This window comes from Stenotrophomonas sp. AS012628 (genome assembly GCF_010608305.1).
GTDB lineage: Bacteria > Pseudomonadota > Gammaproteobacteria > Xanthomonadales > Xanthomonadaceae > Stenotrophomonas > Stenotrophomonas geniculata.
The window spans coordinates 1-57,054 of sequence record NZ_VMBJ01000030.1 but is presented as its reverse complement, the minus strand read 5'-3'; the positions used below and the strand labels follow the sequence as shown (position 1 = coordinate 57,054).

At 66.1% G+C, this 57,054-nt stretch carries 47 protein-coding genes and 1 pseudogene; 30 read left to right on the top strand and 18 right to left on the bottom strand.

Annotated elements, in window-relative coordinates; translation table 11 throughout:
- A pseudogene (locus tag G5A07_RS14005) lies at positions 1–198 on the bottom strand (glycoside hydrolase); the annotation flags it as partial.
- On the opposite strand from G5A07_RS14005, the gene G5A07_RS14000 reads away from it, so the two are divergent.
- From G5A07_RS14000 to G5A07_RS13970, 7 genes are all read left to right on the top strand, one after another.
- Entirely contained in the window at positions 197–679 is a 483-nt protein-coding gene (locus tag G5A07_RS14000; RefSeq protein WP_010482989.1) for a peptidylprolyl isomerase, read from the top strand. The pseudogene G5A07_RS14005 and the gene G5A07_RS14000 sit on opposite strands and share 2 nt — an antisense overlap.
- 99 nt (positions 680–778) lie before the next feature.
- The gene (locus G5A07_RS13995; protein ID WP_191863475.1) at positions 779–2,023 is read left to right on the top strand and encodes a DUF418 domain-containing protein; all 1,245 of its coding nucleotides are present in this window, start codon (positions 779–781) and stop codon (positions 2,021–2,023) included.
- Positions 2,024–2,026: 3 nt separating this feature from the next.
- On the top strand, positions 2,027–3,277 hold the full coding sequence (locus G5A07_RS13990) for an FAD-dependent oxidoreductase (protein WP_043401124.1): 1,251 nt from the start codon (positions 2,027–2,029) through the stop codon (positions 3,275–3,277).
- A complete protein-coding gene (gorA, locus tag G5A07_RS13985) occupies positions 3,274–4,632 on the top strand; it encodes a glutathione-disulfide reductase (RefSeq protein ID WP_010482995.1) in 1,359 nt (452 codons plus the stop codon). Before G5A07_RS13990 ends, gorA begins: the two co-directional genes overlap by 4 nt.
- A gap of 158 nt (positions 4,633–4,790) precedes the next feature.
- Complete coding sequence (locus G5A07_RS13980) at positions 4,791–5,711, top strand: DMT family transporter (protein WP_191863474.1); 921 nt, start codon at positions 4,791–4,793, stop codon at positions 5,709–5,711.
- Positions 5,708–6,046: an MGMT family protein gene (locus tag G5A07_RS13975; protein WP_224329410.1), complete on the top strand. Its 339-nt coding sequence runs from the start codon at positions 5,708–5,710 to the stop codon at positions 6,044–6,046. Before G5A07_RS13980 ends, G5A07_RS13975 begins: the two co-directional genes overlap by 4 nt.
- A 93-nt stretch (positions 6,047–6,139) precedes the next feature.
- Entirely contained in the window at positions 6,140–6,814 is a 675-nt protein-coding gene (locus G5A07_RS13970) for a rhomboid family intramembrane serine protease (RefSeq protein WP_005410509.1), read from the top strand.
- Between the two features lie 99 nt (positions 6,815–6,913).
- Here the strand turns inward: G5A07_RS13970 and G5A07_RS13965 are convergent, their stop codons facing one another.
- Positions 6,914–8,497 (bottom strand): NAD(P)/FAD-dependent oxidoreductase, encoded by a 1,584-nt coding sequence (locus tag G5A07_RS13965; RefSeq protein WP_191863473.1) that lies wholly within the window; start codon positions 8,495–8,497, stop codon positions 6,914–6,916.
- Between the two features lie 76 nt (positions 8,498–8,573).
- Positions 8,574–9,068: a VOC family protein gene (locus tag G5A07_RS13960; RefSeq protein ID WP_191863472.1), complete on the bottom strand. Its 495-nt coding sequence runs from the start codon at positions 9,066–9,068 to the stop codon at positions 8,574–8,576.
- A 317-nt stretch (positions 9,069–9,385) separates the two neighbouring features.
- On the opposite strand from G5A07_RS13960, the gene G5A07_RS13955 reads away from it, so the two are divergent.
- A complete protein-coding gene (locus tag G5A07_RS13955; RefSeq protein ID WP_191863471.1) occupies positions 9,386–12,409 on the top strand; it encodes a TonB-dependent receptor in 3,024 nt (1,007 codons plus the stop codon).
- Positions 12,410–12,539: 130 nt separating this feature from the next.
- On the opposite strand, the gene G5A07_RS13950 is transcribed toward G5A07_RS13955, so the two are convergent.
- The 4 genes from G5A07_RS13950 to G5A07_RS13935 all read right to left on the bottom strand — a co-directional run bounded on the left by G5A07_RS13950 (position 12,540) and on the right by G5A07_RS13935 (position 23,177).
- Complete coding sequence (locus tag G5A07_RS13950; RefSeq protein ID WP_010483006.1) at positions 12,540–14,546, bottom strand: M13 family metallopeptidase; 2,007 nt, start codon at positions 14,544–14,546, stop codon at positions 12,540–12,542.
- A gap of 222 nt (positions 14,547–14,768) precedes the next feature.
- Positions 14,769–16,871, bottom strand: coding sequence for a M13-type metalloendopeptidase (locus G5A07_RS13945; protein ID WP_191863470.1), 2,103 nt, complete (start codon positions 16,869–16,871; stop codon positions 14,769–14,771).
- Between the two features lie 190 nt (positions 16,872–17,061).
- Positions 17,062–20,079 (bottom strand): TonB-dependent receptor, encoded by a 3,018-nt coding sequence (locus G5A07_RS13940; protein WP_049482143.1) that lies wholly within the window; start codon positions 20,077–20,079, stop codon positions 17,062–17,064.
- Between the two features lie 308 nt (positions 20,080–20,387).
- Positions 20,388–23,177, bottom strand: coding sequence for a TonB-dependent receptor (locus G5A07_RS13935; protein ID WP_010483016.1), 2,790 nt, complete (start codon positions 23,175–23,177; stop codon positions 20,388–20,390).
- Between the two features lie 214 nt (positions 23,178–23,391).
- Between G5A07_RS13935 and apbC the strand changes: the two genes are divergently transcribed.
- Together apbC and dcd are read left to right on the top strand one after the other, a co-directional pair.
- Positions 23,392–24,246, top strand: coding sequence for an iron-sulfur cluster carrier protein ApbC (gene apbC / locus G5A07_RS13930; protein WP_026347084.1), 855 nt, complete (start codon positions 23,392–23,394; stop codon positions 24,244–24,246).
- Positions 24,247–24,323: 77 nt separating this feature from the next.
- Positions 24,324–24,896 carry a dCTP deaminase gene (dcd, locus tag G5A07_RS13925; RefSeq protein ID WP_010483020.1) on the top strand — a complete coding sequence of 191 codons (573 nt, stop codon included), beginning with the start codon at positions 24,324–24,326 and terminating at the stop codon, positions 24,894–24,896.
- Between the two features lie 75 nt (positions 24,897–24,971).
- On the opposite strand, the gene G5A07_RS13920 is transcribed toward dcd, so the two are convergent.
- From G5A07_RS13920 to G5A07_RS13910, 3 genes are read right to left on the bottom strand one after another with little or no spacing between them, the layout of a single operon-like run.
- A complete protein-coding gene (locus tag G5A07_RS13920; RefSeq protein WP_005418011.1) occupies positions 24,972–25,139 on the bottom strand; it encodes a DUF5668 domain-containing protein in 168 nt (55 codons plus the stop codon).
- Positions 25,140–25,154: 15 nt separating this feature from the next.
- Positions 25,155–25,577 (bottom strand): HIT family protein, encoded by a 423-nt coding sequence (locus tag G5A07_RS13915; RefSeq protein WP_010483023.1) that lies wholly within the window; start codon positions 25,575–25,577, stop codon positions 25,155–25,157.
- A complete protein-coding gene (locus G5A07_RS13910; RefSeq protein WP_010483025.1) occupies positions 25,574–26,245 on the bottom strand; it encodes a dienelactone hydrolase family protein in 672 nt (223 codons plus the stop codon). Before G5A07_RS13910 ends, G5A07_RS13915 begins: the two co-directional genes overlap by 4 nt.
- A 203-nt stretch (positions 26,246–26,448) precedes the next feature.
- Here G5A07_RS13910 and rimO point away from each other — a divergent pair, with 203 nt between their 5' ends.
- Together rimO and G5A07_RS13900 are read left to right on the top strand one after the other, a co-directional pair.
- Positions 26,449–27,810: a 30S ribosomal protein S12 methylthiotransferase RimO gene (gene rimO / locus G5A07_RS13905; protein WP_019338604.1), complete on the top strand. Its 1,362-nt coding sequence runs from the start codon at positions 26,449–26,451 to the stop codon at positions 27,808–27,810.
- Complete coding sequence (locus tag G5A07_RS13900; RefSeq protein WP_191863469.1) at positions 27,807–28,646, top strand: DUF3025 domain-containing protein; 840 nt, start codon at positions 27,807–27,809, stop codon at positions 28,644–28,646. Before rimO ends, G5A07_RS13900 begins: the two co-directional genes overlap by 4 nt.
- An 87-nt stretch (positions 28,647–28,733) precedes the next feature.
- On the opposite strand, the gene greB is transcribed toward G5A07_RS13900, so the two are convergent.
- A complete protein-coding gene (gene greB, locus G5A07_RS13895) occupies positions 28,734–29,240 on the bottom strand; it encodes a transcription elongation factor GreB (RefSeq protein WP_019336668.1) in 507 nt (168 codons plus the stop codon).
- 81 nt (positions 29,241–29,321) lie between these two features.
- Complete coding sequence (locus tag G5A07_RS13890) at positions 29,322–30,827, bottom strand: helicase HerA-like domain-containing protein (protein WP_191863468.1); 1,506 nt, start codon at positions 30,825–30,827, stop codon at positions 29,322–29,324.
- A gap of 122 nt (positions 30,828–30,949) precedes the next feature.
- Between G5A07_RS13890 and G5A07_RS13885 the strand changes: the two genes are divergently transcribed.
- Both G5A07_RS13885 and G5A07_RS13880 read left to right on the top strand, forming a co-directional pair.
- On the top strand, positions 30,950–32,554 hold the full coding sequence (locus G5A07_RS13885) for a transglycosylase SLT domain-containing protein (protein WP_099560512.1): 1,605 nt from the start codon (positions 30,950–30,952) through the stop codon (positions 32,552–32,554).
- Positions 32,555–32,577: 23 nt separating this feature from the next.
- Positions 32,578–32,925, top strand: coding sequence for a ribonuclease E inhibitor RraB (locus G5A07_RS13880; RefSeq protein ID WP_010483037.1), 348 nt, complete (start codon positions 32,578–32,580; stop codon positions 32,923–32,925).
- Positions 32,926–33,055: 130 nt separating this feature from the next.
- Here the strand turns inward: G5A07_RS13880 and asd are convergent, their stop codons facing one another.
- Entirely contained in the window at positions 33,056–33,898 is an 843-nt protein-coding gene (gene asd, locus G5A07_RS13875; RefSeq protein WP_019336666.1) for an archaetidylserine decarboxylase, read from the bottom strand.
- Positions 33,895–34,545: an SCO family protein gene (locus G5A07_RS13870; protein WP_010483041.1), complete on the bottom strand. Its 651-nt coding sequence runs from the start codon at positions 34,543–34,545 to the stop codon at positions 33,895–33,897. The genes asd and G5A07_RS13870 overlap by 4 nt, the downstream gene beginning before the upstream one ends.
- A 122-nt stretch (positions 34,546–34,667) precedes the next feature.
- Between G5A07_RS13870 and prmB the strand changes: the two genes are divergently transcribed.
- The 10 genes from prmB to G5A07_RS13820 all read left to right on the top strand — a co-directional run bounded on the left by prmB (position 34,668) and on the right by G5A07_RS13820 (position 45,663).
- Complete coding sequence (gene prmB, locus G5A07_RS13865; RefSeq protein ID WP_049470635.1) at positions 34,668–35,597, top strand: 50S ribosomal protein L3 N(5)-glutamine methyltransferase; 930 nt, start codon at positions 34,668–34,670, stop codon at positions 35,595–35,597.
- Positions 35,594–36,697 carry a chorismate synthase gene (gene aroC, locus G5A07_RS13860; protein WP_010483045.1) on the top strand — a complete coding sequence of 368 codons (1,104 nt, stop codon included), beginning with the start codon at positions 35,594–35,596 and terminating at the stop codon, positions 36,695–36,697. Before prmB ends, aroC begins: the two co-directional genes overlap by 4 nt.
- Complete coding sequence (locus G5A07_RS13855; RefSeq protein WP_010483047.1) at positions 36,690–37,727, top strand: D-glycerate dehydrogenase; 1,038 nt, start codon at positions 36,690–36,692, stop codon at positions 37,725–37,727. Before aroC ends, G5A07_RS13855 begins: the two co-directional genes overlap by 8 nt.
- A 92-nt stretch (positions 37,728–37,819) precedes the next feature.
- Positions 37,820–38,848 (top strand): aspartate-semialdehyde dehydrogenase, encoded by a 1,029-nt coding sequence (locus G5A07_RS13850; RefSeq protein ID WP_010483049.1) that lies wholly within the window; start codon positions 37,820–37,822, stop codon positions 38,846–38,848.
- Between the two features lie 130 nt (positions 38,849–38,978).
- Entirely contained in the window at positions 38,979–41,048 is a 2,070-nt protein-coding gene (locus G5A07_RS13845) for a FimV/HubP family polar landmark protein (RefSeq protein ID WP_191863467.1), read from the top strand.
- Between the two features lie 26 nt (positions 41,049–41,074).
- Positions 41,075–41,437, top strand: a complete 363-nt coding sequence (locus G5A07_RS13840) for a VOC family protein (RefSeq protein ID WP_032952441.1) — start codon at positions 41,075–41,077, stop codon at positions 41,435–41,437.
- 32 nt (positions 41,438–41,469) lie between these two features.
- Positions 41,470–42,240 (top strand): tRNA pseudouridine(38-40) synthase TruA, encoded by a 771-nt coding sequence (gene truA, locus G5A07_RS13835; RefSeq protein ID WP_010483055.1) that lies wholly within the window; start codon positions 41,470–41,472, stop codon positions 42,238–42,240.
- Positions 42,237–42,893 (top strand): phosphoribosylanthranilate isomerase, encoded by a 657-nt coding sequence (locus G5A07_RS13830; protein ID WP_010483057.1) that lies wholly within the window; start codon positions 42,237–42,239, stop codon positions 42,891–42,893. The genes truA and G5A07_RS13830 overlap by 4 nt, the downstream gene beginning before the upstream one ends.
- Positions 42,894–43,080: 187 nt before the next feature.
- Positions 43,081–43,758, top strand: coding sequence for a hypothetical protein (locus tag G5A07_RS13825; protein ID WP_099560516.1), 678 nt, complete (start codon positions 43,081–43,083; stop codon positions 43,756–43,758).
- A gap of 48 nt (positions 43,759–43,806) precedes the next feature.
- A complete protein-coding gene (locus tag G5A07_RS13820; protein WP_082587872.1) occupies positions 43,807–45,663 on the top strand; it encodes a peptidoglycan-binding protein in 1,857 nt (618 codons plus the stop codon).
- Positions 45,664–45,711: 48 nt separating this feature from the next.
- On the opposite strand, the gene G5A07_RS13815 is transcribed toward G5A07_RS13820, so the two are convergent.
- On the bottom strand, positions 45,712–46,599 hold the full coding sequence (locus G5A07_RS13815; RefSeq protein ID WP_019336661.1) for a LysR family transcriptional regulator: 888 nt from the start codon (positions 46,597–46,599) through the stop codon (positions 45,712–45,714).
- A gap of 96 nt (positions 46,600–46,695) precedes the next feature.
- Here G5A07_RS13815 and trpB point away from each other — a divergent pair, with 96 nt between their 5' ends.
- From trpB to glmM, 5 genes are all read left to right on the top strand, one after another.
- Positions 46,696–47,913 carry a tryptophan synthase subunit beta gene (gene trpB, locus G5A07_RS13810; RefSeq protein WP_010483065.1) on the top strand — a complete coding sequence of 406 codons (1,218 nt, stop codon included), beginning with the start codon at positions 46,696–46,698 and terminating at the stop codon, positions 47,911–47,913.
- The gene (locus G5A07_RS13805; protein WP_010483068.1) at positions 47,910–48,587 is read left to right on the top strand and encodes a hypothetical protein; all 678 of its coding nucleotides are present in this window, start codon (positions 47,910–47,912) and stop codon (positions 48,585–48,587) included. Before trpB ends, G5A07_RS13805 begins: the two co-directional genes overlap by 4 nt.
- 1 nt (position 48,588) lies before the next feature.
- The gene (gene trpA / locus G5A07_RS13800) at positions 48,589–49,398 is read left to right on the top strand and encodes a tryptophan synthase subunit alpha (RefSeq protein WP_010483070.1); all 810 of its coding nucleotides are present in this window, start codon (positions 48,589–48,591) and stop codon (positions 49,396–49,398) included.
- Positions 49,399–49,613: 215 nt separating this feature from the next.
- Entirely contained in the window at positions 49,614–50,489 is an 876-nt protein-coding gene (gene accD, locus G5A07_RS13795) for an acetyl-CoA carboxylase, carboxyltransferase subunit beta (RefSeq protein WP_005410473.1), read from the top strand.
- Positions 50,489–51,850 (top strand): phosphoglucosamine mutase, encoded by a 1,362-nt coding sequence (glmM, locus tag G5A07_RS13790; RefSeq protein ID WP_010483073.1) that lies wholly within the window; start codon positions 50,489–50,491, stop codon positions 51,848–51,850. The genes accD and glmM overlap by 1 nt, the downstream gene beginning before the upstream one ends.
- A gap of 78 nt (positions 51,851–51,928) precedes the next feature.
- Here the strand turns inward: glmM and G5A07_RS13785 are convergent, their stop codons facing one another.
- Genes G5A07_RS13785 through G5A07_RS13775 form a run of 3 tightly spaced genes read right to left on the bottom strand, consistent with a single transcriptional unit; the run spans position 51,929 to position 55,831 of the window.
- On the bottom strand, positions 51,929–52,786 hold the full coding sequence (locus G5A07_RS13785; RefSeq protein ID WP_010483075.1) for a polysaccharide deacetylase family protein: 858 nt from the start codon (positions 52,784–52,786) through the stop codon (positions 51,929–51,931).
- On the bottom strand, positions 52,779–53,924 hold the full coding sequence (locus G5A07_RS13780) for a glycosyltransferase family 4 protein (protein ID WP_029379853.1): 1,146 nt from the start codon (positions 53,922–53,924) through the stop codon (positions 52,779–52,781). Before G5A07_RS13780 ends, G5A07_RS13785 begins: the two co-directional genes overlap by 8 nt.
- A 20-nt stretch (positions 53,925–53,944) precedes the next feature.
- On the bottom strand, positions 53,945–55,831 hold the full coding sequence (locus tag G5A07_RS13775) for a sulfatase-like hydrolase/transferase (protein ID WP_019336655.1): 1,887 nt from the start codon (positions 55,829–55,831) through the stop codon (positions 53,945–53,947).
- A gap of 194 nt (positions 55,832–56,025) precedes the next feature.
- Between G5A07_RS13775 and G5A07_RS13770 the strand changes: the two genes are divergently transcribed.
- Positions 56,026–56,961: a 2-oxoglutarate and iron-dependent oxygenase domain-containing protein gene (locus G5A07_RS13770; protein ID WP_010483082.1), complete on the top strand. Its 936-nt coding sequence runs from the start codon at positions 56,026–56,028 to the stop codon at positions 56,959–56,961.
- The last annotated feature ends 93 nt before the right edge of the window (positions 56,962–57,054 follow it).

Genomic DNA, 57,054 nt, shown 5'->3' with positions numbered 1-57,054 from the left:
GGCGGTCATCAGCACGGGCAGGGCCAGCAGCAGGGCCGGGGCGAGGAGCCGGCGCAGGCCGGACGAAACTGGCGTGATGTGCATGATCTCCGGATAATGCGCCACCTTAGGATTGGCCGTCATGATGGCGGCGTCCCCGCCGGGCGACAACCCGCCCCAACCCGCCTGCCTTCGGCAGATCCAGACAGAGTTGCGCATGAAGATCGAAAAAGACCGCGTTGTCCGCTTCCACTACACCGTTTCCGAAGTCGGCCAGGAGCCGATCGAATCGTCCAAGGACCGCGGCGAGCCGCTGGCGATCCTGATCGGCCACGGCAACATCATCCCGGGCCTGGAAAACGCCATGATGGACAAGGAAGCCGGCGCGACCTTCAGCGTCGACGTCACTGCCGCTGATGCCTACGGCGAGCGCCGCGAGGGCCTGTCCCAGCGCGTGCCGAAGAAGCACTTCGGCAACACCAAGCTGGCCCCGGGCCAGCAGGTCGTGCTGCAGACCAACTTCGGCCCGCGTGCGGTGACCGTGCAGAAGGTCGGCATGAGCGTCGTCGACGTCGACCTGAACCACCCGATGGCTGGCAAGGACCTGCATTTCGACGTCGAAATCGTTGACGTGCGTGAAGCCGGCAAGGAAGAGATCGACCACGGCCACGTCCACGGCGACGGCGGCCACCACCACTGATCGCAGCGCGATCGTGATGGCAGCAACGGCCCGCTTCGGCGGGCCGTTGCGTTTCTGGAACACGACGCGGCCATCCATGGCGTGTGGGCCGGCGGCATAATGGCGGACCTGCCTGACGGATGCCCCGTGAACGCCGCTTCTCCTTCCCTGCAGCCGATGGCTTCCGGCGAACGCATCGCCATACTGGACGTGCTGCGCGGTGCGGCGTTGCTGGGCATCCTGCTGATGAACATCGAGGCCTTCAGCGGACCGCTGGACCTGGCCTTCACCGGCATCGACACGCACTGGCAGGGCATCGACTACTGGGCTGATGCGTTCGTCTACGTGTTCGTGCAGGGCAAGTTCTTCACCCTGTTCTCGTTGCTGTTCGGCGCCGGCTTCGCGGTGATGGCGCAGCGCGCCGAGGCCGCCGGGCGCGACTTCACCCCGTTCTACCTGCGCCGCAGCGCTGGCCTGTTGCTGATCGGCCTGTGCCACGCGCTGCTGGTCTGGTCCGGCGACATCCTGGTGATGTACGCGCTGGTCTCGTTGCCGCTGCTGGCCTGCCGCGAGGCGCCGCGCAGCTGGCTGCCGTGGATGGGCGTGACGGTCTACCTCGGCGGTATAGCGATGATGCTGCTGGTGGGCGCGATGGTGTCGATGGCTTCGACGGAAGACGTACAGAAGATGCTCGCCGACGCGCAGCAGAGCATCGAGCTGCAGCGCCTGGTGTACGGGCACGGCAGCTGGATGCAGGCCAATGCGCAGCGGCTGAGCGAGTTCGGCACGTCGATGGGCGCGCTGCTGATCACCGGCCCGGAGGTGCTGGGCATGTTCCTGATCGGCAGCTGGTTTGCCGGCAGTGGCGCGCTGGCGGCGCCGGAGCGCTTCCCGCGGCTGTACGCGACGCTGCGCTGGATTGCGTTGCCGCTGGGCCTGCTGGTCACGTTGATCGGTGTTGCCTGGAAACCCTACCTTGCACCGGGTGCCTACAATCTGCCGGTGACAGCCGCAATGGCACTGGTGACGATCGGTGGCCTGCCGATGTGCCTGGGCTACCTGGCGTGGATCGTGCATTGGCGTGCGCGGTTGGCCTGGCTGGCACCGGTCGGGCGCATGGCGTTGACCCACTACCTGGGCCAGTCGCTGCTGTGCACCTGGGTGTTCTACCACTACGGCCTGGGCGCGTTCGAAATGATGCCACGCAGCGTGCAGCTGCTGTTCGCACTGCTGTTGTTTGTCGTGCAGGTGGCCCTTTCACACGTCTGGTTGCGCCGCTTCCGCTTTGGCCCGATGGAATGGTTGTGGCGCGCGATGACCTACCGGCAGTGGCCGCCGATGCGGCGCGAGGCCGGGCAGGGCTGATCGATGCAGGGCGCGCGCGAGGATGTGATCGTGGTGGGCGCCGGTGCCATCGGCCTGGCCACCGCGCTTGCGCTGTGCGCGAACGGCCGGCAGGTCCGTATGATCGAGCGGGGACGCGTGGGTGCGGCGACTTCGCATGGCAACTGCGGCACCATCACCCCCAGCCACGCGCCACCGCTGGCAGCGCCCGGTGTGCCGTTACGGGCGCTGCGCTGGATGCTCGATCCGCGTGCGCCGCTGTACGTCCGTACACGCCTCGACCCTGCATTGTGGCGCTGGCTGCTGCAGTTCGGGGCGCGCTGCAACGCGCGTGACTGGCTGCACTCCACGCGGGCACGCGGCGCACTGTTGAATGATTCACGGCTGCGCCTGGCGCAGTGGGTGCGGACGCATGCGCTGGACTGCGAGTTCGAGGCGCGCGGTCTGGACTATGTGTTCGGTGACGCCCGCAATTTCGATCACCATGCAGCCGAGTGTGAGGCGCTGAACGCGCAGGGCATCGCCACGGTGCGCATCGATGGGGCCGACTACGCGCGCGACAATCCAGCGTTCCATGATCGCCTTGCCGGTGCGATCCACTTCCCCGGCGATGCGCAGCTGCGTCCGGACCGCTACACCGCCGAACTGGCGCGCGTGCTGCGCGCACAGGGCGTGGTGATCGAAGAGCACTCGGACATGCGGGATTTCAGCGCCGACGCGCAGGGTGTGCGCGTGCACGTCGGCGAACGCACGCTGCACGCACGCGAGCTGGTGCTGGCGACCGGGCCGTGGTCACCGCGCTGGGCACGGCAACTGGATCTGCGCGTGCCGATCCAGCCCGGCAAGGGCTATTCGCTGACCTGGTCGCGACCGGCGCAGGTGCCGCAGCGCCCAGTCGTGCTGAAGGACCATTCCGTGTTCGTGATTGCCTGGCGTGAAGCACTGCGACTGGGCGGCACCATGGAATTCGCCGGTGCCGACCCGCAGCTGCGCACGACCCGCCTGCAGGCTCTGCAGCACGCTGCCGACCACTACCTGCGCGCGCCGCGTGGTGCGCAGCTGCAGGAGCAGTGGTGCGGTTGGCGTCCCATGAGCGTGGACGATGTGCCGTTGATCGGCCGCGCGCCCGCACATCCTCACGTCTGGCTTGCAGCGGGGCATGGCATGCTCGGCATCAGCATGAGCGCCGGCACCGGCCAGCTGATCGCCGATCTCGTCTGCGGCCGCACGCCGGCGATCGATCCTGCCCCTTACCGACCCGAGCGATTCCGATGAGCACTGCACCCTATGATTACGACCTGATCGTCCTTGGCGGCGGTTCCGCCGGCCTGGCTGGCGCGATCCGCGCCGCGCAGCACGGCAAGCGCGTGGCGATGCTGGAGCCTGGCGAACTGGGCGGAACCTGCGTCAATGTCGGCTGCGTGCCGAAGAAAGCCATGTGGCTGGCGGCCGACCTGCACGAGCGCATCGGCCTGGCCAGTGCGATGGGCTTCGATGTCGAAGCGCGCCCGGCGCTGTCGTGGAAGGAACTGGTGATCCATCGCCAGGCCTATATCAGCAACATCCACACCAGCTACCACAAGCGCCTGGACGAAACCGGCGTGGTGCGCATTCCGGCGCGTGGTCATCTGCTCGATGCCCACACCGTGGCCTGCAGCGATGGCGTGCGCTACAGCGCCGAGCACATCCTGATCGCCACCGGCGCGCACCCGCTGCGGCCCGACATTCCCGGCGCCGAACTGGGCCTGGTCTCCGATGATTTCTTCGATCTGCGCGCGGCACCGGCCGAGGTGGCGATCATCGGTGGCGGTTACATTGCGGTGGAGCTGGCCGGCCTGCTGCAGGCACTGGGCAGCAAGGTCAGCCTGCTGGTGCGCGGCCAGCGGCTGCTGGATCGCTTCGACTACGAGCTGACCGATCAGCTGGCCGAGAACCTGAAGCAGCAGGGCGTGCGCATCCATTTCGGCTATCGCCTGCGCGAACTGCAGCGCGATGGCGAGCGTGTGCGTGCATTCGGCCATGATGGTCCGCTCGACAGCGTATTCGATGCGGTGTTCTTCGCCACCGGCCGTCGCGGCAACAGTCGCGACCTGGGCCTGGAAGCGCTGGGCATCGGCATCGGTGAGCACCAGCAGGTGGAGGTGGACGAATGGCAGACCACCAGCGTGCCGAACGTGCATGCGGTGGGTGACATCGCAGGCAAGGTTGGCCTGACCCCGGTGGCGGTGGCTGCATCGCGGCGCCTGATGGATCGCCTGTTCGGCGGCCGCCCGCAGTCGAAGATGGACTATGAGAACGTCGCCAGCGTGGTGTTCTCGCATCCACCGCTGGGCGCGGTGGGCATGAGCGAAGAAGAGGCGCGCGCCCGTTTCGATCAGGTGAGCGTGTATCACAGCCGTTTCCGCCCGATGCTGCAGGCGCTGGCCAACGGCACCCAGCGCAGCCTGTTCAAGATGGTCTGCGTGGGCCCGGAAGAGCGGGTGGTGGGTATCCATCTGCTGGGCGAAGCAGCCGACGAGATCCTGCAGGGCTTCGCGGTGGCGGTGAAGATGGGGGCGACCAAGGCCCAGTTCGACGACACCGTGGCGATCCACCCGACCTCGGCCGAGGAAGTGGTGCTGATGCGCTGACCTGGGCGGTTGTAGAGCCGAGCCTATGCTCGGCTGCATTCCGTGCAGACATGGTGCAGCCGAGCGCAGGCTCTACAGGGCACCTGGCGCCCCCATGCGATACTGGGCGCCCCCCCAATGCGTTTCCGGGCCGCCCTATGCGGCCCGCCGTCGTCCTGATGTCCAGCCCCGCTTCCCGTATCGCCACCGCTTCCCCGCGCATCGCGCTGGGGGGTATCGGCCTGGCCGCGATCGGCGCCATCGCCGCCTCCGGCAAGGCCATCATCGTCAAGCTCGGCCTGCGCCACGGCGTCGATGCCACCACGCTGCTCGCCCTGCGCATGCTGATGGCGCTGCCGCTGTTCGTGCTGATGGCACTGTGGGCTGCGCGCCGGGCAGAGCCGCTGTCCTGGGCCGACCGCGCCCGCGTGCTGTGGCTGGGCTTCACCGGCTACTACCTGTCCAGCCTGCTCGATTTCCAGGGCCTGCAGTACATCAGCGTGACCCTGGAGCGGCTGATTCTTTACTTGAACCCGACCCTGGTGCTGCTGATCAACGTGCTGCTGGCACGGCAGCGCCCGGGCCGCTGGCAGATCGGTGCGCTGGTGCTGAGCTATCTGGGCGTGCTGCTCGCCTTCGGCCACGATCTTCAGCGCGAGGGCGGGCAGATCATCGTCGGCAGCCTGCTGGTACTGGGCAGTGCGCTCAGCTACGCGCTGTACCTGTTCGGCAGTGGCCAGGTGGTCGCGCGCATCGGTGCGGTGCGCCTCACCGCCTACGCCAGCTGCGTGGCCAGCGTGCTGGTGCTGCTGCATTTCGCGGTGACCCATCCGCTGCCGTTGCTGTGGCAGGCACCGGCGTCGGTGCAATGGCTGTCGCTGGTCAATGCCACCGTGTGCACGGTACTGCCCGTGCTGGCGATCATGCTGGCGGTGCAGCGCGTGGGTTCGTCGCTGGCCGCGCAGGTCGGTATGCTGGGCCCTGTTTCCACCATCGTGATGAGCCTATGGCTGCTCGACGAACCGATGGGGCCGGCACAGATCGCCGGCACCGTGCTGGTGCTGATCGGCGTACTACTGGTGACCCGCCTGCGGCGCTGACGCCGGAGCAGGCGCGGGCGCGCATCCTGGCGGTGATCCGCGCGATCCCGGCGGGGCAGGTGATGGGCTATGGCCAAGTGGCGATGCGTGCCGGCCTGCCGGGGCGTGCGCGCTTGACCGCGCGCATCCTCGGCCAGAACGACGATCCCGACCTGCCCTGGCATCGCGTGCTGCGTTCGGACGGGCGTATTGCCATGGAAGAAGGGTCGGCTGGTTGGCGCGAGCAGTCACAACGGCTGCGTGCCGAAGGTGTGGTGGTGGAGAACGGCCGGGTGCGGATGCCGGCCACCGATCCGGCCGCGGCGCTGGATGCCGCCGTGTGGGGCCCGGGCTGAGCACCGCTGGCGACTGAACAGGCTGCGCCTGCCGGTCGCCAACAACACACGGTGCTGCGGCTATGATGGAGGCCGTTCCATGCCGGTGCTCCCATGTTCCCGCGACTGCCTACCGTCACCAAGGCCCTGCTGATCGCCAACGCGATCCTGTTCCTGCTGCAGCAGCCGTTCCTGCTCGGCATGCAGACCTTCGAGCCGTTCATGCTGCAACCACTGCAGCAGGGCTTCGATGCGTTCTCGCCGGGTGGCAACTTCCAGCCGTGGCAGCTGCTGACCTATGGCTTCCTGCATGGCAGCTTCGGCCACCTGTTCTTCAACATGCTGGCGGTCTTCATGTTCGGCGCGCCGCTGGAGCAGACCTGGGGCGAAAAGCGCTTCCTGCTGTACTACCTGGTGTGCGTGGCTGGCGCCGGTGTCTGCCAGCTGCTGGTGGGTACCCTGCTGGAGAATCCGGCCACGGTGCTGGGCGCCTCCGGCGGCGTGTTCGGCCTGCTGCTGGCCTACGGCATGTTGTTCCCGAACCAGCGGGTGATGCTGCTGTTCCCGCCGATCCCGATGAAGGCACGGACCTTCGTGATCCTGTTCGGTGTGGGTGAGCTGGTGCTGGGCATGACCGGTTGGCAGCCGGGCGTGGCCCACTTCGCGCATCTGGGCGGCATGCTGTTCGGTTGGCTGCTGATCCGCTACTGGCGCGGGCAGCCGCCATTCAACAAGCGTCGCCCGCCCGGCCCGCCGAAGCGCCCGAACCATCTGCGCAGCGTCAAATGATCTGAAGGGTCATTTGACGCTGTAGGTGCCAACCTTGATTGGCACACCTTGGCCAGGATCATTTGACGCGGTAGGTGCCGACCGTTGGTCGGCACGCCTTCAGAGATCCTGCAACACCACCTGAGCGGCGTTGTGCCCCGGCGCACCGGTGACGCCACCACCGGGATGGGTACCCGACCCGCATAGATACAACCCGGGCAGGGCACCGCGATAGCCGGCCTGGCCAACCATCGGCCGTGCCGAGAACAACTGGTTGGCACTGAGCGCACCGTGGAAGATGTCGCCCCCGATCAGCCCGAACGTGCGCTCCAGATCCAGCGGTGACAGGACCTGGCGGCCCAGCACGCTGTCAGCGAAACCCGGTGCATACCGCTCAACGGTGGCGATCATCAGATCGGCCACTGCTTCACGACGATCATCCCAGTGACGCCCGTCGGGCAGCACCGGCGCCACGTGCTGGCAGAACAGGCTGGCGACGTGCTGCCCCGCTGGCGCCAGTGAGTCATCCAGTGTGCTGGGAATCAGCATCTCCACGATCGGTTCGCGCGACCAGCCGTCGCGCCGCGCATCCAGCCACGCGCGATCCATGTAGTCCAGGCTGGGCGCCATGATGATGCCCGCGCTCAGGTGCGGGCCGGGGCCGGGCAGGGCGCGGAAGTCCGGCAGCCGCGACAGCGCCACGTTCATCCGGAAGGTACCCGAGCTACAGCGCCACTGCGCCATGCGCTCGCGTGTGGCAGCCGGTACCTGCGCCGGCTCCAGCAGCTGTTCGTACAGCAACTTCGGATTGACGTTGGCGACCACCGCGCGTGCTCGCAGGGTTTCGCCGTTGGCCAGTTCCACCCCCACGGCGCGGCCCTGTTCGGTCACTACCCGTTGCACGCCGGCATCCACGCGCAGTTCCGCACCGGCCTCGCGTGCAGCGGCGGCGATGGCCTGGCTGATCGCGCCCATGCCACCGATCGCATGGCCCCACGCACCTTTCACGCCATTGCACTGGCCGAACACGTGATGCAGCAACACGTAGGCACTGCCCGGCGTGTACGGACTGGCGTAGTTGCCGACGATGCCATCGAAGCCGAACAGCGCCTTGATCGGCTCGCTCTCGAACCAGCGGTCCAGGTACTCCGCCGCCGACAGCGTGAACAGGTCCAGCAGCTCCTGGCGAAGCGAAGCATCCAGCGTTGCCAGTTCGCGGCCGAGACGGCCCATCTGCCACAGCGCGGGCAGGGCACGCCAGCCGCCTGCAACGCCGACGTCCGGCGGTGCACGCAGGGCCCACGCGCGCAGCACATCGGCGAAGATCTCCAGGCGTGCTTCGTATGCGGGTAGGTGCTGTGCATCCCGCTCGGAAAACTTCGCCACCTCGGCTTGGGTGCGGCCGGGCGCCGACAACAGGTGGCGGCCGTCCGGCAATGGCAGGAAGTTGTTGACGGGGCGCGCGACGATGCGCAGCCCATGCGCATGCAGCTGCAGGTCGTCGATCACCTTCGGCTGCAGCAATGACACCGTGTACGACGCCACCGAGTTGCGGAAGCCGGGATGGAACTCCTCGGTGACCGCGGCGCCGCCGAGAACGCCACGACGTTCCAGCACCAGCACCTTCTTGCCAGCGCGTGCCAGATAGGCCGCGCAGACCAGGCCGTTGTGGCCGCCACCGATGATGATCGAATCCCAGGACATCAGCACCTCGGAAAAAGGGGACGGAGGGGATCAAGTCGCAATTCGCATGGGGTCACCGGCAATGGGGAAAAACGACTTAATCCCCTCCGTCCCCTTTTTTGATCGCTGCTTCGATGGTGGCGATGTCGATCTTCTTCATCGGCATCATCGCGTTGAAGGCGCGCTTGGCCAGTGCCTTGTCCTTGCTGGTCACCGCTTCGATCAACATGCGCGGGCTGATCTGCCAGGAGATGCCCCAGCGGTCCTTGCACCAGCCGCATTGGCTCTCCTGGCCGCCATTGCCCACGATCGCGTTCCACAGGCGGTCGGTCTCGGCCTGGTCCTCGGTCTGGATCTGGAAGGAGAAGGCTTCGTTGTGCTTGAACGCGGTGCCGCCGTTGAGGCCGACGCAGGGGATGCCGCAGACCGTGAATTCGACGGTCAGAACGTTGCCTTCCTTGCCGTCGGGGTAGTCGCCGGGTGCGTGATGCACGGCGGTGACCGCGCTGTCGGGCAGGAGGTTGGCATAGAAGGTGGCGGCCTCGAGCGCGCCATTGTCGTACCAGACACAGATCGTGTTCTTGTGTGCCATGTCGGGGCTCCACGTTGGACGAAGCCACAGCGATAGCACGGCCGTTGTTAACCCGGGATCTGTATCACGGCCAACGGAGACAGGGTGGGGGAGCCGGCCGAAAGCGGCTGCAAGTCTCTGATTGTTAAATAAAACATGAATGAGATTCATGTTTGTGTCGAAATTTTTCCTTTAATTTCAGTTGGTTGTTTTTGTTCAGCTGCCATTGCAAATTAAGAATTGATGAAATTAATATTTGGTTCAGCTGCAAGGAACTGTCGCTTCCATGCAGCAATTCTGCAATCGCAGCCTGATCTTCACCGAATCAAGGAAACTTCATGACCAGCAGCAAGCACGTCGCAAGGCTGAAGCGCACCGCCTTGGCGGTCGTCCTGACTTCTTTCATTGGCGCCGCCGCCGCTCAGAGCACGACCGGTTCGTTGTACGGCAGCGCGCCCGCCGGTACGACCATCGTGGTTCAGAGCGACACGGGCCTGAAGCGCTCGGCGACCGTCGACAGCAATGGCCGCTACAACCTCGGCTCGCTGCCGGTGGGCAAGTACACCATCATCCAGCAGCGTGACGGCCAGACTGTCGAGCAGCGCGAGAATGTGCTCTTGAAGGTTGGCGTTGGCACCGAGGTGTCGTTTGCCGGTGGCGCCAGCGCCGCCACCACACTGGAGGCAGTGAACGTCGTTGCAGCGAATGTGCCGAAGATCGATGTCACCAACACAGTATCCAAGTCGGTCATCACATCCGAGCAGCTGGACGTGTTGCCTTTGGGGCGCAGTGCCGAAGCCATCGCATTGCTGGCGCCAGGTGTTGTCTCGGGCAGTGGCGCGTTCAGCAATGGCTCGCGTTCGGTGCTGTCCTTCGGCGGCTCCAGTGTCACTGAGAATGCCTACTATCTGAACGGCTTTCTGGCCAACAATCCGCTCAGCAATCTGGGTGGTATCAGCCTGCCATACGGGTCGATCGACCAGCAGGAAACGTTCATGGGCGGTTACGGAGCGGGATACGGGCGCTCCACCGGCGGCGTGATCAACCAGCTCGGCAAGCGCGGCACCAATGAATGGCATTTCGGCGTGCAGGCCACCTGGGCTCCGGACTCGCTGTCGGCTTCTGCGGCCACTGTCATCTATCCCAATCGCCAGCTGCCAGATGGATACAGCTACACCGATGACTCGTTGCCTGGTTCGCTCTATCGCTACCGCAAGGACGATGTCGCCACGCGTACCACCTACAGTGGCTATGCCAGTGGCCCGCTGATCGAGGATCGTCTGTTCATTCACCTGGCTGCGGAAAAGGACCGCACCGAAGGTGTGTCCACGAACAGCTCTGCAGCAACGCAGCAGGTGCGCAACCACTACACCATTGATGCGCCGAAGTTCTATGGAAAGATCGACTGGAACATCAACGATAGCAACACGCTGGAATACACCCGCGTGCAGAACACCGATCGCAACGGTGGCTACTACCGATCGTTCGACTACGAGGACCTGGCCGAAGGTGATCGCACCGGCACGTTCCCGAACACCACGAAGCTCAAGGACGACTTTGACATCTTCAAGTACACCGGCTACCTGAACGATGACCTGACCCTGAGTGCGGTTTGGGGTCGCAGCAAGGAGAGCAATCTGGAGTCGAATCCGCTGGATACGGCCAACCCCTATCTCAGCAGCCCGGGCAATCAGGATCCGTCCATTACCGGTGGTCGCCCCATCCGCAACGACCAGTCGGCGCTCTATACCAAGTCGTCTGATGCGGGCAGCAAGACCCGAGGCCTGCGTGTAGACCTGCAGTACCGCATCGGCAACCACGAGCTGACCGGTGGCATCGATAACATGTACTTCCAGGGGCATAACGAAGGTCAGGCGATGACCGGGCCGGGATATGCCTGGATCTATGGTCGTGTTGATCCGGCCTCGTCGCCGAATCCGGGCTTTGATATCACCCCGCCGGGCGGCAATGGCTACTTCGTGCAGAAGTACATCTTCTCCACGACCACCAGCATGTCGGTCAAGCAGAAGGCCTACTATCTGGAGGACCGTTGGCAGGTCACGCCGAACTGGTTGGTGACCCTCGGCATCCGCAATGACAAGTTCACCAACTACAACAGTGCGGCCAAGCCTTACGTCGACAGCGGTGACCAGTGGGCGCCGCGTCTGGGCGCGAGCTGGGATGTGTTTGGCGATTCGTCGCTGAAGGTGTTCGCCAACCTGGGCCGCTACTACCTGGCGTTGCCCAACAGCGTTGCCATTCGTGGCGCTTCCGCCTCGACGTTCACCCGCGAGTACTTCACCTATAGCGGAATTGATGCCAACGGCAACCCGACCGGGTTGACCGCTCTGGGCCCGGGCCCGGTGTCAGCCAACAATGAATATGGCCAGACCCCTGATCCGTTGTCGATTGCGCCGACCGACCTGAAGTCGCAGTACCAGGACGAGCTGATCCTTGGCTTCGAGAAGACGCTGGGCGAGCGCTGGAGCTCCGGTGCCAAGTTCACCTATCGTCGCCTGCAGACGGCCATCGACGATACCTGTGACTCCGATCGCATCCACGACAAGCTTGCCGCGATGGGCGTCGACGACAGCAATCTCGATGTCCCGGGCTGTGTGATCTTCAATCCGGGCAAGACCAACACCTTCATGATCCGACACGCGGATGGCTCGGGTTACACGCCGGTGCAGATGAGCTCCGCCGACTGGGGTTACGGCAACAAGAAGGCCAAGCGTGACTACATCGCCGTCGATCTGTTCATCGAGCACCCGCTGAGCGACAAGTGGTACGGACGTCTGGATTACACCTGGTCGCGCAGCTTCGGCAATACCGAAGGCCAGGTGAAGTCGGATATCGGCCAGGATGACGTCTCCAAGACCCAGGACTGGGATGCCGCGGCACTGATGGAATACGCCGGTGGCTATCTGGCGAACGACCGCCGTCACCAGCTGAAGGGCTATGGCGCCTATATGTTCAACGACGAGTGGTCGGCGTCGGCCACCCTGCGGATCATGTCGGGGGCGCCGAAGAGCTGCCTGGGCTACTACGGCACCGATGAGAGTGATCCGCTGGGCTACGACGCGGCCTATCACTATTGCGGTGGCAAGCCGTCGCGTCCGGGTGACGCCGGCCGGCAGCCCTGGACGACCCGCCTGGATCTGGGCGTGATGTATCGCCCTTCGTTTGCCGATCACAAGCTGGCTTTCAGCCTGGATGTTTTCAATGTGCTGAACCAGCGTCGCGCCGTGCAGTCTGACGCGGTCTATGAAGGTGGCCCCTACACGGTGTCCAACACCTACGGCATGGGTACCTACTTCAGCGCGCCTCGTTCGGTTCGAGTCAGTGCGTCCTACGACTTCTGATTGCAGCACCTGATCGATCTCTCCAGAAAACGACCTGGACCCCGGCCATGCCGGGGTCCCTTTTTTGGGTCGCCAAGCGAAAAAAGGGCGCCCGAAGGCGCCCTCTGCATTACCAGTTGCAGCAGTTAGCTCAGCGCCAGACCTTGATCTGCTCGGCTTCGCTGCGCTGCATCGGCTGGCCGGCCTTGCAGCTGAAAGTAGCACCGAAGGCCGGCAGGTTGGCCAGCGTGCCGTTGCTGCGCCACAGGCCCGGTGCACGGATGTCGGCGGTCAGGCGGCGCACGGCCTCGTTCGGCGCCAACTGCTGCGCCCACAGCGCAGACCAGGCGCGGAAGAAGCCCTGCTGCTGGGCCTGCTTGGCCTTCGGCTCCTGCGCGACATACGCCGCCCAGGCCAGTTCCAGGCCAGCGATGTCGGCCAGGTTCTCTTCCTGGGTGAGCGTGCCGTTGACCTTGGCACCCTTCACGCCCGGGAAGTCGTAGGCGCTGTACTGCGCGGCCACGCGGCTGCCGAGCAGGGTCCAGGCGGTCTTGTCGGCCGGGGTCCACCAGCTGCGCAGCTCGCCCTTGGCGTCGACCAGCGCGCCCTTGGCATCGATCGCGCGGGTCAGCTCATGGCCGACCAGGCCACCGAAGCTGCCGAACTTGTCGGCAGCATCGGCCTTGGCGTTGAACACTGGGCCCTGCAGGATCGCGGCGGTGACGATCAGGCGGTTCTGCGCCAGGTCGTAGGCCAGCGACGGCTGCTGCGGCAGCACGTCCCAGCGACGGTCGGCGTTGCCCTTGCCGATGCGCTTCATTTCTTCGCGATGGCGCCAGGTCGAAGCAATCAGCATGTTGCCGCCGAACGAGCCGCGGCCCATCGGCTGCACGCTGTAGTCGAGGTCGCGCAGCGGGGTGCCGATCTCGATCTTCAGCGCGGCCAGCTTGGCCTGCGCTTCGGTCTTGGCTTCGGCGCTCATCCAGCTGCTGTTCTTGACCGCCTCGATCTGCACTTCGCGCACCTTGTCGACGATCCACGCCGCCTGGCGGCGATCTTCGGCGGACAGGTAACGGGCAGCGTACTCGCGACCGACCATCGGGCCGGCGGCCACGTTGATCGCCTCCAGCACATCTTCCCAGCGCTGCGGCGGCAGGGTTTCGCCACGCAGCACGCGGCCGCGGAATTCGAACTCGGCGTCGCGATAGGCCTTGGACAGGTACGGTGCCATCGAGTCGCCCACGCGCCAGCGCAGGTAGGCCTTCCACTGGTCCGGCTTGAGCTTGGTGACCATGCCGTCGAGCTGCTTGAACAGGCCCGGGTCGGCCAGCGAGACCAGGTCGTCATCCACGCCCTGTGCCTTCAGGAAGGCATCCAGCTGCAGGTTGCGGTAGCGGCTGTTGAGCTCCTTGGTGGAGATCGGCGCGTAGTTGTTGAACGGGTTGTTGATGCCTGCCAGCGACTGCGCATTGCGTGCCAGCTCGGTTTCCAGCGCGATCACCGCCTGCGACTCGGCATCCAGCTTGGCAGCCGGGGTGCCGGTCAGCGCCAGGATCTGCTTGACGTAGTTGCGGTAGCGGCCCATCAGCGCCACGGTGTCGGCGTCGCTGCGGGTATAGAACGCCGGGTCCGGCAGGCCCATGCCGCCCTGCATGAAGTAGCCGATGTGGCGGTCCAGCGCCTTCAGGTCCACGTCCGGGCCGAAGTTGAATGCCACCGGGATGCCGACCTGGTGCAGTGCGGCGATCGAGGCCGGCACATCCTTGGCCTTCTTGATGGCATTGATGCGGGTCAGCAGCGGGGCGATCGGGTTGGAGCCGTCTGCTTCCACGGCGGCTTCGTCCAGGCCGCTGGCCCAGAAGTCACCCAGCAGTTTCTGCACGTTGCCCTGCGGCGCCTTCATCGCGGCGTCGAGCAGTTCACGCTGCTGCTGGCGGCTGCGGTCGACAAGCTGGCCCAGCGCGGTGGTGGCGCCGGTCTGCGGCACCGGGTTGGCCTTCAGCCAGCCTGCATTGGTGGCGTCATAGAAGTCGCTGCACTGGGCACTGACAGCCGGGGCACGCGCAGCCTTTTTCTTGGCAGCGAACGCGTCGTGGGTCGGGACCAGGGTCGCCAGGCTGATGCCCAGGGCGATGGCAAGCGGACGGAAGTTGGGCATGTGGAACGAATCCGTGATGGATTGAGGGCGCGCGCACTATAGCAAGCCGGGCATCGACGCGGCATGCACGCGTCGCGGTGCATTCGCCGACCAAGGTCGGCAGCTACCGGGGAGCGCCGGGATCAGTAGATCCACGCCATGCGTGGATGAAAGACACCCCAGAAAAACAAAGGCCCGGGAATTCCCGGGCCTCTGCAGGTCTGCCTTGGCGTCAGCCGTGGCTTACCAGATCACCACCTGCTGCTCGCCAGTGCGGGCCATCGGCGAACCGGCCTTGCACTGGAATGCCGCGGCGAAGGTCGGCAGGTTCGACGGCGCACCCATGGCGCGGAACTGCGCCGGCGCGTGCGGGTCGGTCGCGAGGCGGACCTTGGCGTTTTCCGGGGTGTACTTGGTGCGCCACACGGTAGCCCAGTTGAAGAAGAAGCGCTGGTCACGGGTGAAGCCATCGACCTTTGCATCTTCCTTGCCGGCGGAGGCCTTCTGCAGCGCGTCGTAGGCGGTAGCCAGGCCACCCAGGTCGGCGATGTTCTCGCCCAGGGTCAGGTGGCCGTTCACGGCCTGGCCGTCGACCTTGTACTGGTCGAACTGCTTGACCAGCTTGCCGGTCAGGCCTTCGAAGTTCTTCTTGTCAGCGGCGGTCCACCAGTCTTCCATGTTGCCGGTCGGCCCGAAGCGTGCGCCCTGGTCGTCGTAACCGTGGGTCATCTCGTGGCCGATCACCGCACCGATGCCGCCGTAGTTCAGCGCGTCATCGGCCTTCGGGTCAAAGAACGGCGGCTGCAGGATGGCGGCCGGGAACACGATCTCGTTCTGCAGCGGGTTGTAGTAGGCGTTGACCGTCTGCGGGGTCATGCCCCACTCGGTCTTGTCCACCGGCTTGCCGATCTTGGACAGGTTGAACTTGTAGTTGAACTCGCTGGCAGCGCGCACATTGCCCAGGTAGCTGTCGCGCTGGGTCTGCAGGCCCGCCCAGTCACGCCACTTGTCCGGGTAACCGATCTTCGGGGTGAAGGTTTCCCACTTGGCGATGGCCTTGGCCTTGGTTTCATCGCTCATCCAGCTCAGGCCCTGGATGCGTTCCTTCAGCGAGGCGGCCAGGTTCTTCACCAGCTCTTCCATCTTCGCCTTGGCTTCCGGCGAGAAGGCAACCTTCACGTACAGCTGGCCGAAGGCTTCGCCGGCATCGTTCTCGATGGTGCCCAGCACGCGCTTCCAGCGCGGCTTCTGTTCCTTCTGGCCGTTGAGGGTCTTGCCGTAGAACTCGTAGTTCTCCTGCACGAAGGCGTCGGCCAGGTACGGCGAGGCGCTGTCCACGGTGTGGAAGCGCAGGTAGGCACGCCACACCGACGGATCGGTGTCGCCCAGTGCCTTGCTCACTTCCTCATGGAAGGCCGGCATGGCCAGCGAGAACTTCTCCGGTGCGGCCACGCCCTGCGACTTGAAGAACTCGGTCCAGCTGAAGTTCGGGGTCAGCTTGTCGGCGTCGGCCAGGGTGACCGGGTTGTAGTACAGCTCGACGTTGCGCGACAGCTCGACGCGCGACTTGGAGGCCTTGGCCAGGCGGGTCTCGAACTTGACCACGTCCTCGGCCTGCTTGGCAGCGTCGGCAGCGGCGACGCCGGACAGCTCCAGCACCTTGGCGACGTGCGCCTGGTAGGCCTTCAGCTTGTCGGCGTTCTTGGCATCGGTGTAGTAGGTGCTGTCCGGCAGGCCGAGGCCGCCCTGGCTGGCGTAGGCCAGGTTGACGGCCGAGTTCTTGAAGTCGGCTTCGGCGCCGAAGCCAAACAGGACGTTGTCACCCTTGGCCGCGCTGCTGCGCAGGTAGTCGGCGATGGCCGCCTTGTCCTGCAGACCGTCGATCGCCGTCAGGTCGGCCTTCAGCGGCTCGATGCCCTGGGCATTGATCTTGGCCTCGTCCATGCCGGTGGCCCACAGGTCGCCGACGATCTTCTCGATGTGGTTCGGGTTCTTGACCTGCGCGACCTGTTCAGCCAGCTGGTGCTGCACGGCCACCGAACGCTCGTCGAGGATGGTGAATGCGCCCCAGCTGGTGCGGTCGCCCGGAATTTCATTGGCGGCCAGCCACTTGCTGTTCACGTAGTCGCCGAAGGCGCCGCAGGCGTCCTTGCTGTTATCCAGATCGCTGGGCTGGAAGGCGTTGTAGGCCGGCAGCTTGCTTTCGTCCAGCGTGTAATTGGTGGCTTCGGCGGCAGCCGGCGTGGAGGCGGTGGCGTCCTTGGCCGGGGTTTCGTTCTTGCCGCAGCCGACCAGCGCGGCCGAAACGGCCAGGGTCAGCAGCACGATCTTGGGAGTACGGGTCACTTTGATGGCCTCCAGGCCGAGTGAGTCAGGGAAGGGCCGCGGGGACGGCCGTGGGCCGAACGATACGCCGCCGGCCTGCCCTGCAAGGGTGTCGAAGGTCATGGCCGGGCGCAAGGGGGCCGTTTCGTGGCCCGGAAAAGACAGACCCGGCAAAAGCCGGGTCTGTCGGGGTGCTGCAAGTGTGGATGGATCAGAACTTGTAGTTGACGCCCATGTACATGAAGCGGCCGACGTTGTCGTAGTACGCCGAGCCCAGGTCCGCGCCGAAGTAGTTGACCGGCGGATCCTTGTCGAACACGTTGTCCACGCCCAGGTACACCTCTACGCCGGAGTCAGCCATTTTGTAGCCGACCTGCATGTTGTGATAGGTGAACGACGGGTTCCAGATCGGGCTCTGCGAACCCGGATTGCTGTTGTAGCTCTCCGGGAACACGCGCAGGTTGCGGTGGATGTACACCATGTCCCAGCTGGCGCGGAAGTTGCCCAGCGTGTACTTGGCGGTGAACTGGCCACGCCAGCGCGGGTTGGTCACGTAGTTCGAACGTTCCTTGTATTCGTTCGGGAAGTCCTGGAACTCCCACTCACGCGATTCCAGCAGGCGGGTGCCGACCAGGCGCAGGTTGGTGTGGCCACCAAACATGCCGAAGTCGTAGTTCATTTCCAGGTCGATGCCGGTACGACGGCTCTTGGCCAGGTTCTCTGCGATCGCAGTCCAGTCGTAGATGCTGTATGCCGGGAACTCAGCACCGTTCGCACCGACCGCACCGCCCACCGGCGCGCGCTTGATGTTGCCGCAGAAGGCGTTGTTGATGCCCCCCGGCGAATCGACACAGCGGGTTGCCAGGGTTTGGGCGTTGACCGCACCGATAGCGTCCTTCAGGGTGATACGCCAGTAGTCGACCGACATGCCGAAGCCTTCGAAGAACTCCGGCTGCCAGACGAAACCAATCGAGGTGGACTCGGCGCGCTCCGGCTTCAGGTTCGGATTGCCGCCGCTGACGCCTGGACGGTTGGCGCTGTACGAGTCAACCCAGTTTGCCGGAATGCCCAGAGCCGCGCAGTTGGCGGCGCGCAGGGCCGGATCGCCAGCGGTGCCCGGACGGTTCGAATTGGTGGCGTTGGTGTTGCAGGGGTCGGCGATGGTCGCGAAGTTCTGCGACTGCTCGTCATACAGTTCGCCGATGTTGGGTGCGCGGATGGCCTTGGCCAACGTACCGCGAACGCGCAGTGACGGGATCACTTCCCAGTCCAGGCCGACGTTCCAGGTCTTGGTCGAACCGATGGTGTTGTAGTCCGAATAGCGGCCAGCCAGATCCAGCGACAGGCGGCGGATGCCCGGGATGTCGGCCAGCAGCGGGATGTTGGTTTCGGCGAACACTTCCTTGACGTTGTACGAACCGCCACCGCCGTTGATGGCGTTGAGGAAGGTGGCACCGGAGGCTGCCAGCGGATCGGTACGCTCCTGGCTCTTCTCCTTGCGGTACTCGGCGCCGGCCGCAATGCCGACATCACCGGCCGGCAGCGAGAACAGCGCGTTGTTGCTCACCGACGCGCTGAACACGGTCTGCTGCAGTTTGCCGAAGTAGTGCGAACGGGTATTGAACCAGTCGGCCGCATTCTGCGGCACAGCGCCATCACCGAAGATGCTGAAGGGAATGCAGCCCGAACCGATCAGGTCGCGGTTGTAAGCGCGGCCACCGGCATTGGCGTTGGTGGCATTGGCATCGCGGTCGACACGGCAGACGATCTTGCCGCTGGAATCGCGGACTGCGTCCAGACCGGCCTGCCAGCGCTCGTTGATGCGGTTGTTAACGTTGACGCGGTTGATCTCGGTCTCGCCATAGTTGCCAGAGGCCTCGTAGCTCCAGTTGTCACCGAACATGCCTTCCACGCCGAAGACGAAGCGCTTGGTCTCGCGCTTGACTTCCTCGCCGCGGCGGCCCGCGTCGACATTGAATCGGGCGATCTGCAGCTGGGTCAGACCGTTGGCATCCATCAGGGCGCCCAGCTCAGGGCTGATGAAAGCATTGTCGCGACGGATGCGGATGGTGTTGTCGAAAGCGGGCTGGCCGAAGAAGGTCGATTCCGTCTTGGTGTACTTGCCTTCGAAGAACAGGCGGTGCTTGTCGTTCAGGTCGAAGTGGGCGACGGTGTTGACGCTCAGGCGGTCGAACTTCGGCTGCAGGTCGGCAACAGCGTTCAGATCGGTGAAGTCACAGTTGACGCACGAGGAAGGGCTGACCACTGGCCCATCGAAACGGTTGCGGCTGAAGCTGCCATCCGGATTGAAGTGATAGCGGTACTGGTAGGTGTTGGGCTTGGTGAAATCGAACGTGCCACCGGCTTGGAACGAACCGCCGTAGGAGGTGGAGTAGTTGCCGCCCGGGCGGGCCAGGACGGTCTGCGGGTTGCTCTCGCTCGGCGGCTTGGTGCGATCGAAATTCGGATTGGGCACGGTCACGTCGTAGCGTTTACCGATCGAACGGTCGCCACGGCCGAAACGATCCTGCTGGCTGTACTCGACCGCCACGGCGACATTGCCTCGGCCGTCGGCGAAATTGGTGCCCGCGGTAGCCGACACGAAGCCGCGATTGAAGCCGCCTTCGCCCGCAATACCCTTCTGCGCGCGGGCCTCGAAGCCCTCGTAGTTCTTCTTCATGATGAAGTTGACCACGCCGGCCACGGCGTCGGCGCCATAGATGGCCGATGCGCCGCCGGTGATGACTTCAACGCGCTCGATCCACTCCACCGGGATGGTGTTGACGTCGACCGCGGTGCTGCCGGGATTGGCACCGACATGGCGACGGCCGTTGACCAGCACCAGGGTACGGTCGTAGCCCATGCCGCGCAGGTCCATCAGGCCCAGGCCGGCGGTACCGATGTAGCGAGTGGAGTTGCCGAGGGTGAACGAAGGTGCCAGCTGCGGCATCTTGTTCATCAGGTCGCTGATGGTCAGCGCGCCGGTCTGGCGGATTTCTTCGGCGGTGATGGCGGTAACCGGCGAGGATGTCACGAAGCCCGTACGCGCGATGCGCGAGCCGGTCACGCTGACCCGGTCAAGATCGACCGGGTTGGAATTGGTTTCCTGCGCGAAGGCAGGTGCCGAGCTCGCTGCAAGCAGGCCGACGAGCAGAGCGCTGGTCAGCGGGTGGCGGCCGGGTGTACGGGTCTTGGTCATCGTAGTGGATCCCCTTGTTGACTGAAGCATGCTGATTCCATTCAGGCGTTACAGCGGCGTTCATGTGTAGGCCTGTGGTTCATCGAACCTAACACGGGCTTAACGAAAAATGGAGGTTCGCGTTACTCTATGTCTCGAAATATGCATTCGTTGGACTTGAAAGTGCAATGAATTCGGTAGCTTGGTCTCATTCGTGATGTGCATGTTCAGTCTTTATGAGTTGAAGATGAATGGGCGGAATGGGGTGCCTTTGCGCAGCGAGACAGGTTGACTGGCCAAAAAAAAGGCCCCGCCGAAGCGGGGCCTGGTCCAGACACGGAGTCCGGAAAACGACGGGATCAGAAGTTGTACTTGACCTGGGCCGAGATCTGGCGGCCGTAGACGCTGTAGAAGCCGTCGTTGAACGGGGTCGATTCGTTGCCCGGGTAGTTGTAGCGCTGACCTTCCGGCAGCTTGTTGAACACGTTGTTGACCATCAGCGACAGGACCAGATCTTCCTGTGCCTGGTAGTTCATGCTCAGGTTGTACGTGGTGTACGAACCCCACTTGCCGGCCTTGGCGCCGGAGGAGTGGACGTAGCCGTAGCTGCGGCCGGTGTAGGCCAGGTAGTTCGGGGTGCTGCCGACGTAGTTGGCGTACACGGTGGTGGTGAACTTGGCGATGTTCCAGGCCACCGACAGATCGCCGCGGACCTTGGCGAAGTTGTCGTAGTACCACATGTTGTACGGGTCGCTCAGCAGGTCGAGCTTGGCGGCGCCCGGCATCGGCTGCACTTCACGCTTCAGCATGTTGGTGTAGTTGCCGGAGAACATCAGCGAGCCGAAGCGGCCGATATCCTGCTGGTACTTGGCCGCCACGGTCACCGCTTCCAGGTTCTGGCTGGCAACGTTGAGCTTCGGCGTGTATACGCGGGTCAGGTTGCCACCGGCGTCGCGGGATATCCAGTTGGTCACGTCACCGCAGCTGGCCGAGGTGTTGTTCGGCAGGCCGTTGTGGCACTGGTACTCGGCCAGCAGCAGCTGGTCCGAGCTCAGGGTCTTGACCTCGTTCTTGATCTTCCAGTTGTAGTAGTCGGCCGACAGCGAGAAGTTGCTGACCGGGGCCCACACCACACCTGCGCTCCAGACATCGGCGGTGATCGGCTTCAGGTCCGGGTTGCCGGACTTTTCGCTGTACACCGAGGTGTTCTTGTAGAACGAGCAGGCCTCATCACGCAGGCCGTAACCCATCTGGCTGCAGCGGTAGTAGTCGTTCTGGCCGGACGAGTACGAACCGCTCATGCCCTGGAAGGCATCGGACAGGGTCGGTGCGCGGAAGGCGGTACCGTACTTGCCGCGCAGCAGCAGGCTCTCGATCGGACGGAATTCCAGGCCGATGCTGTAGGTGGCCTTGTCGACGGTCTTGTCGGCGATCTTGAAGGCGTCATAGCGGCCCGAGGCGCTGACGGTCAGGGTGTCGTGCAGCGGCATGCGCAGTTCGCTGGTGACCGCGTAGTTGCTGCGGTGGCCGGCGCCGGCGACGGCGGTGGTGCCCCACACATTGCCATCAACGAACGCCTGGTCCGGCGAGTAATCCCAACCTTCGCTGCCACCTTCCAGCACGACGGCCAGGCCGGCATCACCGCCCGGCAGGCTGAACAGCGAGCCGTTGGTCACCTGCACGCGACCCAGGTTCTGCCAGGTCTTGCTGCGGTGGGTACCGTAGCCGGTGAAGCTGGCGAACTGGTCCGGGGTGATCGGCGAGTAGAAGGCCGCATAGTCCGGGTTGTAGATGCCGAAGCCGCCAGCCGAGGTGCCCAGGCGCGGGCCCAGCACGGTCTGGCCGAAGAAGTCTTCGATCTTGTCCTTCCAGCGCACGAAGCGGTTCTGGTCCAGGCGGTACTCGCCACGGGTGAAGCTGGCGCTGTAGTCCCAGTCGCCGACCATGCCCTTGCCGCCCAGGGTGACCTGGTAGGCACGGCTTTCGTCGGAGTTCATGATGTTGTTGTAGTGGCCCGGGCCGATTTCTTCCGGCGCGAAGGCGCGCTGCAGGTTCACGACCTTGCCCAGGCCCTGGTCGTAGAAGCCGCCCATGACCGACTTGGTGCCCCACCACAGGGCGCTCGAGCCGGAGGTGAACTCGGTCTTTTCCTTGCTGTACAGCACGTCGGCGAACAGCTGGAAGTTGTCGTTCACGTCGAAGGTCATCGACGAGTAGAACTGGCCGCTGTTCTTGCCGTTCTTCAGGGTCTTGTAGCCGGCGCTGTACACCGAACCGCAGGACTCGCCCGACGCGCGCTGGCCGACCACGGTGGTGCCGTCATACAGCCCGGCGACGTTGGCGCAACGGCTCGGGTCCATCATCAGCAGCTTGTTGTCAGCGTTGGTGATGACGGCGAAGTCGTTCGACGGAACCTGGGCGGTGTAGCCGACCGGGTTGTTCTGGCGGGTGATGTCGCGCTGGTAGCCCCAGATCGGGCTGCCGTTCTCGATCTGCACGTTGAACAGCGCATGGAAGCGGTCGTCGAAGGCGTTGATGCCCTTGGCAGCGCTGAAGCGGATGTTGCTGCCGCCGCCTTCGGTGTAGGTGCCGCCACGGAGGGTCATGGTGCCGCCGTCCATGCGCTCCTTCAGGATGATGTTGACCACACCGGCGATCGCGTCCGAGCCGTACAGCGAGGACTGGCCGCCCGGCAGCACTTCGATGCGCTCGACGATGTCGATCGGAATGCCGCTGATGTTGTTGAAGGTTTCGCTGCCGTTGTACAGCGCCGGATACGAGAGCATCGGGCGGCCGTTGATCAGGTACTTGGTGTAGCCCGGATTCAGGCCGAACATGCCGGCGGCTTCGGCGCCCTGGGTGAACGAACCCGAGGTCTGGCCGCCCTGCAGGCCGCCAGTGGTCAGCGACGACTGCTGCAGCACTTCAGCAACACTGCTGAAGCCGCGGGTCTGGATGTCTTCGGCGGTGATGGACATCACCGGGGTCTGGGTTTCAACCTGGGTCTGCGGGATCAGCGAACCGGTGACGGTGATCTTGTCCAGGTTGGTCGCCTTGTCCTGGGCCATTGCCGGGGCGGCGGCCATCAGAGCGGAAATCAGGGCGACGGCGAGCGTGTTGCGACGTGCGGTGTTGCTTACGTAGTTCATGTAGTTCCATTGGAGAGCAAAAACAAAAACGGCACTGCGCATGCGCCATCGCGCGGGCTGGAAATGCCAGCTCCGCAGCCCAAAACAGTGCGGGTCGAACGTAACATGAACTTAACAATCTGTGCACGAATCTGTAGCAATCCTGAATTTCAGTCAGGTTACGTCCAGCTTGTATGATGCTCGGTTATTCCCCCTGACCCCGCCGGTGCTCGTTGTGAACAGTTCTCCCCGCCGTCCCCATGCAAGCCAGGTCCAGAAGGGACTCACGCCGCATGCCCGCATCCGCAATGTGATCGCGGTTGGTTCGGGCAAGGGCGGCGTCGGCAAGTCGACCACCGCGGTCAATCTGGCCGTGGCGCTGCAGCAGCTCGGCGCGCGCGTGGGCGTGCTCGATGCCGACATCTATGGCCCCAGCGTGCCGGCAATGCTGGGCCTGTCCGGCCGTCCGGAAAGCCCGGACAACAAGAGCATCGAGCCGCTGCGTGCGTTCGGCGTCGACACCATGTCGATCGGCTACCTGATCGAAGAGGACACGCCGATGATCTGGCGTGGGCCGATGGCCACCTCGGCGATGACCCAGCTGTTCAACGACACCTTGTGGGACGACCTGGACTACCTGCTGATCGACCTGCCGCCGGGCACCGGCGACATCCAGCTGACCCTGACCCAGAAGATCCCGCTGGCCGGTGCGGTGATCGTCACCACGCCACAGGACATCGCCACGCTGGACGCGAAGAAGGCGCTGAAGATGTTCGAGAAGGTCGAGGTGCCGGTGCTGGGCATCGTCGAGAACATGGCGGTGCATACCTGCAGCAGCTGCGGGCATGTCGAGCACCTGTTCGGCGAGGGCGGCGGCGAGCGCATGGCCGCGCAGTACGGCGTGCCGTTGCTCGGTTCGCTGCCGCTGCAGATCGGCATCCGCGAGCAGGGCGATTCCGGTACCCCGATCACCGTGGCCCAGCCGGATTCGGTCCCGGCCCAGGCCTACCGCCATGCCGCGCAGCGCCTGATCGAGGAGGTTGGCAAGCGTCCGCGTGCCTCGATCCCGATCCTGTCGTCGCTGCTGTAAGTGCCCGGGCAGGGGCCGCCGGCGACGCCCGGCCCCCTGCTAGAATCCTCGCGCCCCCTCGTACCCCAGGACAAAGCATGAGCATCAAGAGTGACCGTTGGATCCGCCGCATGTCCGAGCAGCACGGCATGATCGAGCCGTTCGAGGCCGGGCAGGTCAAGCAGGCCAACGGCGAGCGCATCGTCAGCTATGGCACCTCCAGCTACGGCTACGACGTGCGCTGCTCGCGCGAGTTCAAGGTGTTCACCAACATCAACTCGACCATCGTCGATCCCAAGCACTTCGATCCGGGCAGCTTCGTCGATATCGTCGGCGATGAATGCATCATCCCGCCCAACAGCTTCGCGCTGGCGCGCACCGTGGAGTACTTCCGCATCCCGCGCGACACCCTGGTGGTGTGCCTGGGCAAGAGCACCTACGCGCGCTGCGGCATCATCGTCAACGTGACCCCGCTGGAACCGGAATGGGAAGGGCACGTGACCCTGGAATTCAGCAACACCACGCCGCTGCCGGCGCGCATCTACGCCAATGAAGGCGTAGCGCAGATGCTGTTCTTCCAGGCGGCCGCCGACGACATCTGCGAGACGTCGTACCGCGATCGTGGCGGCAAGTACCAGGGCCAGACCGGCGTGACGCTGCCGCGGACCTGAAGATTGCAGGCGATTTGTGAAGCCGAGCATGGCTCGGCTCTACATGAAGGAAGGCGGCGCAATGCGCCGCCTTCTTTATTTCCCGCGACCGAACAGCATCGCGATGCCGACACCCACCAATGCCACCGGCCACCAGGTCAGCAGCAGCTTGGACAGGTTCAGGTGCGTCCAGCCCAGGTTGCTGGCGAGCATGAACAGGCCGATCAGGATCAGCAGGACGGCGGCAACGAGGTTGAATCGCATCGGGTCGGCAAACGCTCAGGACTGGGCTGGATATCCTAGCCGTTCCTTCCAGTAGGCGACATGCTGGTCCAGCGCACCCGGCTCGTAGCGGTGCGCGGGGCCGCTGCCCCAGACCGGGCCCGGCCACGCGGGGTCGCCGTCATGGCGGCCGATCACATGGAAATGCAGCTGGCGCACGATGTTGCCCAGCGCACCGATATTGATCTTCTCCACCCCGTCGGCGCCCTTCAGGGCCTTGCAGGCGCGGTTGAGCTCGGTGCGCAGCTTGTCCTGCTGCTCGCCGTCCAGCTCGATCCACTCGGTCACCCCGGCCAAGCGCGGTACCAGCACCAGCCAGGGGAATCGTTCGTCGTTCATCAGCCGCACTTGCGACAACGGTCCTTCGGCCACCAGCACGCTATCGGTGGCCAGGCGTGAATCGAGTTCGAAATCGCTCATCCAAGATGCTCCGAGAAGAAGTCCAGGGTGCGTTGCAGCGCCAGGGTGGCGCTGTCTGGATCATACGCATGTCCGACCTCCCGGTTGAAGGCGTGGTCGGCCGGATAGACGAAGGTGGCCATCTGCGGCAGCTTCTCGCGATGGGCCTGGACCGCCTCCGGCGGGATGCTCTTGTCCTGGGCGCCGAAGTGGAAGATCACCGGGGCCTTGGGCGTCTCATCCAGGAACTGGACATTGCGCGCACCGTAATAGCTGACCGAGGGCAGGCCCAGGCGCAGGGCCGACAGCATCGCCACCGTGCCGCCCCAGCAGTAGCCCACCGTGCCGACCTTGCCTTGGGGCGCCAGCCGGGTGGCGGCTGCACGCACGACCTCCAGCGCCTTCTCCATGCCCAGTTCGGTCACCCGTTCCAGGCCCTGCTTCACGCCTTCGGCGTCATAGGGCAGGGCATCCGGATCGGCTTCTGCACCGTCGACCAGGTCGAAGAACGACGGCGCCAGCACCGCGTAGCCTTCGGCCGCGAAGCGCTCCGCTACGCCGCGGATGTGCGGGTTGGCGCCGAAAATTTCCTGCACCACCACCAGCCCGCCACGCGGGGTGCCCTCCGGCAGGGCCTGCCAGGCCCGTACCGGGCCGTGATGCGTATCCAGGGTGATCCACTCGGCCATCGTTTCCATCTCGTTGTGGGGAACAGAACGGCATTGTCGGTGCAGCGTGGGTTAGCGCGATGTCAGCGGCTGTGCGGGATCGGGCGGCTGGCCATTCAGAGCGCGGCCGCCAACCCCGGTATACTGGCGCCCTTTCAGGCCCCGGCCCCCAGGAACCCCTGCCACGACGGCAGGGGCCCAGGCCCCCAGAGTCCCGCGATTCCATGTCCCAGCTGAACCCCAAAGTCGGCTTCGTCAGCCTTGGCTGCCCGAAGGCCCTTGTCGATTCCGAACGCATCCTTACCCAGCTCCGCTCGGAAGGCTACGACATCGTGCCGTCCTACGATTCGGCCGACGTGGTGGTGGTCAACACCTGCGGTTTCATCGATTCGGCAGTGACCGAATCGCTGGACGCGATCGGCGAGGCGATGAACCAGAACGGCAAGGTCATCGTCACCGGCTGCCTGGGCAAGCGCCCGGAGCAGATCCGCGAGGCGTACCCCAACGTGCTGGCGGTGTCCGGCCCGCAGGACTACCAGAGCGTGATGGAAGCGGTGCATGAAGCGCTGCCGCCCAAGCACGATCCGTTCGTGGACCTGGTGCCCGACTACGGCATCAAGCTGACCCCGCGCCACTACGCCTACCTGAAGATTTCCGAGGGCTGCAACCACAAGTGCAGCTTCTGCATCATCCCGTCGATGCGTGGCAAGCTGGTCTCGCGCCCGGTGGATGAGGTGCTGCGCGAAGCCGAGCGCCTGGTGCGGGGCGGCGTGCGCGAGCTGCTGGTGGTTTCGCAGGACACCTCGGCCTATGGCGTGGACGTGAAGTACGCCGAGAAGATGTGGCGCAACAAGGCCTACCAGACCCGCCTGAAGGCGCTGTGCGAAGGCCTGTCCGAGCTGGATGCGTGGGTGCGCATGCACTACGTCTACCCGTACCCGCACGTGGACGAGGTGGTGCCGCTGATGGCCGAGAACCGCATCCTGCCGTACCTGGACATTCCGTTCCAGCACGCCAGCCCGCGCATCCTGCGCCTGATGAAGCGCCCCGGCGCGGTCGAGAAGACCCTGGAGCGCGTACAGAACTGGCGCCGTATCGCCCCGGACATCACCGTGCGTTCGACCTTCATCGTTGGCTTCCCGGGCGAGACCGAGGCCGAGTTCGAAGAGCTGCTGTCGTTCCTCGACGAAGCGCAGCTGGACCGCGTCGGTGCGTTCGCCTATTCGCCGGTGGAAGGCGCCACCGCCAACGACCTGCCCGATGCGGTACCGGAGGAAGTGAAGCAGGAGCGCCTGGCCCGTTTCATGGAAAAGCAGGCGCGGATTTCCGCGGCACGCCTGGAAGCCAAGATCGGCACCGTGCAGCAGTGCCTGGTCGACGCCATCGAAGGCGATATCGCCGTGGCCCGCTCCAAGGCCGATGCCCCGGAGATCGACGGCCTGGTGCACATCCAGAATGCCGACCAGGTGCCGCTGCGCGTGGGTGAGTTCGTCGACGTGGAAATCACCGAGAGCGACGAGCACGACCTGTACGGTGACGCGCTGCCGGCCGCTACCCGCCCGGCATTCGATCTCAAGATGCTGTGACCACAGCGACGACCGCCGCCGGTGACGGCAGCGGTGTCCGCCGCTTCGTGCCGCCGCCGCGTGCGGCGGTCGATCCGCAAGTGTTCGCGCACCCGGTGTTTGCCGGATTGCGCGACGTTCGTGATCTGTTGGAAGGCCCGGAGTGGCCGTCCATTGCAGCGCTCGAGGCACGCCTCACGCTGCCCGGCAAGCACCTGGTCGAGCAGGATGCCGCGCTGCTGGCTGACGGCCTGCACTACGAAGCCCGCATCGCGCAGGGGCTTATCGCCACCCGCGCCGACAACTGGCACGACCTGTTCAATGCACTGGTGTGGGCCCGTTACCCGCAGCTCAAGCAGGCCCTCAACGTGCAGCAGTGCCGGCATATCGAGGCGATGCCGCCGGGCCAGCGCAACCGTGCGCAGGCCGCGTTGACCCAGTTCGACGAGACCGGCGTGATCGTGCGCGTGCGCGATGACTCGTTTATGCGTGCGTGGGATGGGCATGACTGGCATGCATTGTTCGAGCCAGCGCACTGGCTGAGCGGAGACATCGCCATCGCTGCGGTATTCGGGCACGCGCTGATGGAGCAGGCGCTGCTGCCGGAACGCCGTCTGGTGGGCAAGTGCGTGGTGGTGCGCGACGAAGTCGATGATGCCTGCGTTGACGCAGTGACCGCGGCCATCGCCGAGGGCAGGGCAGTGACCGATCCGCTGCAGCTGCGGCCCCTGCCATTGGCCGGTATTCCCGGCTGGCATGGCGTGCAGGATTCCGCCTTCTATCGCAATGCCGATTATTTCCGCCCGCTGCGTGCCGGTCGCCAGTATCCGTTGCCGCTGGTGGGGTTGCCGTTGTAGAGCCGAGCCCATGCTCGGCTGCGTTTGCCTATCAGCCGAGCATGGGCTCGGCTCTACAAAGGGCAGGCAGTCGAGCCATGCTCGACGCTACACAGGCTCGTATTCCACCCCGATTACCGCAAAGGTGAACTGGCCGCCGGGCAGTTCCACCGAGAATTCATCATCCAGCCGCTTCTTCAGCAGCGCACGTGCCAGCGGCGAATCGATGCTGATCCAACCCAGGCCTGCATCGGTCTCGTCCGGGCCGACAATGCGATAGCGGCTGGTGTCGCCACTGTCCACGTTCTCCAGTTCCACCCACGCGCCGAAAAACACCGCCTGCGGATCGGTCGGCGTGGTGTCGACCACGCGCAGCGATTCCAATCGCTTGGTCAGGTAGCGCACGCGACGGTCGATCTCGCCCAGCTGCTTCTTGCGGTAGGTGTACTCGGCGTTTTCCGAACGATCGCCTTCTGCGGCGGCTGCGGCCAGTGCCTTCACCACCTCGGGGCGGCGCACCCGCCACAGGTCATCCAGTTCGGCCTTCAGCCGTGCGTGGCCGGAGGCGGTGATCAGGGCAGTGCTTTTTTCTGCGGGGGGACGCCAACGGGACATGCGGTAAGACTTCTTTTCAGGGGAACGATGGGGTCGGAGCCCTTTCCCGTGGAAAGAGCTCTGACCGCCAGTGGCGGTGAATCAGCGCTTGCCGCCGAAGATGCCGCCCAACAGGCCACGCACGATCTGGTTGCCCAGCTTGGTGCCGACCGTGCGCGTGGTCTGCTTGGCCATCGTCTCGATCATGCCCTGGCGGCGCTTGGTGCCGAAAATCGCATCCTTGATCGCCTGGCCGAAACCGCCTTCCTGCGCTTCGTCCTGCTCGCGGCTGCGGGCGGACGGCGCCTGCGCCTGCTCGACCGTCTTCTGCGCGCGCTGGGCCAGCAGCTCGGTGGCCGATTCACGGTTGATCGCGGTGTCGTAACGACTGCCGACCGGGCTGCCGGCACGCACCTGGGTACGCTCGGTCTCGGTGATCGGTCCCATCCGGCAGCGCGGCGGCGCGATCATCGTCTGCTGCACCGGCATCGGCACACCCTTGTCCTGCAGGGTGGATACCAGCGCTTCACCGGTGCCGAGCTGGCTCAGTACCTTCACCACGTCCAGTTTCGGATTGGGTACGAAGGTTTCGGCCGCGGTCTTCACCGCCTTCTGGTCGCGCGGGGTGAACGCACGCAACGCGTGCTGCACGCGGTTGCCCAGTTGGCCGAGGATGTTGCCCGGCACGTCGTCGGGGAACTGCGAGCAGAAATACACGCCCACGCCCTTGGAGCGGATCAGGCGCACCACCTGCTCGATGCGCTGCACCAGCGACGGCGGTGCGTCGTCGAACAGCAGGTGGGCCTCGTCGAAGATGAAGACCAGCTTCGGCTTGTCCAGGTCGCCCACCTCCGGCAGCTGCTCGAACAGCTCCGACAGCAGCCACAGCAGGAAGGTGGAATACAGCTTGGGCTTGAGCACAAGCTGGTCGGCGGCGAGGATGCCGATCACGCCGCGACCGTCGTGATTGACCCGCATGATGTCGGCCAGCTCAAGCGCCGGTTCGCCGAAGAAATTCTCGCCACCATCCTGCGCCAGGCGCAGCACCGAACGCTGGATCGCGGCGATCGACTGCGCACTGACCAGGCCGTACTCGGTGGAGATGTCCTTGCGCTCCTCGGCCACCAGGCCGAGCAGGGCGCGCAGGTCATCCATGTCCAGCAGCAGCAGGCCACGGTCGTCGGCCAGCTTGAACACGATGTCGAGCACGCCGGACTGGGTGTCGTTCAACTCGAGGATGCGCGCCAGCAGGGTCGGGCCCATCTCGCTGACCGTGGTGCGCACCGGATGGCCGAGCTTGCCGTACAGGTCCCAGAAAATGGTGGGGCTGGCGGCCGGCGCATAGTCGGCCACGCCGATCTCGGCAGCACGCGTCAGCAGGTTCTCGGCACCGGTGCCGGGAACAGCCAGGCCGGACACATCGCCCTTAACATCGGCCAGGAACACCGGCACGCCCAGCCGCGAGAAGCCCTCGGCCAGGGTCATCAGGGTGACCGTCTTGCCGGTGCCGGTGGCGCCAGCCACCAGGCCGTGGCGGTTGCCGAGTTTCGGCAGCAGGGTGACGGCAATATCGTCGGTAATGCCTTTGCCGAGCAGAATCGGATCCATGGTCCAGCCCTTGTGGTGAATAGCCCAATGTTAACCGCCGGCGGTGACGGGCCGAAGGTCGGCTTGCCCGGACCTTGGCGGCGCCGCTACTCTGCCTGCCTGTTTCGCACACAGTGCCATCAATGCCCGTTCCTGTCCTGATTTCCCGCGGTTGGCCGCTGCTGGCCCTGGCCGGCCTGGTTTCCCTGGCGCCCGACGCCCATGCGCAGCGGGTTTCGGCCCGGGACAAGGTGAAGGTGGATGCGCTGCAGCAGCGCATGACCGTCGCCGAAAAGCGTTACAGCGACGCCCTGCTGCTGGTCGCCAATGCCGACCCCAAGGGCAGCAACGAGGCCGATGCCGCGCTGGAAGACATGGAAGATGTCCTCAACGACTGCGTGAAGCAGAAGGGCTGCCAGATGGGCACCCTGCTTGCCAGCTACAAGCGCCTGCTCAAGCACGACGCTGATGCCGCTGCCAGCGACGACGTGGCCGACGAGGGCGGTGACCGCCTGGAAGCCGACCCCGACCATATCGGCCCGCTCACCGCCGACGTGCCGGAGGCCGCGCGCGCCGCCGCGCTGCTCAACGACAAGCGGCATGCCTTCGACAGCATGGTCGAGTACAACCCGGCCGTGCAGGCCGGCATCCGCCGTTGGTTGACCGACATGCGTCCCGCGCTGCTGACCAGCTACGAGAACTACCAGAACCTGCGTGCGGTGATGTGGCCGGAGTGGGAGAAGCGCGGCCTGCCCGAGGCGCTGCTGTTCGGCATCATGGCCAAGGAGTCCAACGGCCGCGTGCATGCGTCCTCGCGCGCCGGCGCCGCCGGCCTGATGCAGTTCATGCCGGCCACCGGTCGCCGCTTCGGCCTCGGCCCGGACGGCACCGGCTTCGATACGCGCTTTGACGCGCGCAGCGCCGCCGAGGCCAGCGCCAGTTACCTCAACGAGCGTCTACGCGAGCTGAACAACAACGTGGAAATGTCGGTGGCCGCCTACAACGGTGGTGAAGGCCGTGCCGCGCGCGTGTTCAAGCAGAGTGCTGGCCAGAGCTTCTGGACCGACAGCGTCTACAACCAGTTCCCGGGCGAGACCAAGGACTACGTGCCGATGGTGATCGCCGCCGCCTGGATCTTCCTGCACCCGCAGCAGTACGGCGTGGAATTCCCGAAGATCAGCGCGCAGCCGGCCACGCTGCGCCTGGCCAAGTCCACTACCATCTACGAACTGACCATCTGCCTGGGCAGCCACGGCACCCGCGATGGCTACATGCGCGCGCTGCGCAACCTCAACCCGCGCTATGAAGCCGACGGCTGGATTCCGGCCGGCACGCTGATCAATGCCACCACCCGCATCGCCGGCCTGTACCAGCGCAACTGCGTCAGCGGCCCGCGTGCCGATCTGGCCCGCACGCTGATCACCGCCGATCTGAACGCAGCGATCAAGCGTCCGACCGCTGCCAGCTACACCGGCAGCGTGGCCGTGGGCGGTGTGGTGCCGGTGGCCGATGCCGCCGCGTCCACCAGCGTGCCGACCACACCGGCCGCTCCGGTAGCTACGCCGCGCCCGCCGGCACGGCCGAAGCCGGTGCGCAGCCACAAGGTGGGCCGGGGTGAGACCCTGGGCGCCATCGCCGCGAAATTCCAGTGCGACGTGCCGACCCTGGCCCGCGCCAACGGCCTGAAGGCCCCGGCCTACAGCCTGCGCCACGGCCAGACGCTGAAGCTGCAGGGCTGCGACAAGTAATCCTCCCGACCCCTGGAATCCGCATGGACCTCGAAGACACCCGCAACCTGTTCGCCAACCTCCGCGAAAACACCGACTGGGACATCACCGGCCCGTTGCTGTGGGGGTATTTCTTCGTGCATTCCACTGCTGAGCCGTTGCAGGTACTGGCTGACCATCTGCAGGCGCAGGGCTACTCCTTCGTGGAACTGTTCGAGCAGGAGCCGGAAGAAGGCGACGCGCCGTTCCACGTGCTGCATGTGGAGCGTGTGGAGATTCACGACGAAGCCTCGCTGGACCGTCGCAACCAGGAGTTCGCGGCGCTGGCCGCGGAGAAGGGCGTGGAAGACTACGACGGCATGGACGTAGGTCCAGCCCCGGCCCTGCAGTAACGCGCATGCCGGTCGTGCCGGCCGCTGGCCGGTATTCCGTTGATTCCCTCCACGCATGGCATGGAAAAGGGGACGGAGGGGATTGAGTCGTTGATGCATAAACGACTCAATCCCCTCCGTCCCCTTTTTGTCAGCGCAGCGTCGCCAGTGCCTGGCCCAGCTGCACCGGGCTTTCGGCGCCCAGCTGCGGCGCGAACTCGGCCACGCCCGGCGGCAGCAGCACGATCACGGTCGAACCGTAGTTGAAGCGCGCCATCTCGGCGAAGCGCTCCAGCTGGATGCCCTGGCCGCGGTAATCCTTGCGGGTGATGCGGTCACCGTAGGCCGGGATCTCCTCACCGCTCCATACGGTCTCCACGCCGGACACCAGCAGTGCACCGACCATCACGCTCACCATCGGGCCGAAGCTGGTATCGAAGTGGCAGACCAGGCGCTCGTTGCGGGCGAACAGGCGCGGCACGCCGTTCACCGCGGCCGGGCCGACGCTGAACAGGCGGCCCGGCACGTGCACGGTCTCGCGCAGGGTGCCGGTCCACGGCATGTGCACGCGGTGGTAATCGCGCGGCGACAGGTACACGGTGGCGTACAGGCCGTCGTTGTACGGCTTGGCGTCTTCGTCGCTGCCCAGCAGTTCGGCGGCGGTGAACGACTGGCCCTTGGCCTGGAAGATCCGGCCGGCCTCGATCTTCCCCAGCTGGCTGATGCGGCCGTCGGCCGGCATCACCAGGCTGCGCGGATCGGCATCGGCCACGCGCGCCCCCGGCTTCAGCGCACGCGTGAAGAACTGGTTGAAGGTGGCATAGCTGCGCGGGTCCGGGTTGGCCGCTTCGTCCAGGTTGACGTTGAACTTGCGGGTGACGGTGTCGATCAGCCAGCGCGACACGCGCGGATCGTCCGAGTACGCCAGCGAACGCGCCATCGAGGACAGCAGGCGGTGGGGCAGGGCGTACGTCAGGGCGGTGGTGAGGCTCATGGGGCGGTTTTCTCGGTCAGCTTCTGCAGGTCGCGGGCAATGGCCGGCGCGTTGAACGGGGGCCGCACCAGGCCGGCAAGGCGGCCCTGCGGGTCGAGCACGGCCAGGCTGGCCGAGTGCTCGACGGTGTAATCCTCAGGGTTCTCGTCGAAGTGCTTGCCCGGCACCTTCTGGAACACGAAACCCAGCGAAGTGGCAAAGCGCTCCAGCGACGGGATATCGGCGGTGGCGGCCAGGGTGTCCTTGTGGAAGCCGTGCACGTACTCGCCCAGGCGTGTGGCGCTGTCACGGTCCGGGTCGACCGAGATGAACAGCACGCGCGGGCGCAGGCTGTCGGGCAGGGCCTCCCACTGGTTCTGCGCGCCGGCCAGCTCGGCCAGAGTGGTGGGGCAGACGTCGGGGCAGAAGGTGAAGCCCAGGAACACCAGGGTCCAGTGGCCCTTCAGCTCGCCCGGAATCAGGCGGGTGCCGTCGGACTGGGCCAGGTTGAAGTCGGGCAGTTCGCGCGGCTGCGGGTACAGCGTGATCGCTTCGGTGGCCGGGGCGTTGGCCGGTGGCTTCGGCGCGAACACCTGCTGGGCGGCCAGCAGGCCCAGGCCCGCCGCCAGGGCGATCAGCAGGATGATGCCGGCGTTGCGATTGAACATGGGAGCCCCCGCGCGAAGTGGGCTCCATCATACCGGCTGCGGCCCGATCGTTTCTGCCGCAACGGATGCCGCCGCGGGCGCCAGCCCCTATAATCGGGGGCCACTTTGCCCGCAGTACCGCCATGACCGCTGAAACGGCCGCCGAACTCCACACGATCATCGATCTGATCCGCTACGGCACCAGCCGTTTCAACGAAGCCGGGCTGACCTTCGGTCACAGCTACGACAATGCGCTGGACGAGGCCACCCAGCTGGTGCTGCACAGCCTGCACCTGCCGCACGATCTGGGCCCGGCCTATGGCCAGGCGCGCCTGCTGCAGGCCGAAAAGCTGCGCGTGCTGGAACTGTTCCAGCGTCGCATCGATGAACGCATCCCGGCCGCCTACTTGACCGGTGAGGCCTGGTTCGCCGGCCTGAGCTTCAAGAGCGACAAGCGCGCCCTGGTGCCGCGTTCGCCGATCGCCGAACTGATCGAATGCGGCTTCGAGCCGTGGCTGGCCGGCCGCGATGTCAGCCGCGCGCTGGATCTTTGCACCGGTTCGGGCTGCATCGCCATCGCCATGGGCCATTACTACCCGAACTGGGAAGTGGATGGCGTCGACCTCAGCGACGACGCGCTGTCGCTGGCTGAAGAGAACAAGGAGCGCCTGCAGGCGCACAACGTCACCCTGATCAAGTCGGACCTGTTCAACGGCCTGACCGGCCGCCATTACGACCTGATCGTCACCAACCCGCCGTACGTCACCAACGACGAGACCGATGCCCTGCCGCAGGAGTACTCCTACGAGCCGGAAATGGGCCTGCGTGCCGGCGACGACGGACTGGACCTGGTGCTGAAGATCCTGCGTGACGCGCCGCTGCACCTGAGCGAAGACGGTCTGCTGATCTGTGAAGTGGGCGAGTCCGAACAGCATCTGGTCAAGCTGCTGCCGGAAGTCGATTTCGCCTGGATCGAATTCAAGGTCGGCCAGATGGGCATCTTCGCGGTCGAATGCCGCGAGCTGATCGCCCACAGCGCCCGCATCACCGAACTGGCGGCGCAGCGCCCGTGAGCTCCAATTCGTTCGGCAAGCTGTTCACCGTCACCACGTTCGGCGAGTCGCACGGGCCGGCCATCGGCTGCGTGATCGATGGCTGCCCGCCGGGGCTGGCGCTGGACGCGGCCGAATTCGCCCACGACCTGCAGCGTCGCGCAACCGGCAAGAGCCGGCACACCTCGGCGCGTCGCGAAGCCGATGAGGTCGAGATCCTGTCCGGCGTGTACGAGGGCCTGACCACCGGCACTCCGATCGCGCTGCTGATCCGAAACACCGACCAGCGCAGCAAGGACTACGCCAACATCGGCCAGCAGTTCCGGCCGGGTCATGCCGACTACAGCTACTGGCACAAGTACGGCATCCGCGACCCGCGCGGTGGCGGCCGTTCCTCGGCACGCGAGACCACCATGCGCGTGGCCGCCGGCGTGGTCGCCAAGAAGTGGCTCGCCGAGCGCTTCGGCGTGACCGTGCGTGGCTACCTGTCGCAGCTGGGCGACATCACGCCGGCCGGTTTCGACTGGTCGGCGGTGGAAGACAATCCGTTCTTCTGGCCGCACGCCGCACAGGTGCCGGAACTGGAGGCGTACATGGATGCGCTGCGCAAGTCCGGTGATTCGGTCGGTGCGCGCGTGGACGTGGTCGCCGACAACGTGCCGCCGGGCTGGGGCGAGCCGATCTACGGCAAGCTCGATGGCGAACTGGCCGCTGCGCTGATGAGCATCAACGCGGTGAAGGGTGTGGAGATCGGCGACGGTTTCGCCAGCGCAGCGCAGAAGGGCACCGAGCACCGTGACCTGCTGACCCCGCAGGGCTTCGCCAGCAACCATGCCGGCGGCATCCTCGGTGGCATTTCCACCGGCCAGCCGGTGGTCGCCTCGATCGTGTTGAAGCCGACCTCCAGCCTGCGCCTGCCGGGCCCGTCGCTGGACACGGCCGGCAACGTGGTCGAGGTGGTCACCACCGGCCGCCATGATCCCTGCGTCGGCATCCGTGCCACCCCGATCGCCGAGGCGATGGTGGCGATGGTGCTGATGGACCAGGCGCTGCGTCATCGCGCGCAGTGTGGCGATGTCGGCACGATCACCCCGCGCATTCCCGGGCAGATCGATGGCTGACACGCGGCCGACGGTGTGGGTGAGCCAGCCGCTGATCGACGCGGCCATCGCGCCGTTGCGCGATCGCGTACAGCTGCGCAGCACCGACACTGTCACCGCCTGGTCGCCCGATCAGATCGCCGAACAGCTGGCCAGCGCCGACGGCGCCATCATCACGCTCAACGAGCGCATTGGTGCGGCCCAGGTGGCCGACGCCGCACAGCTGCAGGTGATCGCCAATGTCGGCGTCGGCTACAACAACCTGGATGTCGACGCGCTCAGCGCCGCCGGCATTCTCGCCAGCAACACGCCGGACGTCCTGACCGGGACCACCGCCGATCTCGGCTTCGCGTTGCTGATGGCCACTGCACGCCGCATCACTGAATCCGAGCGCTGGCTGCGCGAAGGGCAGTGGCAGCAGTGGTCGTTCCAGACCATGCTCGGTGCCGACATCCACGGCAGCACGCTGGGCATCCTCGGCATGGGCCGCATCGGCCAGGGCATTGCCCGCCGCGGTGCACACGGGTTCGGCATGAAGGTGCTGTACCACAACCGCTCGCAGCTGCCGGCCGCGACCGAAGCGGAAGTGGGCGCCACCTATGTGGACCTGGATACGCTGCTGGCACAGTCCGACCACCTGCTGCTGGTGCTGCCGTACACGCCGGCCTCGCACCATCTGATCGATGCCGTCGCGCTGGCGAAGATGAAGCCGTCGGCGACGCTGGTGAACATCGCCCGTGGTGGCCTGGTTGATGAGATCGCGCTGGCCGATGCGCTGGCCAACGGTCGCCTTGCCGCAGCGGGCCTGGATGTGTACGAAGGCGAGCCGAAGGTGCGCCCCGAACTGCTGGCGCTGCGCAATGTCGTGCTGACTCCGCATATCGGCAGCGCCTCGCTGGCCACGCGCACGGCGATGGTACAGCTGGCCGTGGATAATCTGGTTGCCGGGCTCGGCCTGGACGGCGGCCTGTCGCGCATGCCGAGCGCGATCAACGCTGACGCGGCGATGGCCGCGCGCGTGACTCTGGGCAAAAAAACCGGGAAACGATAGGGAACCTCCGCGCGCCCCGCTTGAGGAGGTTCCCCGAACCCAGCTGTCGTGCGTGTTTCTTCCCCATTCCCGTTTTCGTGAGAGTTTCCCCCATGAGCAATGCACAGCGCAGTTTCCACGTCGCCGTCGTCGGTGCCACCGGTGCGGTCGGCGAGACCATGTTGTCGATCCTGGCCGAGCGTGATTTCCCGGTCGGTACCCTGAGCGTTCTCGCTTCCGAGCGTTCGGCCGGCGGCGAGATCGAGTTCAACGGCCAGAAGGTCAAGGTCCAGGACCTGGCTACCTTTGATCCGAGCGGCGTCGAGATCGCCCTGTTCTCGGCCGGCGGCAGCGTGTCCAAGGAATACGCGCCGAAGTTCGCAGCAGCGGGCGCTGTGGTGATCGACAACTCCTCGGCCTTCCGTTACGACGATGACGTGCCGCTGGTGGTGTCCGAGGTCAACCCGGAGCAGGTCGCCAACCGTCCGCGCGGCATCATCGCCAACCCGAACTGCTCGACCATGCAGATGCTGGTGGCACTGGCACCGCTGCACCGCAAGTACGGCATCGAGCGCATCAACGTCTCCACCTACCAGTCGGTGTCTGGCGGCGGCCGTTCGGCAACCGAGGAACTGGGCAAGCAGACCGGCCAGCTGCTGAGCTTCCAGGAGATCGATCCGCAGCGCTTCCCGGTGCAGATCGCCTTCAACCTGATCCCGCACATCGATGACTTCCAGGACAACGGTTTCACCAAGGAAGAGATGAAGCTGATCTGGGAGACCCGCAAGATCCTCGGTGACGACAGCATCCTGGTGAACCCGACCGCGGTGCGCGTGCCGGTGTTCTACGGCCACTCCGAATCGGTGGCGATCGAAACCCGCGACAAGGTGACCGTGGCCGAAGCGCGCGCGCTGCTGGAACAGTCGCCGGGCGTTGAAGTGGTGGACCGCCATGAAGCCGGTGGTTATCCGACTCCGGTCACCCATGCCTCGGGCACCGATGCGGTGTATGTCGGCCGTATCCGTGAAGACCTGTCGCATCCGCGCGGCCTGAACCTGTGGATCGTGTCGGACAACGTGCGCAAGGGCGCGGCGTTGAATGCCGTGCAGCTGGCCGAGCTGGTCGCCGCCGAGCAGCGCTGATGGAGAGGCCGGGCAATCCCCGGCCTTTTCTGTAGAGCCGAGCCTACGCTCGGCTCAGGCCATGCAGCCGAGCATGGGCTCGGCTCTACATGGGTGCGGACCCCGGTCCGCACGCTTTATAGTGTCGCCCATGAATAAACGGGCCAAGGGCGCAAAGCGCCCGCTCACCTATCTGTCCGCCGCACTGCTCGCCTTGGCCAGCAGTTCGGCGCTCGCCCTGGGGTTGGGTGACATCCGGGTCCTGTCCAAGCCGGGCCAGCCCCTGCTGGCTGAAATCCCGGTGGTCTCGGCCGATCCGTCCGAGCTGGAAAACCTGCGCGTGGCGCTTGCCTCACCGGTCACCTTCGAACGTGTCGGCCTGCAGCGGCCAACCGGACTGGTCAGTGAACTGCAGTTCGAACTGACCCGCGACACGCAGGGCAGGGCAGTGGTGCGCGTCACCTCGCAGGCGCCGGTGGAGACGCCGTCGCTGAGCTTCCTGATCGAAGCCGACTGGGGTCAGGGCCGCCTGGTGCGTGAGTACTCGGCGCTGGTCGATGCGCCGCCCAGTGCGCTGGCCGTGGCCGAGCCGGAGATCGTCGCGCCGGCCGGCACGCTCTCCAATACCATCGTGCGCGAACCTGCACCGGCTTCGGCAACGGTGCCGGCAGCAGAGACGCCCGCTACGCCGCCACCTGCGGCGGTGCCTGCACCGGCACGCCCGCGTGCGGCCTCCGCGCCGGTTGCTGCACCGGCGGCCGATGGCAGCATCACCGTGCAGCGCGGGCAGACCCTGTCGCAGATCGCCAGTGCGGTGGCACGTGGCAACCAGGTCAGTCGCGACCGCGCGATGATCGCCCTGCTGCGTGCCAATCCCGAAGCCTTCATCCGGGGCAACGTCAACCTGCTCAAGCAGGGGGCGGTGCTGCGCATGCCAGGCAGCGATGCGCTTGCTGCGGTCGACGCTGCCGAAGCGGCGACGCTCGTGCGCGAGCACGCTGCGCAATGGCGGCAGGCGCGTACCGTGCCGCAACCCGCGGGTACCGTCGCCCCGGTCGCCAAGGCCGCAACCACGAACGCTTCTTCCCCGCCTGCCGCCAACGGGGCACGACTTGAGATCGCTCCGGCGCTGGCGTCCGACGCCGCGCACGCGGGCACAACCACCGGCACCGCTGCCGGCAGCGAGGGTGACATGCTGGGCAACGAACAACTGCGCCAGGCGCGTGAGGACATCGCCACCCGCGATGCCGAGATCGGCGAGCTGAAGCAGCGCGTGGCCGACCTTGAGAAACTGAAGGAACAGCAGCAGTCGCTGATCGCGATGAAGGACAACGACCTGGCCGCCGCGCAGCAGCGCCTGGCGCAGGCACCGGATGCCCGCGATGCGGCAACGCCGTGGTACTGGCTGGGGCTGCCGGTACTGCTGCTGGCGGCGGGCGCGGCCTGGCTGCTGCGTCGTCGCAAGCCGTCGCCGCTGCCGCCGCTGCGTGAGGAAGACGATGCCGCCGGCCTGACCGCGGCGGTGCCGGCGGGTGCGGCGCTGGATACGCTGGCCGAGCAGTCCTCATGGTCGTCGGCTGTTGCCGACAATGGCCGCCAGGAACCGGCGATGCCCGCCTGGGCCACCGAAACCGAAGTGCATGACGTGGTGGTCGCCGAACCCGTTGCCGAGGACCTGGCGCGGGCCGGCTGGCAGACCGACACGCTGCGCGAGGAGGACGCGGTGGCATTGCCCGAAGCGGTGACCGATCTGCCGCGCTGGGACGATCCCGCAACCACTGGCGACGAGGGTGTCGTCGCCGAGCCGCTGCAGGACGAGCGCGTTGCACCGCAGGCGCCGGTCGAAGTGGTGGTGCCGGACTACGCACTGCATGCCGAACAGCAGCCGCAGTTCCGCGGCGTGTTCGATCTGCCGGCCGACGCGCATGAGAACGAGGCTCCGGTGGACGCCGCCCGTCGCGAAGCCATCGACGGCATCGACGGCATCGACCATGGCGCCGTCGAGGCCTCTCATTCCGACGACATCGCGTCGAGCGCGGCTGCGCCTGCCGGCGACGCGGGCTGGTCGCCACGTGCCGGCCAGGAGCGCCTGGAACTGGCCATTGCCTACCTCGATCTGGGCGACGCACAGACCGCGCGCACCCTGTTGCTGGAAGTCGCCGAAGGCGGCGACCTGCACAGCCAGGCCCAGGCCCGCGAACTGCTGGCGCGCCTGCCGTGACCGAACCTGCCGACAAGGGCCTTGCCATGAGCCGCGAACGCCGCATCGACTACGTTGAATTCGCGTCCAGCGACCCGGCCGCCAGCCGCGCCTTCTTCGAGAAGGTGTTCGACTGGTCGTTCGTCGACTACGGCAGCGACTACACGGCGTTCGACGATGGCCGCCTGCAGGGCGGCTTCTTCCGTGGCCAGCCGCAGCGGGCCAGCGACAGCGGTGCACCGCTGCTGGTGCTGTATGCCGACCAGTTGGCACCGGTCGAGGCCGCCGTGCGCGACGCCGGCGGCGAGATCGTGCGCCCGGTGTTCTCCTTCCCCGGTGGCAGCCGCTTCCAGTTCGTCGAGCCCGGTGGCAACGAACTGGCGGTCTGGTCCGAACGCGATCCGGCCTGAGCGCCGCCCCATCCGCAACATCGAGGTAGCACATGCGTTATGCGCTTGGCGTCGAGTACGACGGCAGCGATTTCAGGGGCTGGCAGAACCTGGGCGAGGGTGGTCCCAGCGTGCAGGCCAGCCTCGAGCAGGCCCTGTCATCGGTGGCTGATGCGCCGCTGCAGGTGGTCTGCGCCGGCCGCACCGATGCCGGCGTGCATGGCCAGTGCCAGGTCGTGCATTTCGATACCGACGTGGTGCGCGATCCGCGCGCCTGGATGCTCGGCACCACCACCCGCCTGCCGCGCTCGATCGCGGTGCGCTGGTGCGTGCCGGTGGCCGATGATTTCCACGCCCGCTTCTCCGCACGTGCGCGCCGCTACCGCTATCGGCTGCTCAACCGCGAGGTACGGCCGGCACTGGACCGGCAGACCCTGAGCTGGGAGCGCCGGGCGCTGGACGAGACCCTGATGCACGCCGCCGGCCAGGCCCTGCTTGGCGAGAACGACTTCAGCGCGTTCCGTTCGGTGCAGTGCCAGGCGCTGCATGCGCGGCGTGAACTGCAGTCGTTGCAGGTCAGCCGCGATGGCGAAGTGATCGAAGTCGCAGTACGTGGCAATGCATTTCTTCATCACATGGTCCGCAATATCGTCGGATCGTTGATCCTGGTGGGCAGCGGCGAAAAACCGGTGGAATGGATCGCCGAACTGCTGGCTGGGCGCGATCGCACCGTAGCTGGTCCCACCGCACCGCCGCAGGGCCTGGTGTTCCTTGGGCCCCTGTACCCCGACAACTGGCATCTGCCCGCCGAGGTCACGCTATGAGCCGTTCCTACTACCGTACGCGCATCAAGTTCTGTGGAATGACCCGTGCCGGCGACGTCCGCCTGGCCGGTGAGCTGGGCGTGGACGCAGTGGGTTTCATCTTTGCCCGCGAGAGCAGCCGCCGGGTCGCACCGGCCGAGGCCCGCGCGATGCGCCAGGCGATCGCACCGATGGTCGACGTGGTGGCGCTGTTCCGCAACAACAGCAAGGAAGAAGTGCGCGAGGTCCTGCGCACGGTGCGGCCGACCCTGCTGCAGTTCCACGGCGAGGAAGACGAGAGCTTCTGCCGCAGCTTCAACATGCCTTACCTGAAGGCGATCGCCATGGGGGGCCGTGAAGAGGTCAACGCCCGCACCCTGCAGCTACGCTATCCCAGCGCTGCCGGCTTCCTGTTCGACAGCCACGCCCCGGGTGGTGGCGGCGGCACCGGCGTGGCATTCGACTGGGGCCGCGTTCCGACCGGATTGCACCGGCCGTTCCTGCTGGCCGGTGGCCTGAACCCGGAAAATGTCTACGACGCCGTGCTGGCGACGCTGCCGTGGGGCGTGGACGTCTCCAGTGGCATCGAACTGGAGCCGGGCATCAAGGACGGCTACAGGATGCGCACCTTCGTCGAGGAAGTGCGTCGCGCGGATTGCACCGTTCTGGAGTGATCCGCGTCACCTTAGTGTGATGGGAGTCACGCTTCCGGGCAATTCAGGTTCCAGCGCCAAAAAGTCGACACCCCCCGAACATCTGATCGGACACAATGCGCCCAGCCTTACCTGGCCGGGTGTGATGCCGTGTGCGTGTCGCTGGCCGCCCCCATGAGATATGCCCTACCTTTCGAACGAGGACGCAATGGATATGCCCCATCTTTCTTCCCACCGTCTCCGCCTGGCCCGCCTGACGCTCGTGCCCGGCCTGCTGCTCGCCTTGGGCGCATGTGCGGCCGGTGACTCATCCGTCCCGACAGCGTCGGCACCGGCCGCTGCAGCACCGGCGGCCGCACCTGCCGCAGCGCCGGCCACGGCTCCGGCTGCCGACGGCCTGGCTGCGCTGATCCAGGCCAGTGGCGTGAAATGCAGCAACGCCAGTACGGGCAGCGGCTGCACGGCCGGTGATGTGGACAGCGGCGATTTCTACGATGTTGAACTGTCGCCGGACTGTGGCGACCAGGGTTTCTTCGCCGGCGTAGCCGACGCCAAAGGCGTGGAAACGTTGAATGCGGTGCCATCCACCGGCAGCAAGGCCAGCGTGACCGCGAAGCTGTCGAAGGGGCAGCTGGTCTGCGTGCAGGGCATCGGGCGCACCGGACAGAATCCCCTGTTCTATTACGTCGTTGCGGTTCCCGCCGCGACGGTCGGCAAGTGCAAGGGCAACACGTTGTGTGACACCTATGGCGACAGGCCGATCACTGGCTTGGCCAGCACAGGGGGCGAGGCCTGCCATGCGGCGGCGCCGGGACGTTACGCCGGGAACTGCGCACAGGGCTGGGTCAGTGCGGACGTGCTCGACGTGTTTTCCAACGGAATGTAATCACCGCCAGGGGAGCGGTCCAATCAACCACTGGCAAAGGAATAGCTCATGTCGGATCCAAAAATCACCCGGCTGGTCAGCAGCGTAGGTACCACGCGCACGCTGGAAATGGACGATGGCAGTGTCATCGAACGATCAGGTGGCAGCGTCTCGTGGCGCAACAACAATCCTGGCAATCTCAAGTTTGAATTCGCCGGCAGCGCGGACAAGACGGTGACCAATCCGCGTACCCGCGAGCAGGCGCTGGAATCGGCGCAGGGGCGCTACAAGGGCGTGGTCGATCTCGACCAATGGGGCAACGCGGTCTTCGAAAGCTATGAAGCGGGCCGGGTGGCGAAGATCCAGCTGCTCGAACGCCGGTTCGGCGACAAGACCGTGGAGGAAATGCTGCCGAGCTACTCCACGAAGGATTACAGCGGCACCACCCACCACAAGGAGCAGGCGGCCACCATCTATGCCGAAGGCGATCGCCAGGGTGTCGATCTGCGTTCGAAGACCGTCGGCCAGATGAGCGTGCGCGAGCGTGAAGTGCTGGCCGACGGCATTCGCCGTTTCGAGGGCTGGCAGCCGGGTGAGGTTGCCACGCAGCAGCCACCCACGCGCACACAGGCGGCCACGCCCGTGCAGGCCCAGGCCCAAACGCAGGTGCAGACGCCTTCGGCAGCTGCGCCCGCGGCGGGCCAGGCCGCGGCTGCAGTCGGCAGTGCCGCGCTCTACAACGAGGCCTATCAGCATTTCATGGCCTCGGGCCGCCAGTACGAATACGGGCGCCCCGACCATCCGCGTCCCGGTCGCGACAGCAGCCGGCTGGAGCGTGATCTCGATGGTGACGGACGCTTGGGCGTGGATTGCTCGGCATTCGTATGGCGTGGCCTGAAGAACGCGGGTTACGACGTGCGTGGCGAGAACGCCGCGGGGTTCACTACCTCGACGCTGTTCAATGGCGCGAACACGACCGCTTACGCACGCGAGCATTTCGACGTGACCTCGGCTGCCGAAGCACGCAAGCCGAACGGATCGCTGAAGCAGGGCGACATCCTGATGTTCTCCTCGTCGCAGGGCCAGCATGTCGGTATTTTCAAAGGCTACGACGCGCAGGGAAACATCCAGTTCATCGGTTCGCAGGGAAGCACGGGGCCGGCCGAAGTCACCATCCGGCCGGGCGGGTACTGGGATGGAGGGAGCACCCGCATCGTTGGTGCGCTGACACCGAAGCCGGAATTCCAGGTGCGCGCGCCGCTGCATGGCAATGGCGAACCTGCGCTGTCCCGGCCTGGCGCCACCGTGCAGCCGGCTGCATCACACCCGGCGGCCAGCGAGGTGATGAAGCAGGGGCAGCGTGGCACCGACGTGCAGGCGTTGCAGCAGACCCTCAATCAGCTCGGCGTGCGTGATGCGCAGGGCCATCGGTTGTCGGAGGATGGCCGTTTCGGTGACCACACCCGCGAAGCGGTGATCGCGTTCCAGAAGCAGCAGGGGCTGGCGGCCGATGGAATTGTCGGTCGCCAGACCACTGCCGCACTGGCGGCGGGCCGTGCGCAGGGCCATGAACCTGCAGCGGCTGCGCCGAAGGGGCCGTCGCTGAACGATGCATCGCATCCGGACCACGCACTGCACAACGCCGTCCGCAGCAAGCTTCCCAGCGTGTTTTCCGAAGAGGCTGCGGCCAATATCACCCTGCATGCAAAGCAGAACGGTATCGACGCGGCCGACAAGCTGCAGAGCATCACGGTGCAGGATGGCAAGGCGTTCGTGATGGGCACGACGCCGGGCTTCCGCACCGCTGTCGATCTGGCCCAGGCGCCGCCGTCGCTGGAGCAGACCAGTGCCAAGCTGCTGGCAGATCCGTCGCACCAGCAGCAGGTGCATGAGGAGCAGCAGCGGGTCGCGATGGGCGGTCGCTGAGGCCTGCGTTGCCGGCTCCGGGAGGTGAATGCCGCCCGGGGCCTCGTCTCATCGCAGTTGCGCTGCTGCCCACTCGGCCAGGGCGTCCACCCGTGCATCGGCCGGGCCATCCGGCCGCGCCAGCACCCAGAAGCCGCCGGTGGCGGCAAACCCCCACGGTGCGACCAGCCGGCCTGCTGCCAGATCTTCGGCTACCAGCGGCTCGGGCGCGATCGCCGGGCCCAGCCCGGCGACTGCTGCTTCCAGCAGGTAATAGAGATGTTCGAAAGCGGTGCCCAGCTGCAGCTTTGCTGGGTCCAGGCGATGTGCCTGCGCCCATGCCGGCCACGCCTGTGGCCGCGAGCTGGTGTGCAGCACTGTTTCCTGCAGCAGTGCCGAGGGCGGTGCCTGCCGCAGGCGCTGCGCCGCCGGATGTGACGGGGCCACCACCACGCCCACCCGCTCCGGTGCCAGCTCGCGGACCTGCCAGCCCCGTGGCCACGGACCCTGCGCCAGCAGCAGCACGGCGTCCAGCGCCGCCTGTGCTTCGGTGAAGCTGCCATCCAGCGCCGACCACTGCAGGCGCACGCCGGGCAGGGCGGCCTGCAGCACGGGCAGGCGCGGAATCATCCAGCGCGCCAGTACGCTGCCGCTGCAGCCCAGTACCAGTGCTGGGGAGGCCGCTGGCCGGCGCAGTTCGCGCACGCAGTCCTCGATCCCGCCGAAGGCCTCGCTGCACGCCGCCTGCAGGCGGGTGCCAGCCGCTGTCAGGCGCAGCCCGCGGCCGGCACGCTGGAACAGTGCCAGGCCCAGGTGATCCTCCAGCAGCTTCAGTTGCCGACTGACCGCACCGTGGGTGACGTGCAGGTCCTGTGCGGCGCGGCCCACGCCACCGAGGCGTGCGGTGGCCTCGAACGCGCGCAGTGCATTGAGCGGCGGAAGCAGGGAACGGCTCATGTGAGATTTCCTGACGATATGCGCCAGATAATATCCATTTTCCGGTCACGACCCGTGCGCTAGAGTATCCACCTGTCTGAACCACCGGTCGTATCCATGTCTGCCTCCCCCATTGCCGACTACCACGCCTTCCCGGATGCCCAGGGCCACTTCGGCCGCTACGGCGGCAGCTTCGTTGCCGAAACCCTGGTCGGCCCGCTGCAGGAACTGGCCCAGGCCTATGACCAGGCCCGCCAGGACCCCGAATTCCAGGCGGCCTATGACCGCGACCTGGCGCATTATGTGGGCCGGCCGAGCCCGATCTATCACGCCCAGCGCCTGAGCGATCACGTCGGCGGCGCGCAGATCCTGCTCAAGCGCGAGGACCTGAACCACACCGGCGCGCACAAGATCAACAACACCATCGGCCAGGCGCTGCTGGCCGCGCGCATGGGCAAGAAGCGCATCATTGCCGAGACCGGTGCCGGCCAGCATGGCGTGGCCAGTGCCACGGTTGCCGCGCGCCTGGGCCTGGAATGCGTGGTGTACATGGGCGCCACCGACATCGAGCGGCAGAAGATCAACGTCTACCGCATGAAGCTGCTGGGCGCGACGGTGGTACCGGTCACTTCCGGCTCGGCCACCCTGAAGGACGCGCTCAACGAAGCGATGCGCGACTGGGTGACCAACGTGCAGGACACCTTCTACATCATCGGCACCGTGGCCGGCCCCGATCCGTACCCGCGCATGGTGCGTGACTTCAACGCCATCGTCGGCCGCGAAGCGCGTGAGCAGATGCTGGCCGAATACGGTCGCCTGCCCGATGCGATCACCGCCTGCGTGGGCGGTGGCAGCAATGCCATCGGCCTGTTCCATGCTTTCCTCAACGATCGCCAGGTCGATATCGTCGGCGCCGAAGCTGCCGGTGATGGCATCAGCACCGGTCGCCATGCCGCCTCCATCGCGGCGGGTCGCCCCGGCGTGCTGCACGGCAACCGCACCTATGTGCTGTGCGACGACGACGGCCAGATCATCGAGACCCACTCGGTGTCGGCCGGCCTGGACTACCCGGGCGTCGGCCCGGAGCACGCATTCCTGGCCGATACCGGTCGTGCACGGTACCTCGGCATCACTGACGAGGAAGCGCTGCAGGCTTTCCACCTGCTGGCGCACACCGAAGGCATCCTGCCGGCACTGGAATCCAGCCATGCGCTGGCGCAGGCGATCAAGCTGGCGCGTGAGCGTCCGCGTGACCAGATCGTGCTCTGCAATCTGTCCGGCCGTGGCGACAAGGACGTGCATACCATCGCCGCGCGCGAAGGGCTGGTGCTGTGAGCGCGCTGCTGCGGAACAGTGGCGTGCTGCTGCTGGCACTGGGGTTGGCCGCGTGCCAGCCGCCGGAGCCGCCGGTGCTGGCACCGGCCGCCAAGGCCACCACGCAGCCTGTGCAGCAGGCTGCCAACGATGATCTTGACCCGATGGCGCGTACGCCCATTGTCGATGCCCCCTCCGAAGAAGGGACGAGCGGCGATGACGCGCCTGCGGTGGCTTCGGTGGCACTGGACCATGCCGGTGACGTGCTGGTTGGCCAGCACATGACTGACCTGAAGGCGCTGGGTCCCTGGAAGGCGCAGGGCGCGAAGGAATTCTTCGAAGGCGACTGCGAGTACTACGACGGCAAGGGGCTGCCGCCGGGCGTGTCGATGATGACCGACGACGACCGCGTGGTCCGTTTTGATCTTAAGCCGGGCGATGAGCCGGAACTGCCGGTCGAACAGCCGGGGCCGTTCGGCCTGCGCATCGGCATGACCCGAGCCCAGGCCATGGCCCAGTTCCCGAAACCGCCGGTGTCCAGCCCGCATGCCTACGACGGTGACCAGGGCGAGTACCTCACCTGGCAGGACCCGGGTTCGGACCTGGGCATCCGCCTGGAACTGTTTGAAGGGAAGGTCACCCGGATGTACTGGGGGACCAGCGATGCGATTGAACTGATTGAAGGATGTGCCTGAGATGCCTGTATCCCGACTCGATGCCTGTTTCCAGCGACTGCGCGAGCAGCAGCGCAAGGCGCTGATTCCCTTCATCACTGCCGGTGATCCCTCGCTGGAGGCCACCGTGCCGGTCATGCATGCACTGGTCGATGCCGGCGCCGATGTGATCGAACTGGGCGTGCCGTTCTCCGACCCGATGGCCGATGGCCCGACCATCCAGCGCAGCTCCGAACGTGCACTGGCACGCGGGGCGGGCAGCCGCTACGTGCTGCAGGCCGTGGCGCAGTTCCGAGAGCGTGACGCGCAGACGCCGGTAGTACTGATGGGCTACCTGAACCCGGTGGAGATCCACGGCTACGCCGCCTTCGCCAAGGCGGCCGTGGAGGCCGGTGTGGATGGAGTGCTGCTGGTCGACCTGCCGCCGGAAGAAGCCGGTGAAGCGCAGCAGGCTTTCGATGCGGCCGGCCTGGCGTTGGTGCTGCTGGCCTCGCCGACCACCAGCGAGGCACGTGCCGACAAGCTGCTGGCGCTGGCCCGTGGCTATCTCTATTACGTCAGCTTTGCCGGTGTCACCGGCGCGTCCGAGCGGCTGGACAGTGATGCTGCCAGCGCCCGCCTGCAGGCCCTGCGTGCGCGCGCTTCGGTACCGGTGGTGGCTGGCTTCGGGATCAAGGATGCGGCCAGTGCGGCGGCGATGGCGCGCCAGGCCGATGGCGTGGTGGTCGGCAGTGCACTGGTGGCGGTGCTGGCCGAAGCGGGCTCGGCTGAAGAGGCCGCGCAGCGCGCTGGAGCCTTCCTGGCCCCGCTGCGGCAGGCGCTGGATGCGTAACGGTGGTGCCGGCCGCTGGCCGGCATCCTCCTGACGGCTCGCATGCAAGGGCTGCCGGCCAGCGGCCGGCACGACCCAGCACCTAAACGTACGTCCCAGCATGGTTTTTTCAGGCTGCCCCGTGGCCGGCAAGGGGGTGCACGGGCGGGGAAAGCGGAGCTAGACTGTCCGCCTTTGCGGCCCTTGGGCCGCCCTGAACGGAAGTGTCCTCCCGCATGAGTTGGCTCAGCAAGTTGATGCCGTCCGGCATCCGCACCGACAACACCCCCAGCAAGAAGCGCAGTGTCCCCGAGGGCCTGTGGGAAAAGTGCAGCAACTGCGGCAGCGCGTTGTACCGTCCGGAACTGGAAGAGAATCTGGAGGTCTGCCCGAAGTGCGGCCACCACATGGCGATCCGCGCGCGCGCGCGCCTGGCCGCCCTGTTCGACGCCGACAGCACCACCGAGATCGGTGCGCGCCTGGGGCCGACCGACCTGCTCAAGTTCAAGGACCAGAAGAAGTACAGCGAGCGCATCAAGATCGCGCAGAAGAACACCGGCGAATATGACGCGCTGATCGCCATGCGCGGCCTGCTCAAGGGCCGTGCGCTGGTGGCCTCGTCGTTCGACTTCGCCTTCATGGGCGGCTCGATGGGCTCGGTGGTGGGGGAGCGTTTCGCGCTGGCCGCCGAAACCGCAGTCGAGATCGGTGCCCCGTATGTGTGCTTCTCGCAGAGTGGCGGCGCGCGCATGCAGGAAGGCCTGTTCTCGCTGATGCAGATGGCCAAGACCTCGGCCGCGCTGGGCAAGCTGCGTGAAGCTGGCCTGCCGTACATCTCGGTGCTGACCCACCCGACCACCGGTGGCGTGTCGGCCTCGTTCGCGATGCTGGGCGACATCAACATCGCCGAACCGCAGGCGCTGATCGGCTTCGCCGGCCCGCGCGTGATCGAGCAGACCGTGCGCGAGAAGCTGCCGGAAGGCTTCCAGCGTTCGGAGTTCCTGCTGGAGCACGGTGCCATCGACCAGATCTGCGACCGCCGCGAGATGCGCGACCGCCTGTCCGATCTGCTGGCGATGCTGGGCCGTCAGCCGGCGCCGGAGGTGGCTTGATGGGAGGCCGCAAGTACTTCGGTACTGATGGCATCCGTGGGCGGGTCGGCCAGGGCGTGATCTCGGCCGACTTCGTGCTGCGCCTGGGCAACGCCCTGGGCCGTGTCCTGGTCGCCCAGCGCGGCCAGGACGGGCGCAGGCCGATCGTGGTGATCGGCAAGGACACCCGCATTTCCGGTTACATGTTCGAAGCGGCTCTGGAAGCAGGCCTGGTGGCCGCCGGTGCCGACGTGCAGCTGCTCGGCCCGATGCCGACCCCGGCGGTGGCGTTCCTGACCCGTACGCTGGGTGTGGACGCCGGCATCGTCATCAGCGCCTCGCACAACCCGCATTACGACAACGGCATCAAGTTCTTCTCCGCCCAGGGCGAGAAACTCGACGACGCCACCGAACTGGCCCTGGAAGCGGCGCTGGACATTCCGTTCACCACCGCCGAATCGGAGAAGCTGGGCAAGGCGTCGCGCGCGCGCGAAGCGGTCGGCCGCTACATCGAGTTCTGCAAGGCCAGCGTGCCGCGCGCGTTCGACCTGCGTGGCGTGCGCCTGGTGCTGGATTGCGCACACGGCGCCACCTACCAGATCGCACCGCTGCTGTTCCGCGAACTGGGTGCCGAAGTGATCGGCATCGGGGCCGAGCCCAATGGCGTCAACATCAACGCCGGCGTGGGCTCCACCCATATCGACAACCTGGCGGCCAAGGTCCGCGAGACCCGCGCCGATCTTGGCATCGCCTTCGATGGTGATGGCGACCGTGTGCTGATGGCCGACGACCAGGGCAACCCGGTCGACGGCGATGACCTGCTGTACATCCTGGCCCGCGCCTGGAAGGACGAAGGCCGCCTGCGCGGCCCGGTGGTCGGCACGCTGATGAGCAACTACGGTGTGGAGAAGGCCTTCGCCGATCTGCAGATCCCGTTCGTGCGCAGCAACGTCGGTGACCGCTACGTGCACCAGGCATTGGTCGAGGGCGGTGGTGTACTCGGTGGCGAAGCCTCGGGCCACTTGCTGTGCCTGGACCGGGCCACCACCGGCGATGGCATAGTCAGCGCCCTGCAGGTGCTGGTCGCGCTGCGCAACAGTGGGCAGACCCTGCGCCAGGCACTGAAGGGCCTGGTACGGGTGCCGCAGAAGACCGTCAACGTGCGCTTGGGCAATGTCTCGGCCAAGGCCACGGTGCAGTCTGAAAGCGTGCAGTCCGCGCTGGCTGTGGCGCAGCAGGCCGTAGCCGGCCGTGGCCGCGCGTTCCTGCGTCCGTCCGGTACCGAGCCGGTGGTGCGGGTCACCGTGGAGGCCGATGACGCCACGCTGATGCAGCAGACGCTGGACCGCTTGTCCGCTGCGGTGCGTGAAGCCGCCAGTTGAGGCGCCTGCCCGTCGGTACAGGAAAAACGCCCCGGAATTCCGGGGCGTTTTCTTTTTGCGGGCAGGGCTGTGTCGCGCCTACGGCCCCGGCACCATTTTTTTCTGGCGTGCCTTGAACCCATTGAACAGCGGCGCGATCAGCGGGTTGTAACTCAGGCGGATGCGCTTGCGCAGCCAGTTGGCCGGCCGGTTGCGGATCGCGAAACGATAGATGCGTTCCGGGTCGCCGCCGATCACGTTGCGGCCGAACGGGTGGGTGGTGTGCAGGTAGCGGAAGCCCTGCTCGCGCGCCACTTCGATGTGATCCTGGTCGAAATCACCGTACGGCCAGCACAGCGTATCGGACACGTCGCCGAGCTTGTCCTGCAGGACTTCGCGCGAGATCGCCAGATCCCGGCTGAGGCCTGCGCGGCGCTGCGCACGGTCCAGATCGTCGCGGCGCAGCCAGCGGGTATGGGTATGGGTGTGGCAATGCACTTCGAAGGTGCCGGCGGCGATGGCCGCACGTGCTTCGCTCCAGCGCATCATCACATCGTCACTGCGGTCCTGCTCGTAGATCGCTGCTTCGCAGCCACGATGGTCCGGCGTCGGCGGCAGCGTCGCCCCGGCAATGCCCGCGTGCGGACGTTCCGGGCCTTCGCCCATCCAGCCGGTGACCACGAACACCACCGCATGCATGCCGTACTTCTGCAGGATCGGATGGGCATACACCCAGTTGTCGAGGTAGCCATCGTCGAAGGTGATGACGATCGACCTGCGCGGCACCGGCTTGCCGGCCAGGAAGCCTGCGTACTGGTCCAGCGTCAGTGAGGTCCAGCCATTGCCTGCCAGCCACGCGATCTGGCTTTCGAAGTTTTCCGGCGACACGGTGATCATGCCCGGCGAGGGGCTGACATGGTGGTGCATCAGCACCGGAACGGTTCGCGCATCAGCCATGTCCCAGCTCCTTCAGCCACTGGTGGTAGTAGTGTTCGGTGGCTTCACCGTGGCCGTCCGGCGTGAAGCGATGTGCGCCGTGCATCCAGTCCCAGCCAGCGCGCCCCATCTGCCGCCGCCGTTCCGGGTCGTCCACCAGCAGGCGCAATGCACCTGTCAGGGCGGCATTGTCACCCAAACGGGTGAGGATCGCATTGCTGCCATCGACCACCATCTCCGGCACGCCACCCACTCGCGTGGCCACGATCGGTACGCCCACGTAAGCCGCTTCCAGGAACACGGTGCCGGCTGCTTCCTTGTGCGAGGCCAGTGCGAAGATGTCGAAGCCGGCCATCAGCCGGCAGGCTCCATCGCGGTAGCCGAGCAGGTGCACCTGGCGCTGCAGCCCGTGCTCGGCGCACATCGCCTGCAGTCGTTCCGTCACGGCCTGGCCATCGCCGACGATCACCAGGTGCAGGTCCGGGTTGGCCTTGCACAACGGCACCATCGCCTGCAGCAGGTCGGCGTGGCCCTTGGGCTCGCGCAGCACCGCCACGCAGCCGACCACGATGTCCTGTTCGCCGAAGCCGAGCTCGGCACGTACTTGCGTGCGCACCTCCTGCAGGCACTGCCAGGGATCGGCCTTGCGGATCTCGCTCCAGCGCGGCGGAACCGCGATCGGCGGCACGATGCCGATGCGCTCGGTCGGAATGCCGCGGTCGGCCAGCAGCTGCTTGACGAAGCTGCTGACGGTCAATACCCGGTGTGGAAGCCCGGTATAGGTCAGCAGCGAATTGACCGGGCTCATCAGATGGCGCGAGCGCACCACCAGCGGCGTGCCGCCCAGGCGTGCACCGGCGGCGGCGATCAGCGCATCGCGGCGGCTGGTGGTATTGACCACGTCGTAATGTTCGCGGCGCACCAGTCGCGATACCGACCACACGCCACGTAGCAGGCGCGCCAGGCCTCCCATGCGCAGCGTATGCACGGTGAAACCGTCATCGCGTGCCAGTGTGGCCAGGCGCGCATCGGGCTGGCACAGCAACGACACCTCATGGCCACGCGCGCGCATCACCTGCATGTGCCGGAAGATGTAGATCTCCTGCCCGCCCATTCCCTTGGCGGCTTCGGTATGCAGGATGCGCAGCGGACGGTTCATGCAGGATCGGCCCTTGAAAATCAGCGGTTGCGGAAGCGGGTCAGCGCTTCCCATGCGGAGCGGATGGCGGCGGCGTCCGGAGCCTGCTGCGGCAGCGGGCGGTAGTGCCGGTCGAGTGCGGTAGCGTTGCCGAACTTGTCGAACACGTAGATGGCATCGCCATGGCGTACCGCGCGCTGCGACCAGCTCTCCACCACCAGCGCACGTTTGCCGGTGGTGGGTGCCGCCAGCAGGTCCTGGCCAGTACTGAAGTCGCTCAATGCGTTCTCGCAGCCCAGTGCGTGGCGCATCAACGTCGGCACCCAGTCCTCATGCGAACTGGTGCGCGCCTCATGGCCGCTGGCCTGGCCGGGCCAGTGCAGCACGAACGGCACCTGCAACTGGTAGTCGGAAAAATTGCCGTTGTGGCCCCAGTAGTTCAGCTTGAGGTCGTTGAACTCTTCGGCATGGTCACCGGTGACCAGCACGATGGTGTCGTCGGCCAGGCCTTGCGCGCGAAGGTCGTCCAGCAGCGAGCCGATCAGGCTGTCGGCGTAGTGCACGGCGGTGTGGTAGCGGTTGAGCTCCGGCGTCGGGTCGTGGTCCGGTCCGAAGGACAGGAAGTCGATCTCCTTGGCCATCGGTGTGGCCACCGGCGGGTAGCCGGTGGGCAGGTGGTAGCCGGCATGGGTGGAGTCGAGGAACACGAAGCCGAACCACGGGCGCTGCGCGGCCTGGCTGGTGCGGATGTCGGTCTGCAGTGCGGCGACGATGGCTGCGTCACGCTTGTCGGGCGTCAGGGCGGAGGGGCCCTGGTGCAGCTGGTCGCGCACGTCGGCGAAGGCCGTGCGATCGAACTCCGGACTGTACAGCGGTGCACTGCCGTACAGGTGCAGGTCGTAGCCCTGCTGGCCCAGCACCTGGAACAGCTGCGAGCCGCGCTGTTCGTCCAGCATGCTCTGCCAGTAGCCGCCGGGGAGGCCGTAGAGCAGGCCGAACAGGCCGTAGCGGGTGGCATTGCCGGTGCTGAAATGCTGGTCGTACACGCGCGCGGTCCGGGCCAGTGCCGTCGTGTTGGGCATCAGCTCGGGGGTCATGGCGTCCTGACGCAGCGACTCCAGCACCACCATCAGCACATTCGGCCGGTGTGGGTTCTGGCAGCGCAGGGGGTGCAGCGGATACAGCAGCTGCGCATGGCGCGGGTCGGGCAGGCCGGCCTGCTGTTCGCTGATGACCCCGAGCCTGCGCATGAAGCTCTTGGCGGTGATCGGCTGTGCCCAGGGCAGGTAGTTCCACTGCGCGATGACGTCGCGGTCGCCGCGGGCATCGTAGTAGGCCGTGGCGACCTGGCCGCCGGCCATCAGCAGTGCAACCACGGCCCAGGCCTGCAGGACCCGGCGGCGGCGCGGCGGGGCAGGCAGCAGCTTCCAGCAGGCCCAGGCCAACAAGCCTTCGGCAGCGAAGATGGCGGCTACCAGCAGTCCGGCCTGCAGCCAGGTTTTCCACGACAACGCGACCTGGTCCTGCAGCGCACCGCCGAACACCATGTTCACGACCATGGCATTGAGGTGGAACCGATACAGAGTGAAAACCTTCGCATCAACCAGCAACAGGCACAGCCACAGGCCCTGCAGCAGCACGGCGCTGATGCTCAGCGTGCGTGCGCTGCGCGGCCACAGGCCCAGCAGCAGAGGCAGCAGGCCGGCAAGGGCGCCGAAGGCCAGCAGGTGGCCGGGCAGGGCGACGGCCAGATAGGCCAGGCCCACGCTGCCACCCGGGTTGTCGGCCAACGGCACGTTGCCGAGCGTGATCGCCATGGCCAGCAATGCGTTGCCGGCCACGAACAGCGACCACCAGGCCAGTCGTTGCCAATGGCGTGCCGGGCCGGAGGGCAGGGAGGTGTCGGCAGAAGGAGCAGCAGGACGCATGAAGGACGGAGGGGGCAGGTGGAACAGGGCGGGAGTCCCGGTTGTGACGGGATCGTTAATCCGCGCGCGGGTTGCGCATTGTATCGGTTTGTTTCTTCGTATCGAGTGGCGTCCCCGGGGCGATCTGTCACAATGTTCAGGTGGGCCATGAATGCGCTGGCCCTCCCAGACCCAACGACAAGCCAGGAACCGCTGTGAGCCAGATCCCCACCCTCGACATCACCCGTTTTGACAGCGACCGCGAGGCCTTCGTGGCCGAGCTGGGCGCGGCCTACCGCCAATGGGGATTCGCGGGCATCCGCAACCACGGCATCCCGCAGGCCGACATCGACGCTGCCTACGATGCCTTCAAGGCCTTCTTTGCCCTGCCGGAGGAGGTCAAGCGCAAGTACCACGTGGCCGGCAGCGGCGGCGCCCGCGGCTATACCCCCTTCGGCGTGGAGACCGCCAAGGGCTCCAAGCACTTCGACCTGAAGGAGTTCTGGCACATCGGTCGCGAGATCGCCGACGACTCCAAGTATCGTGACGTGATGGCGCCGAACCTGTGGCCGACCGAGGTCGAGGGCTTCCGTGAGCGCGGTTACGGGCTGTACCAGGCGCTGGATAATCTGGGTTCGCGCGTGCTGTCGGCGCTGGCCCTGCACATCGGCCTGCCGGAAGACTTCTTCGCCGACAAGACCAACTTCGGCAATTCGATCCTGCGCCCGATCCATTACCCGCCGATCACCACCGACGACATCCCGAACGTGCGTGCCGGTGCCCATGGCGACATCAACTTCATCACCCTGCTGGTCGGTGCCAGCGCCGCGGGCCTGGAAGTGCAGTCGCATGAGGGCGAGTGGGTGCCGTTTACGTCAGACGCGGACACGATCGTGGTCAACATCGGCGACATGCTGCAGCGCCTGACCAACCACGTGTATCCGTCGACGATCCACCGTGTGGTCAATCCTCCGGGTGAGCTGGCGCGCCAGCCGCGCTACTCGGTGCCGTTCTTCCTGCACCCGAACCCGGACTTCCTGATCGACGTGCTGCCGTCCTGCATCACCCCGGAGAACCCGAGCCGGTACCCGGAGGCGATCACCGCCCACGGCTTCCTCGAGGAACGCCTGCGCGAGATCAAGCTGAAGTAAAGAGAAGTGAGGCCGCCGAAAGGCGGCCTTTTTCTTTGCAGGGTTGCACCCTGCACCCGCAGAGGCCAAAGCCAAAGCCAAAGCCAAAGCGGC

Excerpts from the sequence above, each read along its gene's own strand:
- G5A07_RS13920 (WP_005418011.1), bottom strand. The coding sequence starts at position 25,139 with ATGCGATTCAACCTCGTTGCCGCCGTCCTGCTGATCCTGATCGGCCTG.
- G5A07_RS13980 (WP_191863474.1), top strand. The coding sequence starts at position 4,791 with ATGTCCAGCCCCGCTTCCCGTATCGCCACCGCTTCCCCGCGCATCGCG.
- G5A07_RS13850 (WP_010483049.1), top strand. The coding sequence starts at position 37,820 with ATGAGCAATGCACAGCGCAGTTTCCACGTCGCCGTCGTCGGTGCCACC.
- G5A07_RS13935 (WP_010483016.1), bottom strand. The coding sequence starts at position 23,177 with ATGAACTACGTAAGCAACACCGCACGTCGCAACACGCTCGCCGTCGCC.
- G5A07_RS13855 (WP_010483047.1), top strand. The coding sequence starts at position 36,690 with ATGGCTGACACGCGGCCGACGGTGTGGGTGAGCCAGCCGCTGATCGAC.
- G5A07_RS13870 (WP_010483041.1), bottom strand. The coding sequence starts at position 34,545 with ATGTTCAATCGCAACGCCGGCATCATCCTGCTGATCGCCCTGGCGGCG.
- G5A07_RS13960 (WP_191863472.1), bottom strand. The coding sequence starts at position 9,068 with ATGGCACACAAGAACACGATCTGTGTCTGGTACGACAATGGCGCGCTC.
- G5A07_RS13955 (WP_191863471.1), top strand. The coding sequence starts at position 9,386 with ATGACCAGCAGCAAGCACGTCGCAAGGCTGAAGCGCACCGCCTTGGCG.
- G5A07_RS13990 (WP_043401124.1), top strand. The coding sequence starts at position 2,027 with ATGCAGGGCGCGCGCGAGGATGTGATCGTGGTGGGCGCCGGTGCCATC.
- glmM (WP_010483073.1), top strand. The coding sequence starts at position 50,489 with ATGGGAGGCCGCAAGTACTTCGGTACTGATGGCATCCGTGGGCGGGTC.
- G5A07_RS13915 (WP_010483023.1), bottom strand. The coding sequence starts at position 25,577 with ATGAGCGATTTCGAACTCGATTCACGCCTGGCCACCGATAGCGTGCTG.
- G5A07_RS13995 (WP_191863475.1), top strand. The coding sequence starts at position 779 with ATGGCGGACCTGCCTGACGGATGCCCCGTGAACGCCGCTTCTCCTTCC.
- greB (WP_019336668.1), bottom strand. The coding sequence starts at position 29,240 with ATGTCCCGTTGGCGTCCCCCCGCAGAAAAAAGCACTGCCCTGATCACC.
- trpA (WP_010483070.1), top strand. The coding sequence starts at position 48,589 with ATGCCTGTATCCCGACTCGATGCCTGTTTCCAGCGACTGCGCGAGCAG.
- rimO (WP_019338604.1), top strand. The coding sequence starts at position 26,449 with ATGTCCCAGCTGAACCCCAAAGTCGGCTTCGTCAGCCTTGGCTGCCCG.
- G5A07_RS13965 (WP_191863473.1), bottom strand. The coding sequence starts at position 8,497 with ATGTCCTGGGATTCGATCATCATCGGTGGCGGCCACAACGGCCTGGTC.
- G5A07_RS13950 (WP_010483006.1), bottom strand. The coding sequence starts at position 14,546 with ATGCCCAACTTCCGTCCGCTTGCCATCGCCCTGGGCATCAGCCTGGCG.
- trpB (WP_010483065.1), top strand. The coding sequence starts at position 46,696 with ATGTCTGCCTCCCCCATTGCCGACTACCACGCCTTCCCGGATGCCCAG.
- G5A07_RS13840 (WP_032952441.1), top strand. The coding sequence starts at position 41,075 with ATGAGCCGCGAACGCCGCATCGACTACGTTGAATTCGCGTCCAGCGAC.
- G5A07_RS13815 (WP_019336661.1), bottom strand. The coding sequence starts at position 46,599 with ATGAGCCGTTCCCTGCTTCCGCCGCTCAATGCACTGCGCGCGTTCGAG.
- G5A07_RS13885 (WP_099560512.1), top strand. The coding sequence starts at position 30,950 with ATGCCCGTTCCTGTCCTGATTTCCCGCGGTTGGCCGCTGCTGGCCCTG.
- G5A07_RS13880 (WP_010483037.1), top strand. The coding sequence starts at position 32,578 with ATGGACCTCGAAGACACCCGCAACCTGTTCGCCAACCTCCGCGAAAAC.
- G5A07_RS13910 (WP_010483025.1), bottom strand. The coding sequence starts at position 26,245 with ATGGCCGAGTGGATCACCCTGGATACGCATCACGGCCCGGTACGGGCC.
- gorA (WP_010482995.1), top strand. The coding sequence starts at position 3,274 with ATGAGCACTGCACCCTATGATTACGACCTGATCGTCCTTGGCGGCGGT.
- G5A07_RS13820 (WP_082587872.1), top strand. The coding sequence starts at position 43,807 with ATGTCGGATCCAAAAATCACCCGGCTGGTCAGCAGCGTAGGTACCACG.
- G5A07_RS13845 (WP_191863467.1), top strand. The coding sequence starts at position 38,979 with ATGAATAAACGGGCCAAGGGCGCAAAGCGCCCGCTCACCTATCTGTCC.
- G5A07_RS13970 (WP_005410509.1), top strand. The coding sequence starts at position 6,140 with ATGTTCCCGCGACTGCCTACCGTCACCAAGGCCCTGCTGATCGCCAAC.
- G5A07_RS13890 (WP_191863468.1), bottom strand. The coding sequence starts at position 30,827 with ATGGATCCGATTCTGCTCGGCAAAGGCATTACCGACGATATTGCCGTC.
- G5A07_RS13940 (WP_049482143.1), bottom strand. The coding sequence starts at position 20,079 with ATGCTTCAGTCAACAAGGGGATCCACTACGATGACCAAGACCCGTACA.
- G5A07_RS14000 (WP_010482989.1), top strand. The coding sequence starts at position 197 with ATGAAGATCGAAAAAGACCGCGTTGTCCGCTTCCACTACACCGTTTCC.
- truA (WP_010483055.1), top strand. The coding sequence starts at position 41,470 with ATGCGTTATGCGCTTGGCGTCGAGTACGACGGCAGCGATTTCAGGGGC.
- G5A07_RS13830 (WP_010483057.1), top strand. The coding sequence starts at position 42,237 with ATGAGCCGTTCCTACTACCGTACGCGCATCAAGTTCTGTGGAATGACC.
- prmB (WP_049470635.1), top strand. The coding sequence starts at position 34,668 with ATGACCGCTGAAACGGCCGCCGAACTCCACACGATCATCGATCTGATC.
- G5A07_RS13785 (WP_010483075.1), bottom strand. The coding sequence starts at position 52,786 with ATGGCTGATGCGCGAACCGTTCCGGTGCTGATGCACCACCATGTCAGC.
- accD (WP_005410473.1), top strand. The coding sequence starts at position 49,614 with ATGAGTTGGCTCAGCAAGTTGATGCCGTCCGGCATCCGCACCGACAAC.
- G5A07_RS13775 (WP_019336655.1), bottom strand. The coding sequence starts at position 55,831 with ATGCGTCCTGCTGCTCCTTCTGCCGACACCTCCCTGCCCTCCGGCCCG.
- G5A07_RS13825 (WP_099560516.1), top strand. The coding sequence starts at position 43,081 with ATGGATATGCCCCATCTTTCTTCCCACCGTCTCCGCCTGGCCCGCCTG.
- asd (WP_019336666.1), bottom strand. The coding sequence starts at position 33,898 with ATGAGCCTCACCACCGCCCTGACGTACGCCCTGCCCCACCGCCTGCTG.
- dcd (WP_010483020.1), top strand. The coding sequence starts at position 24,324 with ATGAGCATCAAGAGTGACCGTTGGATCCGCCGCATGTCCGAGCAGCAC.
- G5A07_RS13780 (WP_029379853.1), bottom strand. The coding sequence starts at position 53,924 with ATGAACCGTCCGCTGCGCATCCTGCATACCGAAGCCGCCAAGGGAATG.